Origin of the sequence: Spongiactinospora rosea (assembly GCF_003315795.1) — a bacterium.
In the GTDB taxonomy this organism is placed as follows: Bacteria; Actinomycetota; Actinomycetes; order Streptosporangiales; family Streptosporangiaceae; genus Spongiactinospora; species Spongiactinospora rosea.
Genome location: NZ_QMEY01000021.1, coordinates 55988 through 111643, shown reverse-complemented (window position 1 = coordinate 111643; position 55656 = coordinate 55988). Strand labels below are relative to the sequence as shown.

General features: G+C 71.2%; 58 protein-coding genes, 2 tRNA genes and 1 other RNA gene (1 of these 61 running past the window's edge). 26 read left to right on the top strand and 35 right to left on the bottom strand.

Going from position 1 to position 55656, the window contains the following annotated elements:
- Positions 1 to 24: 24 nt before the first annotated feature.
- The 12 genes from DP939_RS34140 to DP939_RS34085 form a co-directional block, all read right to left on the bottom strand.
- Complete coding sequence (locus tag DP939_RS34140) at positions 25 to 327, bottom strand: hypothetical protein (RefSeq protein WP_113984968.1); 303 nt, start codon at positions 325 to 327, stop codon at positions 25 to 27.
- A gap of 168 nt (positions 328 to 495) precedes the next feature.
- Positions 496 to 744 (bottom strand): alpha/beta fold hydrolase, encoded by a 249-nt coding sequence (locus DP939_RS34135; protein ID WP_199565596.1) that lies wholly within the window; start codon positions 742 to 744, stop codon positions 496 to 498.
- Between the two features lie 11 nt (positions 745 to 755).
- Positions 756 to 1886, bottom strand: a complete 1131-nt coding sequence (locus tag DP939_RS34130) for an amidohydrolase family protein (RefSeq protein WP_113984967.1) — start codon at positions 1884 to 1886, stop codon at positions 756 to 758.
- Complete coding sequence (locus tag DP939_RS34125; RefSeq protein ID WP_158578853.1) at positions 1883 to 2671, bottom strand: ABC transporter permease; 789 nt, start codon at positions 2669 to 2671, stop codon at positions 1883 to 1885. Before DP939_RS34125 ends, DP939_RS34130 begins: the two co-directional genes overlap by 4 nt.
- 1 nt (position 2672) lies before the next feature.
- Complete coding sequence (locus tag DP939_RS34120) at positions 2673 to 3431, bottom strand: ABC transporter permease (protein WP_113984965.1); 759 nt, start codon at positions 3429 to 3431, stop codon at positions 2673 to 2675.
- Positions 3428 to 4237, bottom strand: a complete 810-nt coding sequence (locus DP939_RS34115; RefSeq protein ID WP_113984964.1) for an ABC transporter ATP-binding protein — start codon at positions 4235 to 4237, stop codon at positions 3428 to 3430. The genes DP939_RS34120 and DP939_RS34115 overlap by 4 nt, the downstream gene beginning before the upstream one ends.
- A gap of 1 nt (position 4238) precedes the next feature.
- Positions 4239 to 5363, bottom strand: a complete 1125-nt coding sequence (locus DP939_RS34110; RefSeq protein WP_158578851.1) for an ABC transporter substrate-binding protein — start codon at positions 5361 to 5363, stop codon at positions 4239 to 4241.
- A 45-nt stretch (positions 5364 to 5408) separates the two neighbouring features.
- Positions 5409 to 6461 (bottom strand): alcohol dehydrogenase catalytic domain-containing protein, encoded by a 1053-nt coding sequence (locus tag DP939_RS34105; protein ID WP_113984962.1) that lies wholly within the window; start codon positions 6459 to 6461, stop codon positions 5409 to 5411.
- On the bottom strand, positions 6458 to 7201 hold the full coding sequence (locus tag DP939_RS34100; protein WP_113984961.1) for an RraA family protein: 744 nt from the start codon (positions 7199 to 7201) through the stop codon (positions 6458 to 6460). The genes DP939_RS34105 and DP939_RS34100 overlap by 4 nt, the downstream gene beginning before the upstream one ends.
- Positions 7198 to 8100 carry an amidohydrolase family protein gene (locus DP939_RS34095; protein ID WP_113984960.1) on the bottom strand — a complete coding sequence of 301 codons (903 nt, stop codon included), beginning with the start codon at positions 8098 to 8100 and terminating at the stop codon, positions 7198 to 7200. The genes DP939_RS34100 and DP939_RS34095 overlap by 4 nt, the downstream gene beginning before the upstream one ends.
- 187 nt (positions 8101 to 8287) lie before the next feature.
- Positions 8288 to 9805 carry an amino acid permease gene (locus DP939_RS34090; RefSeq protein ID WP_113984959.1) on the bottom strand — a complete coding sequence of 506 codons (1518 nt, stop codon included), beginning with the start codon at positions 9803 to 9805 and terminating at the stop codon, positions 8288 to 8290.
- Between the two features lie 381 nt (positions 9806 to 10186).
- Positions 10187 to 11536, bottom strand: a complete 1350-nt coding sequence (locus DP939_RS34085) for an MATE family efflux transporter (RefSeq protein ID WP_113984958.1) — start codon at positions 11534 to 11536, stop codon at positions 10187 to 10189.
- A gap of 403 nt (positions 11537 to 11939) precedes the next feature.
- On the opposite strand from DP939_RS34085, the gene dnaB reads away from it, so the two are divergent.
- The 4 genes from dnaB (at position 11940) to trpS (ending at position 17796) form a co-directional block, all read left to right on the top strand.
- Positions 11940 to 14723: a replicative DNA helicase gene (dnaB, locus tag DP939_RS34080; RefSeq protein WP_199565610.1), complete on the top strand. Its 2784-nt coding sequence runs from the start codon at positions 11940 to 11942 to the stop codon at positions 14721 to 14723.
- Positions 14724 to 14763: 40 nt separating this feature from the next.
- Positions 14764 to 15339, top strand: a complete 576-nt coding sequence (locus tag DP939_RS34075; RefSeq protein ID WP_113984956.1) for a dienelactone hydrolase family protein — start codon at positions 14764 to 14766, stop codon at positions 15337 to 15339.
- A 203-nt stretch (positions 15340 to 15542) separates the two neighbouring features.
- On the top strand, positions 15543 to 16607 hold the full coding sequence (locus tag DP939_RS34070) for a fatty acid desaturase family protein (protein ID WP_404828620.1): 1065 nt from the start codon (positions 15543 to 15545) through the stop codon (positions 16605 to 16607).
- A gap of 136 nt (positions 16608 to 16743) precedes the next feature.
- Positions 16744 to 17796 (top strand): tryptophan--tRNA ligase, encoded by a 1053-nt coding sequence (gene trpS / locus DP939_RS34065; protein WP_113984954.1) that lies wholly within the window; start codon positions 16744 to 16746, stop codon positions 17794 to 17796.
- Here trpS and DP939_RS34060 read toward each other — a convergent pair.
- The 3 genes from DP939_RS34060 to DP939_RS34050 are packed head-to-tail and all read right to left on the bottom strand — an operon-like array spanning position 17762 to position 20241.
- Positions 17762 to 18523 (bottom strand): metallophosphoesterase, encoded by a 762-nt coding sequence (locus DP939_RS34060; RefSeq protein WP_113984953.1) that lies wholly within the window; start codon positions 18521 to 18523, stop codon positions 17762 to 17764. The genes trpS and DP939_RS34060 overlap by 35 nt on opposite strands.
- 34 nt (positions 18524 to 18557) lie before the next feature.
- Positions 18558 to 19289, bottom strand: coding sequence for an ABC transporter permease (locus DP939_RS34055; protein ID WP_113984952.1), 732 nt, complete (start codon positions 19287 to 19289; stop codon positions 18558 to 18560).
- Between the two features lie 13 nt (positions 19290 to 19302).
- Entirely contained in the window at positions 19303 to 20241 is a 939-nt protein-coding gene (locus tag DP939_RS34050) for an ABC transporter ATP-binding protein (RefSeq protein WP_113984951.1), read from the bottom strand.
- A gap of 163 nt (positions 20242 to 20404) precedes the next feature.
- Here DP939_RS34050 and DP939_RS34045 point away from each other — a divergent pair, with 163 nt between their 5' ends.
- The 4 genes from DP939_RS34045 to dnaN all read left to right on the top strand — a co-directional run bounded on the left by DP939_RS34045 (position 20405) and on the right by dnaN (position 25331).
- Positions 20405 to 21946 carry a sensor histidine kinase gene (locus DP939_RS34045; protein ID WP_225878673.1) on the top strand — a complete coding sequence of 514 codons (1542 nt, stop codon included), beginning with the start codon at positions 20405 to 20407 and terminating at the stop codon, positions 21944 to 21946.
- On the top strand, positions 21943 to 23487 hold the full coding sequence (locus DP939_RS34040) for a sensor histidine kinase (RefSeq protein WP_225878672.1): 1545 nt from the start codon (positions 21943 to 21945) through the stop codon (positions 23485 to 23487). Before DP939_RS34045 ends, DP939_RS34040 begins: the two co-directional genes overlap by 4 nt.
- The gene (locus DP939_RS34035; protein WP_113984949.1) at positions 23484 to 24134 is read left to right on the top strand and encodes a response regulator transcription factor; all 651 of its coding nucleotides are present in this window, start codon (positions 23484 to 23486) and stop codon (positions 24132 to 24134) included. The genes DP939_RS34040 and DP939_RS34035 overlap by 4 nt, the downstream gene beginning before the upstream one ends.
- A 99-nt stretch (positions 24135 to 24233) precedes the next feature.
- A complete protein-coding gene (gene dnaN, locus DP939_RS34030; RefSeq protein ID WP_113984948.1) occupies positions 24234 to 25331 on the top strand; it encodes a DNA polymerase III subunit beta in 1098 nt (365 codons plus the stop codon).
- A gap of 146 nt (positions 25332 to 25477) precedes the next feature.
- Here dnaN and DP939_RS34025 read toward each other — a convergent pair whose 3' ends face one another.
- The 5 genes from DP939_RS34025 to upp form a co-directional block, all read right to left on the bottom strand.
- Entirely contained in the window at positions 25478 to 26155 is a 678-nt protein-coding gene (locus tag DP939_RS34025; protein ID WP_113984947.1) for a FadR/GntR family transcriptional regulator, read from the bottom strand.
- Between the two features lie 141 nt (positions 26156 to 26296).
- Positions 26297 to 27655 (bottom strand): helix-turn-helix domain-containing protein, encoded by a 1359-nt coding sequence (locus DP939_RS34020; RefSeq protein ID WP_113984946.1) that lies wholly within the window; start codon positions 27653 to 27655, stop codon positions 26297 to 26299.
- Between the two features lie 133 nt (positions 27656 to 27788).
- The gene (locus tag DP939_RS34015) at positions 27789 to 28319 is read right to left on the bottom strand and encodes a PH domain-containing protein (RefSeq protein ID WP_111166961.1); all 531 of its coding nucleotides are present in this window, start codon (positions 28317 to 28319) and stop codon (positions 27789 to 27791) included.
- A 300-nt stretch (positions 28320 to 28619) separates the two neighbouring features.
- Positions 28620 to 28844 carry a hotdog family protein gene (locus DP939_RS34010; RefSeq protein ID WP_113984945.1) on the bottom strand — a complete coding sequence of 75 codons (225 nt, stop codon included), beginning with the start codon at positions 28842 to 28844 and terminating at the stop codon, positions 28620 to 28622.
- 212 nt (positions 28845 to 29056) lie between these two features.
- Positions 29057 to 29695 carry a uracil phosphoribosyltransferase gene (gene upp / locus DP939_RS34005; RefSeq protein WP_113984944.1) on the bottom strand — a complete coding sequence of 213 codons (639 nt, stop codon included), beginning with the start codon at positions 29693 to 29695 and terminating at the stop codon, positions 29057 to 29059.
- Between the two features lie 151 nt (positions 29696 to 29846).
- On the opposite strand from upp, the gene DP939_RS34000 reads away from it, so the two are divergent.
- The 4 genes from DP939_RS34000 to DP939_RS33985 all read left to right on the top strand — a co-directional run bounded on the left by DP939_RS34000 (position 29847) and on the right by DP939_RS33985 (position 31457).
- Positions 29847 to 30356 carry a tRNA adenosine deaminase-associated protein gene (locus DP939_RS34000; protein WP_113984943.1) on the top strand — a complete coding sequence of 170 codons (510 nt, stop codon included), beginning with the start codon at positions 29847 to 29849 and terminating at the stop codon, positions 30354 to 30356.
- Positions 30357 to 30371: 15 nt separating this feature from the next.
- Positions 30372 to 30863, top strand: a complete 492-nt coding sequence (locus DP939_RS33995) for a tRNA adenosine deaminase-associated protein (RefSeq protein ID WP_113984942.1) — start codon at positions 30372 to 30374, stop codon at positions 30861 to 30863.
- Positions 30864 to 30879: 16 nt separating this feature from the next.
- On the top strand, positions 30880 to 31335 hold the full coding sequence (gene tadA, locus DP939_RS33990; RefSeq protein ID WP_225878671.1) for a tRNA adenosine(34) deaminase TadA: 456 nt from the start codon (positions 30880 to 30882) through the stop codon (positions 31333 to 31335).
- Between the two features lie 34 nt (positions 31336 to 31369).
- Positions 31370 to 31457 (top strand) — tRNA-Ser (locus DP939_RS33985).
- A gap of 66 nt (positions 31458 to 31523) precedes the next feature.
- On the opposite strand, the gene DP939_RS33980 is transcribed toward DP939_RS33985, so the two are convergent.
- Positions 31524 to 32255 (bottom strand): alpha/beta hydrolase family protein, encoded by a 732-nt coding sequence (locus DP939_RS33980; RefSeq protein ID WP_113985024.1) that lies wholly within the window; start codon positions 32253 to 32255, stop codon positions 31524 to 31526.
- A gap of 264 nt (positions 32256 to 32519) precedes the next feature.
- Here DP939_RS33980 and DP939_RS33975 point away from each other — a divergent pair, with 264 nt between their 5' ends.
- A complete protein-coding gene (locus DP939_RS33975) occupies positions 32520 to 32819 on the top strand; it encodes a hypothetical protein (RefSeq protein WP_113984941.1) in 300 nt (99 codons plus the stop codon).
- A gap of 49 nt (positions 32820 to 32868) precedes the next feature.
- Here the strand turns inward: DP939_RS33975 and DP939_RS46425 are convergent, their stop codons facing one another.
- From DP939_RS46425 to DP939_RS33945, 7 genes are all read right to left on the bottom strand, one after another.
- Positions 32869 to 33045, bottom strand: coding sequence for a hypothetical protein (locus tag DP939_RS46425; RefSeq protein WP_158578849.1), 177 nt, complete (start codon positions 33043 to 33045; stop codon positions 32869 to 32871).
- Positions 33046 to 33392: 347 nt separating this feature from the next.
- Positions 33393 to 33962 (bottom strand): GntR family transcriptional regulator, encoded by a 570-nt coding sequence (locus tag DP939_RS33970; RefSeq protein WP_113984940.1) that lies wholly within the window; start codon positions 33960 to 33962, stop codon positions 33393 to 33395.
- Positions 33963 to 33973: 11 nt separating this feature from the next.
- Positions 33974 to 34276, bottom strand: a complete 303-nt coding sequence (locus tag DP939_RS33965; RefSeq protein WP_111166967.1) for a type II toxin-antitoxin system VapB family antitoxin — start codon at positions 34274 to 34276, stop codon at positions 33974 to 33976.
- A 105-nt stretch (positions 34277 to 34381) separates the two neighbouring features.
- Positions 34382 to 35206 carry a neutral zinc metallopeptidase gene (locus tag DP939_RS33960; protein ID WP_113984939.1) on the bottom strand — a complete coding sequence of 275 codons (825 nt, stop codon included), beginning with the start codon at positions 35204 to 35206 and terminating at the stop codon, positions 34382 to 34384.
- A 69-nt stretch (positions 35207 to 35275) separates the two neighbouring features.
- Positions 35276 to 35716: a VOC family protein gene (locus DP939_RS33955; RefSeq protein WP_113984938.1), complete on the bottom strand. Its 441-nt coding sequence runs from the start codon at positions 35714 to 35716 to the stop codon at positions 35276 to 35278.
- Between the two features lie 102 nt (positions 35717 to 35818).
- Complete coding sequence (locus tag DP939_RS33950) at positions 35819 to 36256, bottom strand: helix-turn-helix transcriptional regulator (protein WP_113984937.1); 438 nt, start codon at positions 36254 to 36256, stop codon at positions 35819 to 35821.
- 119 nt (positions 36257 to 36375) lie between these two features.
- Positions 36376 to 36461 (bottom strand) — tRNA-Ser (locus DP939_RS33945).
- Positions 36462 to 36543: 82 nt separating this feature from the next.
- Here DP939_RS33945 and ffs point away from each other — a divergent pair.
- Both ffs and DP939_RS33935 read left to right on the top strand, forming a co-directional pair.
- Positions 36544 to 36639: signal recognition particle sRNA small type (gene ffs / locus DP939_RS33940), an RNA gene on the top strand.
- Between the two features lie 17 nt (positions 36640 to 36656).
- Positions 36657 to 38921 (top strand): DNA polymerase III subunit gamma and tau, encoded by a 2265-nt coding sequence (locus DP939_RS33935; RefSeq protein WP_113984936.1) that lies wholly within the window; start codon positions 36657 to 36659, stop codon positions 38919 to 38921.
- Between the two features lie 710 nt (positions 38922 to 39631).
- Here DP939_RS33935 and DP939_RS33930 read toward each other — a convergent pair.
- On the bottom strand, positions 39632 to 41257 hold the full coding sequence (locus tag DP939_RS33930) for a GAF domain-containing protein (RefSeq protein ID WP_113984935.1): 1626 nt from the start codon (positions 41255 to 41257) through the stop codon (positions 39632 to 39634).
- A 416-nt stretch (positions 41258 to 41673) separates the two neighbouring features.
- Here DP939_RS33930 and DP939_RS33925 point away from each other — a divergent pair, with 416 nt between their 5' ends.
- From DP939_RS33925 to DP939_RS33905, 5 genes are all read left to right on the top strand, one after another.
- The gene (locus DP939_RS33925; RefSeq protein WP_199565594.1) at positions 41674 to 42024 is read left to right on the top strand and encodes a YbaB/EbfC family nucleoid-associated protein; all 351 of its coding nucleotides are present in this window, start codon (positions 41674 to 41676) and stop codon (positions 42022 to 42024) included.
- A gap of 3 nt (positions 42025 to 42027) precedes the next feature.
- Positions 42028 to 42627: a recombination mediator RecR gene (gene recR, locus DP939_RS33920; RefSeq protein WP_113984934.1), complete on the top strand. Its 600-nt coding sequence runs from the start codon at positions 42028 to 42030 to the stop codon at positions 42625 to 42627.
- A complete protein-coding gene (locus DP939_RS33915) occupies positions 42620 to 43159 on the top strand; it encodes a DUF5063 domain-containing protein (protein WP_306461853.1) in 540 nt (179 codons plus the stop codon). The genes recR and DP939_RS33915 overlap by 8 nt, the downstream gene beginning before the upstream one ends.
- 148 nt (positions 43160 to 43307) lie before the next feature.
- Complete coding sequence (locus tag DP939_RS33910; protein WP_113984933.1) at positions 43308 to 44606, top strand: aspartate kinase; 1299 nt, start codon at positions 43308 to 43310, stop codon at positions 44604 to 44606.
- Entirely contained in the window at positions 44603 to 45661 is a 1059-nt protein-coding gene (locus DP939_RS33905; protein WP_113984932.1) for an aspartate-semialdehyde dehydrogenase, read from the top strand. The genes DP939_RS33910 and DP939_RS33905 overlap by 4 nt, the downstream gene beginning before the upstream one ends.
- Before the next feature lie 28 nt (positions 45662 to 45689).
- Here DP939_RS33905 and DP939_RS33900 read toward each other — a convergent pair whose 3' ends face one another.
- On the bottom strand, positions 45690 to 46397 hold the full coding sequence (locus tag DP939_RS33900; RefSeq protein ID WP_113984931.1) for a hypothetical protein: 708 nt from the start codon (positions 46395 to 46397) through the stop codon (positions 45690 to 45692).
- Positions 46398 to 46579: 182 nt separating this feature from the next.
- On the opposite strand from DP939_RS33900, the gene DP939_RS33895 reads away from it, so the two are divergent.
- The 3 genes from DP939_RS33895 (at position 46580) to DP939_RS33885 (ending at position 48931) form a co-directional block, all read left to right on the top strand.
- The gene (locus DP939_RS33895) at positions 46580 to 47254 is read left to right on the top strand and encodes a TetR/AcrR family transcriptional regulator (RefSeq protein WP_113984930.1); all 675 of its coding nucleotides are present in this window, start codon (positions 46580 to 46582) and stop codon (positions 47252 to 47254) included.
- 93 nt (positions 47255 to 47347) lie between these two features.
- Positions 47348 to 48118: a bestrophin-like domain gene (locus DP939_RS33890; protein ID WP_113984929.1), complete on the top strand. Its 771-nt coding sequence runs from the start codon at positions 47348 to 47350 to the stop codon at positions 48116 to 48118.
- Positions 48119 to 48229: 111 nt separating this feature from the next.
- On the top strand, positions 48230 to 48931 hold the full coding sequence (locus DP939_RS33885; RefSeq protein WP_199565593.1) for a sulfotransferase family protein: 702 nt from the start codon (positions 48230 to 48232) through the stop codon (positions 48929 to 48931).
- Between the two features lie 91 nt (positions 48932 to 49022).
- On the opposite strand, the gene DP939_RS48930 is transcribed toward DP939_RS33885, so the two are convergent.
- Positions 49023 to 49835 (bottom strand): hypothetical protein, encoded by an 813-nt coding sequence (locus DP939_RS48930; protein ID WP_158578845.1) that lies wholly within the window; start codon positions 49833 to 49835, stop codon positions 49023 to 49025.
- Between the two features lie 158 nt (positions 49836 to 49993).
- On the opposite strand from DP939_RS48930, the gene DP939_RS33880 reads away from it, so the two are divergent.
- Positions 49994 to 50362 carry a YkvA family protein gene (locus tag DP939_RS33880; protein ID WP_225878670.1) on the top strand — a complete coding sequence of 123 codons (369 nt, stop codon included), beginning with the start codon at positions 49994 to 49996 and terminating at the stop codon, positions 50360 to 50362.
- Here DP939_RS33880 and DP939_RS33875 read toward each other — a convergent pair.
- Together DP939_RS33875 and DP939_RS33870 are read right to left on the bottom strand one after the other, a co-directional pair.
- Positions 50359 to 51555, bottom strand: a complete 1197-nt coding sequence (locus DP939_RS33875) for an amidohydrolase family protein (protein ID WP_113984928.1) — start codon at positions 51553 to 51555, stop codon at positions 50359 to 50361. The two genes, DP939_RS33880 and DP939_RS33875, sit on opposite strands and share 4 nt — an antisense overlap.
- Before the next feature lie 221 nt (positions 51556 to 51776).
- A complete protein-coding gene (locus tag DP939_RS33870; protein ID WP_225878669.1) occupies positions 51777 to 52607 on the bottom strand; it encodes an SURF1 family cytochrome oxidase biogenesis protein in 831 nt (276 codons plus the stop codon).
- A 133-nt stretch (positions 52608 to 52740) separates the two neighbouring features.
- Here DP939_RS33870 and DP939_RS33865 point away from each other — a divergent pair, with 133 nt between their 5' ends.
- Positions 52741 to 53334: a TetR/AcrR family transcriptional regulator gene (locus DP939_RS33865; RefSeq protein WP_113984926.1), complete on the top strand. Its 594-nt coding sequence runs from the start codon at positions 52741 to 52743 to the stop codon at positions 53332 to 53334.
- Between the two features lie 4 nt (positions 53335 to 53338).
- Here DP939_RS33865 and DP939_RS33860 read toward each other — a convergent pair whose 3' ends face one another.
- The gene (locus DP939_RS33860) at positions 53339 to 53662 is read right to left on the bottom strand and encodes a hypothetical protein (RefSeq protein WP_113984925.1); all 324 of its coding nucleotides are present in this window, start codon (positions 53660 to 53662) and stop codon (positions 53339 to 53341) included.
- A 142-nt stretch (positions 53663 to 53804) separates the two neighbouring features.
- Here DP939_RS33860 and DP939_RS33855 point away from each other — a divergent pair, with 142 nt between their 5' ends.
- A complete protein-coding gene (locus tag DP939_RS33855; protein ID WP_225878677.1) occupies positions 53805 to 55253 on the top strand; it encodes a DUF7059 domain-containing protein in 1449 nt (482 codons plus the stop codon).
- Between the two features lie 314 nt (positions 55254 to 55567).
- Here DP939_RS33855 and DP939_RS33850 read toward each other — a convergent pair whose 3' ends face one another.
- Positions 55568 to 55656, bottom strand: partial view of an AfsR/SARP family transcriptional regulator gene (locus DP939_RS33850; protein WP_113984923.1) — the 3' end only. It continues 2914 nt past the right edge of the window; only the last 89 of its 3003 coding nucleotides appear in the window; its start codon lies off the right edge, out of view; the stop codon is at positions 55568 to 55570.

The following is a 55656-nucleotide window of genomic DNA, read 5'->3' as shown; positions in this document are numbered from 1 at the left end:
CCGGCGCCCGCCCCGAGGCACACGTCAGTGCAGGACCTGCACACTGCCGACATTGCGGCCCCGGACCACCTCGCCGGGCTCGACCGGCCAGTAGACCCTGGACAGGCAGCGTTCGTCGGGGAACAGCAGAACCCGGCTGTCGGTCCGGTTGGACACGGTCGTGCCCGCGCCGGGGCCGCCGTGGCAACCCTTCGGCGGGTCGGTGTAGAGGATGGCGATGCTCGCGTTGTGCAACTCCAGCTTTCCGGTCGCCGCCGCGGCGGGGTTGGCGGCCAGCAGGAGGATCCCGGTCGCGAGCAGCGCCCCTGTGGCGAACTTCAGCTTCATGTGACTTCCTTTCACGTGCGGTTGTGGTGCACGACGGCAGAACGTCCCATTGCCGAACAGAACCAGCGTCTCTGGGTGAGACTAGGAGGAACCGATATAAGTTCTCTAACCGAAATTTGACCGGCAGACCAGACGTCAGTCGGATGCCATTTATGACAGAGGCGCCCGTTATGACAGCCCGGCCAGCCAGTCGATCAGCAGTTCGTTGATCCGCTCCGGCCGTTCCTGCTGGATCCAGTGGCCGCAGCCGTCCAGGATATGAGACCCGACCAGACCGGGAAGCGTGACCGGATACGCCTTGATGGCGTTCATCAGCCACGTCGTGGACGCGTCCAGCGCGCCCCCGGCGAACAGCGACGGCTGGGTGATCCTCCCCGCCGCACACCCCGCCCGCGAGCCGCCTTGCCGGATACGCAAGGATCGGCAGGTCACAGAGCCCGGTGGAGCCGTCCGGCCCTGACCGTGGCCACTGGCCGCCACCTGCGGTCCGTCTCCCGGCGCTCGCCCTCGGCGTCGCCGTACGCGAACGCGCCCTCCTCCCACGCCAGCACCGCCACGTCCGCCACGCCGCCGACCCGCAGCCGCCCGGCCCCTCTGGCCAGGCCGAGCGCGGCGGCCGGGCGGGACGTGGCCGCCCTGATCACCTCGGCCGGGGTCAGGCCCAGCGCCAGCCACTTGTTCATGACCGTGAGCAGCCCCGGTCGCAGCTCGGCGAAGGACCGGGCGCTGACGTCACTGCTGATCGTGTCCGGCGGGAACCCCTGCGCGAGCAGCGCCTCGGCGACCCGGAAGCTGAAGTGCGTCATCCCGTGCCCGCAGTCGAACAGCACCCCGCGCTCCCTGGCCCGCCTGACCGCGGGCAGCAGCACGCCGCGCTCGTCCAGCAGCCCGTGCGGGCGCGGCGTCTGGTAGTGGGTCACGATGTCGCCCGCCGAGAGCAGCGGCAGGAACTCGGCGGGGCTCTCCACCGTCGCGCCGATGTGGACGTGCAGCGGGCGGCCCGTCTCGGCGGCGACCTTGGCACCCAGCCGCAGCATGGGCAGGCACGGCCCGCCGGTGAACCGCTGCGACAGCCGTAACTTGATCCCCACTGCGACCTCGGGGTGCTCGCGCAGCGCCGCCGCCACCCCGTCCGGGTCCACCAGGTCGGGACGCAGCTCGCCCGCCTCGCCCGCCTCGCCGGTGAGCCCGGCGCGGGACAGGTGCAGGTGGCACAGCACCCGGGTACGCGAGCCCGCCACGACCCGGCGCAGGAACCCGGGGAAGGCGCCGGTCCCGGCACTGCCGCCGTCCACCACCGTCGTGACGCCGCCGCCGGGGCAGATGTCGTCCGGCCACGCGCCCATCGGCGTCACGCCCGGGTAGACGTGCGCGTGCCCGTCCACCAGCCCCGGTACGACCAGAAGGCCGCCCGCGTCGAACACCGGCGCGCCCGCGGTGTCCAGCCCGGCGCGGATGTCGGCGATCAGCCCATCGCGCAGGCCCACGTCGTACCGCCCGGCAAGGCCCTCGGCCGGGTCCAGCACCGAACCCCCGGCGAGCACCAGGTCGTACGTCACGCCGGCTCGAAGAACCGCCGGGCCGCCAGCCGTACCGCGCCGAACAGCAGCTTGTTCTGTGCCACGCCGAGCAGCATGAGGACCAGCAGCACGGCGAACTCGGCCGCCACGTTGATGCTCTCGCTGTAGGTCAGAAGCAGTTGCCCCAGCCCGCTGGACGGCGAGATGAACTCCCCGACGATCGCCCCGATCAGCGCGAACGCCATGCTGATCTCCAGCCCGGACACGATCCCGGGCACCGCCGACGGCAGCGAGATCCGCATGAAGAGCTGCCCCCGCCCGGCGCAGAACGCCGTCGCCATTTCCAGCCGCATGGTGGCGACCGTGGACAGCGCGCTCAGCGTGGCGATCACCGCGGGGAAGAAGGCCAGCATCGCCGCGAAGCTGAACTTCATGGTCAGCCCGAAGCCCAGCCACAGCGCGAACACCGGAGCCAGTGCGATCTTCGGCAGCGACTGGAACGCCACGACGTACGGATAGAGCACGAAGCGCACCAGCTTGGACTCGTTCATCCCGATGCCCAGCAGCACCCCGGCCCCGCCGCCCAGCGCGAAGCCGATCAGCGTCGCCTGCCAGGTCTGCCACACGCTCAGCCCGATCTGCTCGACGAAGATCTCCGAGCGCATCACCTCGAAGACGTCGGTGGGCCGCGGGATGATGATCCCGCTGATCTGGAAGCGGGCCAGCACGAACTGCAACAGCAGGACCGCGCCCACCCCGACCGCCACCGGCGGCCCGGCCAGCCGCACCACGTTGCGCAGCGGCGAGACTCTGCGTCCGGACACGTCACTCATGGGGCATCCGCTCCAGTACGGCCCGCCGGGCGATCCGGGTCAACAGCGCGAGCAGCAGCCCGACCACGACCAGGATCATCAGCACGGCGAACTCCTCGGCCAGCCGGTAGTCCCGCTGGTAGACCTCCAAGATCACGCCGACTCCGGCGTTCGCGCTGATCAGCTCCCCGGTGATGGCGGCCAGGAACGACAGCACGATGGAGATCTCCAGCCCGGAGAAGATCGGCACGACCAGGCCGGGGAACACGATCTTGCGGCGGATCTGCGCCTTGGTGGCGGCGAAGGCCGTGGCCATCTCGATCCGCACGGGGTCGGTCTGCGCGACGCCCGTCATCGTGCTCACCAGGATGGGGAACAGCGTGGCGGCGGCCACCAGCCCGATCTTGGACTCCACGCCCAGGCCGAACCAGATCACGAAGATCGGCGCGAGCGCGATCGGCGGCAGCGCCTGGAGCGCCAGCGCGTAGGGGTAGAAGCCGCGGCGGAGTACCGGCGACTCGCCCAGCAGCACCCCGAACACCACCCCGGCCACGAAGCCGATCGCCAGCCCGGCGAACGCCTCGATCAAGGTGGTCCGCAGCGCGCGCAGGTAGACGTCCCACTCGGCGGACGGGCCGAACGCCGCCAGCACGGCGTCCAGTTTGGGCAGGGTGCCGCCGGGTCCGCCGGTCGGCAGCGTCTGCCAGCACAGCAGCAGGACCGCAGTGGTCACCAGCAGTACGCCCCACCGCAGCCAGGCCTGGAGGCTCACGCGCCCGTCTCCGTCGCAGAAGCCGCCCGCTCGCCCGCGAACAGGCGATCACGTACCTGGCCGCACACCTCGGCGAACTCCGGACGCGACAGCAGTTCCCTGGTCCGGGTGGGCGGGAACGGCGGCGTGATGACGTCCACGATCGTGCCCGGCCGTTCGGACAGCAGGACCACGCGGGTGGACAGCAGCACGGCCTCCTCGATGCCGTGCGTGATCAGGATCGCGGTCTTGCCGGTCTCCCGCCAGATCCGGTTCAGGTCGATGTTCATCTGCTCCCTGGTCAGCGCGTCCAGCGCGCCGAACGGTTCGTCGAGCAGCAGCAACGTCGGATCGTCGGCCAGCGCCCGGCAGATCGCCACGCGCTGGCGCATCCCGCCGGACAGCTCCTTGGGCCGCCGGGTCTCGAACCCGGCGAGCCCGGCCCGTTTTAGCAGTCCGGCGACCCGCTCGCGGGCCTCGTCGGTGACCTTGCCGTGCAGCTCCACCGGGAGCAGGCAGTTTCCCACCACGTCCCGCCAGGGCAGCAGCGTCGCGTCCTGGAGCGCGATGCCGATCTCCCGGCGCGGGCCGGTGACCTCCTCGCCCCAGACCCGTACGCCGCCTTCGGTGGGCCGCAGCAGCCCGGCGATCATCTTCAGGATCGTGCTCTTGCCGCAGCCGCTGGGCCCGACGATGCTCACGAACTCCCCGGGTTCGACGGTCAGATCGACGTTCCTGACCGCCTCCATCGCCTGTACCGACCGCCCCCGGCCGGGGAAGACGTGCCGCAGGCCGGCCAGTTCGACCGCGTGCCGTGCCGTCGCCATGTCACTCCTCGAACTTGTAGTTCCTGGCGGTGTTCGTGAGGGCGGCGATGTCGAAGTCGTTGAAGGCCCGCACGTGGTCGTTCGTCACCAGCTGGTCCGGCTCGAAGGGCTTGGCGGTGAGCTTGGTGCTCACCGAGAAGTCGCTCCACGCCTTGACGCCCTCCTCGGGGAAGGAGCCCCAGTTCTTGTTCGCCGAGGGGTCGCCGGAGGTCAGGTACTCCGTGCGCACCTTGAGGATGCGCAGGTTGTCGGCCAGTTTCTTGTCCTCGGGCACGCCGGGGACGTTGGTCTTGGGGTAGGTGGCGTACATCATCTTGACCGCGGCCTCCGGGTTGGCCGTGGCGAACACGTTGGCCTTCGCCATCGCCCGGCCGAACCCCTCGATCACCTTGGGGTTGGCCTTCATGAACGACTGCTTGGCGGAGAACCCGGTCGAGAACAGGCGGTCGGCGAGCGGTGAGCTGAAGTACCTGAGCTTGGCGCCGATGCCCTCCATGGCCGCGTACTGCGAGTCGAACAGCATCAGCGCGTGGACCCGGCCGCTGCGCAGCGCGTGGAAGGCGGCGGCCTCCAGGCCGACGGCCACGAAGGTGACGTCCTTGTCCGGGTCCAGGCCGCGCTCGCGCAGCAGCGCCTGCGCCAGCGGCACGGTGCCGCTGCCGAGGCTCTGCGCTCCGATGATCTTGCCTTTGAGGTCCGGCCAGTCCTTGGCCGGACTGTCCGCGGGCACCGCCAGCCGGGCCACCTGCGCCCGTGCCCAGTTGAAGAACATCCGCTGGTCGGAGCCGTTGGTGACGGCGTCCGGGATGAGCGACTGCGGTACCGGCGCGGCGATGTCCACCTGACCGGCCGACACCGACTGGATGGCCTGGGTCGAGCCGGGGGTGAAGACGGTCTCCACCTTCAGGCCCTCCTCCTTGAAGTAGCCCAGGTAGCGGGCCACGGACACGGCCGCGAAGCTGGAGTTCATCGCCTTGATGGCGAAGGCGACCCGCACGGTCCGCAGTCCCTGGCCCTCCTCGGCCGACTTGCCCGCGGCGTCGCCGCCGCCGCAGCCCGTCACCGCCAGGAGGACCGCGACCGCCACGGGCGCGATCCGGACGCGCCGCCGCGCGGTGCCTTTCATGGCCGTCCCTTGCATCGCCGTCCCTCCAAAGAACTCATCGACATGTCAGGAGGCGTCGGGGACCAGCAGGATCCTGCCGGTGGCCTGGCCGTTCTCCAGGATCCGGTGCGCCTCGGGGGCCTGCGACATGGGCAGGGTGGCGGTCACGACGGGGGTCACCAGGCCGCGTTCCACCAGGGTCAGTACGTCTTCGAGCTGCCGCCTGGTGGTGCTGGCCGCCGACCTGATGGTGATGTCGCGGGCCCGCCAGCCGTTCAGGTTCGCGGCCACGGTGGGCGGGGTCTTCTGCACCTCGCCGACGAGTACCAGCCGCCCGTGCAGGGCGAGCGTGGCGACGGCGGACGGGAAGGACACCGCGCCGACGTTCTCCAGCACGACGTCGCAGCCCCGGCCGTCGGTGACGGCCAGTACGTCCTTGGCGTAGTCCTGGCCGCGGGCGGTGAGCACGATCTCGTCGGCCCCGGCCGCGCGGACGGCCTCCACCTTCTCCTCCGAGGTGGTCTGCGCGATCACCCGCGCGCCGGACACCTTGGCGAGCTGGATGGCGTGCAGCCCCACCCCGCCGCCCGCGCCGGTGACCAGGACCGTCTCGCCCAGTTCCAGGTGGGCCACGTCGCGCAGCGCGTTGAGCTGGGTGCCGATGGCGCACGAGGCGATGGCGACGTGGGGGGAGGTGATGCCCGGCGGGACCTTGACCAGGCTGCCGTCGGAGACGGCGACGAGTTCGGCGTAGCCGCCGTTCAGGCCGATGTCGCCGAGGAACACCTTGCGCGGGCAGCGCGTCTCGCGGCCCATCCGGCACTCGCGGCACTTGCCGCAGACCCGCTGGCGCTGGTTGCTCACCACCCGGTCGCCGGCCGCGAAGCCGGTGACCTCCGCGCCGACCTCGACGATCACGCCGACGACCTCGTGGCCCGGGATGATCGGGAAGCCCGCGCCCTCCTTGCGGTCGCCCCGGCGTACCAGGACCTCGTGCATGCAGGCGCCGCACGCCTCGACCTGTACCAGGCACTCGTCCGGCGCGACCGCGGGCGGCGCGACGTCCGTCCATCGCATGACCTCGGGCGGTCCGGTCTCCAGGGCGACGACGGCCTTCATGCGCTCTCCGTTCCGGCTTCGGCGAAGCCCTCGTTCCAAGCGGTGTCGATCAATCGGCCGCCGTCGGCCGGGAAGTTGGCGCTCCAGTCGCGTACGGCGAACAGCGACTCCCCGGCGCGGACGCGCGGCGTCAGCGTGGTGGCCTCGCGCAGGTCGCGCGCCTCGGCGGCGCGGGCCACCCACGCGGCGTCCTCCAGCGGGACCACGGCCACCCCGTCGGCGTCGGCGACGATCAGGTCGCCCGGCCGTACGTAGGCCCCGGCGCAGACCACGGGCACGTTGCCCCAGCCCGCGCGGGTCTTGCCGGTGGCCGCCGGGCTGACCCCGAGCGCCCACAGCGGAAAACCGATCGCCTCGACGTCGGCGTGGTCGCGGGCGTGCCCCTCGATGACCGCCCCGGCCAGGCCCCGCGAGCGGGCCGATTCGCTGACGTTGGCGCCCCACACGGCTCCGGGCGCGGGTCCGTGCTGGGTGGTGCAGACCAGGAAGTCGCCCGGCCGGGCGACCTCCAGCATCGCGTGCAGCGTCAGGTTGCTGCCGGTCAGGTCCAGGGCGGTGATCGCCCGGCCGACCGCGCGCGTGCCGGGGACCAGCGGGCGCACCCCGCGCAGCAGGTTGCGCTGGCCCATCGCCTCGTGCACCGAGGCGACCGACAGCGACTCGAACGCCGCGCGCAGCTCGTCGGACGGCTCGGGGGCCTTGGTGAAGACGGTCCCGCGGGCGGGCAGTGAGGTCGTCATCGCGCCTCCCCGGGGAAGTCCAGCAGCGCGGCAGGGTTGTCCACGAGCATCAGGCGGCGGGCCTTGTCCTCGGGCGCGATCCGCTCGATCAGGTCCACCAACTGTCCGTCGTCGGGCATCCGCGGCACGTTCGGGTGCGGGAAGTCGGTGCCCCAGAGGACGCGTTCCGGCGCGTCGGCGGCGAGCAGGGCGGCCAGCGCGATCGCGTCGTCGTACGGCGGGCCGGTCCGACTGATCCGCTCCGGGGCGCTCAGCTTCACCCACACCCCGCCCGAGCCGAGCAACCGGCGCAGCGCGGTCACCTGCGGGCCGTCCAGCCCGGCCCGCAGATCGACGCGGGCCATGTGGTCGATCACGGCGGGCAGGCCGATGCCGCGGATCGTGTCGGAAAGCTCGATGACCGCGTCGCCCGCGACGTGGAAGGCCACATGCCAGCCGTACGGGCGGACCAGGTCGGTCACCGCGCGGATCGCCTCGGGCGCGGGGGCGGCACCGAGGTGCGGCAGGAACTGAAGGCGCACCCCGCGTACGCCCGCCTCGTGCAGCTCGGCCACCCGGTAGGGCGGGGTGTCCGGACTCAGCAGGGCCACGCCGCGGTAGCGCCCGCCGCCGGTGCGCAGCGCGTCGAGCAGCGCGGCGTGGTCGGTGCCGTGCGCGGCCGACTGCACGATCAGGGCACGTTCCAGGCCGAGGAGGTCGTGCCGGGCGCGCAGGTCGGCCTCGGGTACGTCGGGCGGGTCGTAGGCGCGGTCCTCGGCGTACGGGAAGCGGTCGCCCGGACCGAATATGTGGCAATGCGCGTCACAGCTCAGCGGGGGAAGCCGCAGGCCGGGCGGGGTGGGGTCGGGGTCGGGCGGCGCGGCGACGGGCCGGCCGGGGGGCGTGTGGTCAGAAGTCATCACGCTGTATACCTCTGTTCGACTGGCGAACAGTTGTGCGCCAGTGGAATGGAGTGTGCATGATCCAACCTGGATGGTCAAGGCTTGGACCCAGCCCCGTCGCCCGGCGGCCCGCTTCCCACGGCGAACGGCCCACCGCACGCGAAAGGGGTGCGCCCGGCGGACCGGACGCACCCCTGAAACGGACCTATCGGCGGTGTCTGCCCTGGCCGAAGTGACGCGAGCGGGGGTCGAGGATGCTGTTCGGACGGCTGTAGAGCAGGTAGACGATCAGCCCGAACGCCATCCAGGCCGCGAAGTACAGCCAGGTCACCACCTGGAGGTTCATCAGCAGCCAGACCGAGGCCAGTACGGCCAGCGCGGGCACCACCGGCGACCATGGCACCCGGAACCCGCGCGGCAGGTCCGGCATCGCGCGCCGCATCACGATCACCCCGGCCGCCACGAACATGAAGGCGAACACCGTCCCCATGACGACCAGCGGTTCGAGGGTGAGCACCGGCACGGTCTCGCCCAGCACGATCGCGACCGCGCCGATGATCAGCGTCAGCCGCGACGGCGAGCGGTAGCGCCGGTTGATCACGGACAGGCCGCGCGGCAGCAGCCCGTCCCTGGCCATCGAGAAGACGACCCGGGTGAGCCCGACGAGCAGCACCAGGATCACCGACGTGAGGCCGAGGACCGCGCCCAGGTTGACGACGTGGGCCATCGTGCCCTCGCCGACGTGCCGGAAGGCGTTGGCGAGCGGCGCTCCCTGGTCGATCTGGTCGTAGGGGACCATGCCCACCATGACCACCGCGACGCTGATGAACAGCACCGTGGCCAGCACCAGGCCGCGGATGACGCCGGTCGGGATGGACCGGGCGGCGTCGTTGGTCTCCTCCGCCGCGGTGGCCACGATGTCCCAGCCGATGTACGCGAAGGCGATGGCGGGCGCGGCGGCGAAGATGCCGAACCAGCCGAACGACCCCGGTTCGCCGAACGCCGCGCCGATGATCGTCGTGTGCAGCAGGTCGGCGCTCTGCGCGGCCGGGCCCGGCGGTGCCGGGATCTTGCCGTCGATGTTGGCCTGGTCGAAGTGGAGCGCTCCCACGACGATGATCGCGCCGATCGCCAGCAGCTTGGCGCTGACGATGACGTACAGCGCGCGCAGGCCGATCCTGGCCCCGGCGGACACGATCAGCGCCAGCAGGCAGATGATCAGCAGCATCGGCAGGTCGAAGCCCTCCGGCTTGCCGACCATCCACGCCAGCCAGTCCGGGAACGTCACGCCCAGGTCGGTGAGCGTCTGGGCGAAGTAGATGGACCACGCCCGCGCCACGACCGAGATGGCGAGCTGCATCTCCAGGATCAGCGACCAGCCGATGATCCACGCGAACACCTCACCGAAGATCACGAAGGTGTAGGTGTAGGCGCTGCCGGACACCGGGAGGGTGGACGACAGCTCCGCGTAGCACAGGGCCGCCAGCAGCATGGCGATGCCGGCGATCAGGAAGGAGAGGATCACCCCGGGCCCGGCCACGGTGGCCGCCTGCCGCCCGGCGATGCTGAAGATCCCCGCACCGATCATCACGCCCAGGCCGAGGACCACCAGGTCCCTGCTCTTGTAGACGCGGGCCAGCTCGTGGCGCGCGGTGGTTCGTAGGCCCGATGCCTCTTCCGCCGGGAGGCGACGGAAGATCGACGTGGAGCGGTCTAGGGACACGGTGGAACCATCCTCAACGGATTTCACGGGCACGGCCGGGCCCGCCGCCGAATCGGCGGCATACCGGCAGGCGACACGGCCGCACGGCCGTCCCTCCCTCCCCGGCCCGCCCGGACGGCGGATCGGGGGACGTACCACGACGTACAACGGCGACTCGTCCGCACTCGACGGCCCGACCGTCCTGACTGCTGTCTCGACGGGAAGTTTCGTGGAGTTTGGTTGAGTTTTGGCGGCCTTGCCCCATAGGCCGGATGCTCCACCATCTCCTGAACCGTTCACCCGCTACAAGGGGATCGGCATCACGTCGTCGTCAATTCATGGACACCGGCCGATCACACCGGCCGATCACTGGGCCGATCATTGGTCCGATCACCGGGCCGATCATGCGCCCGTCACCAGCCACGCCGCGCCGTACGCCCGGCCGCCGAGAGTGACGAGCCGGGCCAGCATCCACACGCCCAGCGCCGCCCACAGCGCCGCGAGCCCGCCGCCCGCGAGCACCACGAGCAGCACCGCGGGCAGGTACGCGAGCGTCGTCCACACGCTCGCCCAGGCCAGGTAGCGCCGGTCGCCCGCCCCGATCAGCACGCCGTCCAGGACGAACACCACCCCGGCGATCGGCTGGAGCAGCGCGACCGGCCACAGCGCGGCCAGCAGCGCCGCCGCCACCGCCGGGTCCGCGTCGAAGAGCCCCGGCACGAACGGCCGCGCCACGATCACCGCCGCCCCGCAGGCCACGCCGCACCAGATCCCCCAGAAGACCATCCGCCGGGTGGCCGCCCTGGTCGCGGGCACGTTCCCGGCCCCGAGGTAGCGGCCGGTGATCGCCTGCCCGGCGATGGCGATGGCGTCGAGGACGAACGCGAGCAGGGTCCACACCTGGCTCGCGATGGCGTGCGCGGCGATCTGGGCGTCGCCCATCCGGGTGGCCGCCACGGTCGCGGCGATCAGCACAACGCGCATGCTCGCCGTGCGGATGACCAGCGCGACGCCCGCCGTCCCCGCCGCCCTGATGCCCGCGAGGTCCGGCCGCAGCGACGCCCCGTGCCCGCGCGCCCCCCGTACCACGACGGCCACGTACACCCCCGCGCCGAGCACCTGCGCCAGCACCGTCCCCCACGCCGACCCGGCGATGCCGAACCCCAGCCCCAGCACGAACCACACGTTGAGCACCGCGTTGAGCGTGAACGAGCCGATCGACACGACCAGCGGCGTGACCGTGTCGGCCAGGCCGCGCAGCACGCCGGTGCCCGCCAGCACGATCAGCATCGCCGGCGTGCCGAACAGGCTGATCCGCAGGTAGGTGACCGCGTCGGCGGCCAGCGCGGGGGAGGCCCCGAACAGGTTTACGATCACCGGCGCGAGCGGCCAGGCCACCGCGATCACCACGAGTCCGATCGCGGCGGCCAGCCACAACCCGTCCACGCCGAGCTTGACGCCGCGCCGCAGGTCGCCCGCCCCGGCCTGCCGCGCGACCGCCGCCGTGGTGCCGTAGGCGAGGAACACGCACAGGTTCACCAGCGTGGTGAGCGCCGCGCCCGCCACGCCGAGCGCGCCGAGCGCGGTGGTGCCGAGCCGTCCCACGATCGCGTGGTCGGCGAGCAGGAACAGCGGTTCGGCGACCAGCGCGCCGAAGGCGGGCACCGCGAGGCGGAAGATCTCCCTGTCGTGCCGTCGCCCGGAGGGCCGGGAGTCTCCAGAAGAGCGGGCAGAAGGGGGCGTAAGGGGCATAGCTCTATATTGTTCATTACGGTCGAATGATCTAGGGCGACCCCCGCGTGTCGCGGCGACTTTCTTTCCTCCACAGGGCGTGGATGAAGTTTCCGCAGCCAGGACGGCGTTTCCGCAACCTGTGGATGAGTTATCCCCAGGCTCGTCCACAGGGCGTCCCCATCTCTGGGGAAGAAGTGCACACGTTAGCCACACGTTAACCACAGGGTTGTCCACAGGCCGCGTTGCCGTCCCCCCGGCGCAGCGGCGAAACTGTCTCACCGGTCGACTAAAACGGGGGTGGGCCGACAGCTCCGAACAGAGGGGGTGCGTCGTGGAGGCCGAGTCGTCGCCGGCTTTCGGGGCCGGATTCGAGCGCACCCCGCCGCACAACATCGAGGCCGAGCAGTCCGTGCTCGGCGGCATGCTGCTCTCCAAGGACGCCATCGCCGACGTCATCGAGCTGATCCGCGCCGACGACTTCTACCGCCCGGCCCACCAGATCGTCTTCGACGTCATCACCGACCTGTACGGCCGGGGCGAGCCCGCCGACGCGGTCATGATCATGGACGAGCTGCAGAAGCGCGGCGAGCTGGGCCGGGTCGGCGGCGGCGCGTACATCCACACCCTCACCGCCGTGGTGCCCACCGCCGCCAACGCGGGCTACTACGCCAAGATCGTGCGCGAGCAGGCCATCCTGCGCCGGCTCATCGAGGCGGGCACGCGCATCGTCTCCTTCGGCTACGGCGGCCAGAACGAAGAGGTCGACGACCTGGTCGACCGGGCCCAGGCGGAGATCTACCGGGTCACCGAGCGGCGCACCTCCGAGGACTACCTGCCGCTCTCCGACATCATGCCGGGCGCGCTCGACGAGATCGAGGCGATCAGCAGCCGGGGCGGCCAGCTGATCGGCGTACCGACCGGGTTCCAGGACCTCGACGCGCTGACCAACGGCCTGCACCCGGGGCAGATGATCGTGGTCGCCGCCCGCCCGGCCATCGGCAAGGCGCTGGCCCTGGACACCCCGCTGCCCACCCCCGCCGGCTGGACGACCATGGGCGAGGTGGCCCCCGGCGACCTGCTGATCGGCGCGGACGGCCGCCCGGTCAAGGTCGTCGCGGCGACCGAGGTCATGCGCGACCGGCCGTGCCATGAGGTCGAGTTCGACGACGGCACGGTCCTGGTGGCCGACGCCGACCACCAGTGGCCCATCGAGTCGCCCGGCGGGACGATCGTCACGACCACGGCGAAACTGGCGGCCGGCGACACCATCGCGGCGGCCCGCCCGTTCCAGGCTCCCGATCACGACCTCCCAGAGCCGCCCCACGAGCTCGGTCAGCGCCTCGCGCGGGGCGAGGCGGACCGTATCCCCCCCGGCTACCTGCGGGCCGCCCAGGAGCAGCGACAGGCGCTGCTGGACGGGCTGCTCGACGCGCGCGGCGAGGTGCGCATGGCCGCCCCGGGGCCCGGCCTGGCCGCTGACGTCCGGGAGCTGATCAGCAGCCTCGGCCGCGCCCCCGCGACCGGGTCGCCCCCGCGGCCGGTCCACCGGGTGCTGGCCGTACGCCCCACTGCGTCCGTGCCGGTCCGCTGCGTGCAGGTCGACGCCCCCGACCACCTCTACCTGGCCGGTCCCGGCTGGGTGCCGACGCACAACTCCACGCTCGGCCTCGACTTCGCCAGGTCCGCCGCGATCAGGCACCAGATGACCACCGTGGTCTTCTCGCTGGAGATGTCCCGCAACGAGATCACCATGCGCCTGCTGTCCGCCGAGGCCCGCGTGGGCCTCCAGAACATGCGCTCCGGCTCGATGAACGACGAGGACTGGGCCAAGCTCGCCAAGCGGATGGGCGAGGTCGCCGAGGCGCCGCTGTTCATCGACGACTCCCCGAACATGTCGATGATGGAGATCCGCGCCAAGTGCCGGCGGCTCAAGCAGCGCCACGACCTGCGGTTCGTGATCGTCGACTACCTCCAGCTGATGAGTTCGCCGAAGAAGACCGAAAGCCGTCAGCAGGAGGTCTCGGAGATCTCCCGGGCGCTCAAGCTGCTGGCCAAGGAGCTGGAGGTGCCGGTGATCGCGATCTCCCAGCTGAACCGTGGTCCCGAGCAGCGCACCGACAAGCGTCCCCAGGTCAGCGACCTGCGTGAGTCCGGGTGCCTGACCGCCGCCACGCGGGTGCTGCGCGCCGACACCGGGGCCGAGGTCTCGCTCGGCGAGCTGCTGGCCCGCGGCGAGCGCGACATCCCGGTCTGGTCGCTGGACGAACGCCTCCGGCTGGTCCCGCGCAGGATGACGCACGTGTTCCCGAGCGGGGTCAAGCCGGTCTACCGGCTGCGGCTGCGGTCGGGCCGGGAGGTCACGGCGACGGCCGGCCACCCGTTCCTGACCCACGACGGCTGGCGTCCGCTCGGCGAGCTGGCGCCGGGCGCCCGCCTGGCCGTGCCCCGGCACGTCCCGGCCCCCCTGCGGTGTGCGGACGAGTCGATCGAGGATGTGTCCGCGCTGCCCAAGTCCCGGCTCGCCGACTTTGTCCACAGGCTGTGGACAACCGGCGGGCAGATCCGGTGGGACGGCACGGAGGCCCGCGTCACGTACGGCCCGGCGGAGCGCCGGGTGATCGACGACCTCGCCCGGCTGCTGCTCCGGTTCAACGTCCTGGCGCACATCGAGGCCGTGCCCGGCGGCCACCGGCTGAGCGTGCCCGCCCCCGCCGACCAGCTCCGCCTGCTCGACGCGCTGGGCCTCGGCGGCGGCGAGGTCGCCACCCGGCTGCGCGCGGCGGAGACCGGCGCGGAGGTGTCCGGAGAGGTGTGGCGGCGGGTCGGCAGCGCCCTTCGGCACGACCGCGGCATGGGCGGCGTCGCCACCGTCCTCGACGCGGCCGACCTCGACGTGGTGGCGGTCAACGACGTCCTGTGGGACGAGGTGGCCGCCGTCGAGCCGCTGGGCGAGCAGGAGGTCTACGACGCCACGGTGCTCGGCACCCACAACTTCGTGGCCGACGGCATCGCCGTCCACAACAGCATCGAACAGGACGCCGACATGGTGATCCTGCTGCACCGCGAAGACGCCTACGAGCGCGAGTCGCCCCGCGCGGGCGAGGCCGACCTGATCGTGGCCAAGCACCGGAACGGCCCCACCGCCACGGTCACGGTCGCCTTTCAGGGGCATTACAGCCGTTTCGTGGACATGGCCCCGCATTAGCGCTCGTCACCTACACCGCGGGGATGGTACACACGTTCGCATGGCCGAAATCGTTCTTCTGCACTCCGCGCTGGGCCTGCGGCGCGGAGTGGAGGTCGCGGCCGGCATTCTTCGCGATGCCGGTCATATCATTCACACCCCCGACTACTACGACGGCGAGGTCTTCGACGAGCTGGACGCCGGGCTGCGCAAGCGCGACGCCGTGACCTACCCCGAGCTGTTCCGGCGCTGGAAGGAGATCGGCGAAGGCGTCGTCCGCCCGGTAGTGTTCGCCGGATTCTCGCTCGGCGCGCTCGGCGCGCAATTTCTGGCCGCGACCCACCCCATGGCCAGGGGCGCGATACTCTGCCACAGCGCGGTGCCGGTCCGTGAGGTGGCGGACGGCGGGTGGCCCGCGGGCGTACCGATCCAGGTCCACTACAGCGAGGGCGACCCGTTCGTGGAGGAGAAGGAGATCGCCGAACTCCGGGCGGACGTCGGCGAGGGCTTCGAGCGCTTCGTATACCCGGGGGACGCCCACCTGTTCGCCCACCCCGATCTGCCCGGCTATTCCGCCGACTCGGCCGTGCTGATGTGGCGGCGCGTGCTCGACTTCCTCGGCCGTGTTCGCGAATAGCGGCGAACCGCCGACCAGCGGCTTTTGCCCACTGACCGGAAATTCATGGTAGTGCTGGCACCACCGCGAGCAGGGGTGTGCACGGGATTTCGCCCCTGAACAGCAGGTGTCCAAACTTGTACAGGCACTTGTACCGGCGCGGCGGGCCGATGTCCGGCAAAGTTTCGCTATGTCAGCGTCCACGAACAGGTGAGGAGACCCCCGTGACCGGCTCTACCATGGTCGATCCCCCCGATCGTTCGGTGAGCGGGCGAGGCAGCGACTTCGCGCTGCTGTCCCGCCGGATCGCGGAGGCCGGGCTGCTGGACAGGCGCCCCGGTTACTACGTCGTCAGATTCGGCATCGTCGGATGCCTCTACGCGGCCGGCTGGGCGGCGGTCTTCCTGATCGGAGACTCCTGGCCACTGGTCATCGGGCTGGCCGCGCTGCTCGCGGTGATCTTCGCGCAGACCGCGCTGGTGGCCCACGACCTCGCGCACAAGCAGGTCTTCCGCACCCGGCGGGCGACCGAGGCGACCGGCCTGGTGGTCGGCAACCTGCTGATCGGCATGAGCTACGGCTGGTGGAACGACAAGCACAACCGGCACCACGCCAACCCCAACCACGAGGATCTCGACCCCGACGTCTCGCCGGACGTGCTGCTCTGGTCCAAGGAGCAGGCGACGGCGAGCAGCGGCCTGGCCAGGTTCATCGGGCGCAGGCAGGCGTACCTGTTCTTCCCGCTGCTCACGCTGGAGGGCCTCAACCTGCACGTGTCCAGCTTCCGGGCGCTGTCCAAGCCCGCGGTGAAGCGGCGCGGGATCGAGACGACCCTGCTGGCCGGGCACGTCGTGCTGGGGGTCGGCGCGGTCCTGTGGGCGCTGCCGCTGCCGCAGGCGCTGGTGTTCCTGGCCGTCAACCAGGCGGTGTTCGGCGTCTACCTGGGCTGCACGTTCGCGCCCAACCACAAGGGGATGCCCACGCTGCGCGGCGACGACCGCCCGGACTTCCTGCGCCGTCAGGTGCTGACCTCCCGCAACGTCAGCGGAGGCCGGTTCGTGGACATCGCGCTCGGCGGGCTCAACTACCAGATCGAGCACCACCTGTTCCCCAGCATGCCGTCGCCCAACCTGCGGAAAGCGCAGCCGATCGTCCGCGACTACTGCGCCGAGCTCGGCATCGACTACCAGGAGTGCGGTCTGATCAAGTCCTACGCGCGGGCGTTGCGGCACATGCACGAGGTCGGTGAGCCGATCAGGGCCACAGGTCGGGTAAAGTCGGCCGCATGATTCGCGCGTCGAGCTGGTGGTGGCCGTCCTAGGGCGGTCACCTGACGCGCGAGCGAAATCGGGCCGTCCCTCCGGGCGGCCCTCCTCGTTTTCCGGGGCCTGTCCGAGGGCCGCGTAAACGAGGAGGAGAAGCCGAATGACCACCACCGCGCCACCCAGGATGCTCACCGGCGACCGGCCGACCGGGCGGCTGCACCTGGGCCACTACGTCGGCAGCATCGCCAACCGCCGCGCGCTCCAGCACTCCTACCAGAGCTACTTCATCATCGCCGACCTGCACATGCTCACCACCAAGAACACCCGCGAGGACATCGCGAGATCGGCGGGCAACGCGCGGGACATGGTCCTGGACTCCCTGGCCGCCGGCCTGGAACCGGACCTCGCGGTCTTCTACCTCCAGTCGGCGATCCCGGAGGTCATGGAGCTGAACACGCTGTTCCAGAACCTCGTCACGGTGCCCCGGCTGGAACGCGTGCCGAGCCTGAAGGAGATGGCCAGGGACGCGGGCAAGGAGGAGATGCCCTACGGCCTGCTCGGCTACCCGGTGCTCCAGGCGGCCGACATCCTGTGCGTGAAGGCGCACGCCGTACCGGTCGGCAAGGACAACGCCGCGCACGTCGAGATCGCCAGGGAGATCGCCCGCCGGTTCAACCACCTGTACGGCGAGACGTTCCCCGTCCCCGAGCTGATCTCCGCCGAGGTCCCGTCCCTGGTCGGCACCGACGGCCAGGCCAAGATGAGCAAGAGCATCGGCAACGCGATCTACCTGTCCGACTCCCCGGACGAGGTGCGCCGCAAGGTCCGCGGGATGTACACCGACCCCAAGCGCGTCAGGGCCGACGTCCCCGGCACCGTTGCGGGCAACCCGGTGTTCGTCTACCACGACGCGTTCAACCCCGACACCGCCGAGGTGGACGACCTCAAGGAGCGCTACCGGACGGGCCGGGTCGGCGACGTGGAGGTCAAGACCAAGCTCGCCGACGCGATCAACGCGTTCCTGGACCCGATGCGGGAGCGGCGGGCCCGGTTCGAGGGCGAACCGGGCCTGGTCGAACGCCTCGTCGTGGAGGGCACCGAGCGTACCCGTGAGGTGGTCCGGCAGACCGTCGGGGAGGTACGCGCGGCGATGGGCCTGGACGCGGTCTACGCGGCGTTCACGGCTGAGTCGCGACGACCCGTGAGTGCGTGACGAGCCAGCCGCCGTCCGGCTCGAACAGGTGGAAGGACAACCCGGGCGGCTGGTCGTAGTCGATCGCCGCCCGCTGGGTGCTCTCCGCGGGCAGCAGCAGCGTCGAGCTGACCCCGGCGGCCACGCGTACCGGCACCCCGGCGAAGTTGGCGCTGGCCGCCGTGTGCGCGTGGCCGATCAGCAGTGCCGCCACCGTGCGGCTGCGCCGCAGCAGCACCTGGGCCAGCCGTTCCGGCTCGCGGAGCATGATCTCGTCCACGTACGGGATGCCGAGCGGCACCGGCTGGTGGTGCATCCCGACGAACACGGGCCGGTCGGCGGACTCCAGTACGCCGTCCAGCCAGGTCAGCGTGGTGTCGTCCAGGTAGCCCTCGGGACGCCCGGGGATGGTGGAGTCGCACAGCGCGATCGTCGCCTCCGGCAGGTGCAGCACCTGGTTCACCGGGGCGTCCCCGCCGTCGCCGTCGCCGAGCAGCGCCTTGCGGAACTCGGCGCGCGAGTCGTGGTTGCCCGGGCACACGATCGTCGGGTACGGCAGCCGCCCCAGCAGCTCACGGGAGATCTCGTACTCGTCGGCGGCGCCGTGGTCGGCGACGTCGCCGGTGACGACCACGGCGTCGATGGGTTCGTGCAGTTCGGCGAGGTAGCGGACCGTCGCTTCCATCCGTTGCACGCTGTGCTCGGAGCCGCCGATGTGGGTGTCGCTGATGTGAGCCAGGGTGAGCATGCCCCCCAGCCTATTGAGCCCGCCGACCCCGAGGTCACTCCCATCGGAAGGTCCGCACCGCGACCACGCCCGCGCCCAGCAGGGTCATCGCCATCGCGACCAGGTTCAGCACCTGCGGCGAGCCGCCCGCCCAGGTGTCCCGCATGGCCTGCCCGAACGGGGCCACCGGCAGGAAGTCGCCGATCCGCCGCAGCGCCTCCGGCATCATTTCGCGGGGCATCCACACGCCGCTGAAGAACAGCAGCGGGAACATCAGCACGTTGCCGATCGCGGGCGCGGCCTTCGCGCCGACGACCGCCGCGATGGTCAGCCCGATGGCGAACAGCGAGGCGACGCCGAGCACGAACGAGAGCGCGAACCCGGCGACGTTCCTCGGCGCGGGCACGCCGTGCACGAGGCCGCCCGCCACGATCATCAGCACCACGGCGACGACCGCCGTCACCCCGTTGAGCACCAGTTGCGCCGCCAGCAGCTTCACCGGATGGACCGGCGTGGTGGACATCCGGCGCAGGATGCCCTTCTCCCGGTAGAGCGCCAGCGCACTCGGGACGAACACGAACGCGAGCGTCACCACGGCGAGCGCGGTCATCATCGCCGGGAAGTGGTTGTCGATGAGCCGCATGCCGCCCAGCTTCGGGTCGGGCGTGCGGAAGGTCGGCAGGCTGCCCAGGATCAGCAGCAGGCCGATCGGCAGCAGTACCGCGAAGATCAGACCGGCCGGCTCGCGGAGCAGCAGCCTGGTCTCTACGGTGAGGATCTTGCGCATGAGCGGGCTCCTTTCAGGAGTCGATCGGCTTGCCGGTCAGGGCGAGGAAGGCGTCGTCCAGCGTGGCGCGGTCGATTCGCAGGTCCAGCGGGGCGACCCGGTGCGCGGCGAGCGTGGTGCTCACCGCGAGTACCAGGCTCGCCGAGCCGTCCTGCGAATCGGCCCCCGAGACCGCGAACCGGCCGCCCGACCGGGTCACGCCGGTCACCTCCGGCAGTTCCTTGAGCGCGGACTCCACCGCGCCGCCGTCGTCGCCGTCCCCGATCCGGAACGTGATGCGCTGCTCCTCGCCGACCCTCGCGACCAGCCCGGCGGGGGTGTCCACGGCGACGACCCGGCCGGAGTCGATCACGGCGATCCGGTCGCACAGCCGTTCGGCCTCCTCCATGAAGTGCGTGACCAGCACGATCGTCACGCCGGACGCCCTGACCTCCTCGATCAGCCCCCAGGTGTCCCGCCGCGCCTGCGGGTCCAGGCCGGTGGTCAGCTCGTCGAGGATGGCCACGCGCGGGTCGCCGATCAGCGCCAGCGCGATGGACAGCCGCTGCTTCTGGCCGCCGGACAGCTTGGCGAACGGCGTGTTCCGCTTGCCGCCGAGGCCCACCCGGTCCATCAGGGCGGCCCAGTCGGCGGGGTGGTCGTAGAAGGACGCGTAGAGGTCGAGCGCCTCGCCGACCTTGAGCTTGTCGGGCAGTACGGCGCTCTGCAACTGCACGCCGAGGCGCTGCTTGAGCGCGGACCTGTCACTGTGGGGGTCGAGCCCGGCCACGCGGATGTCGCCCCCGTCGGGGGTGCGCAGCCCGGCCAGGCACTCGACGGTGGTGGTCTTGCCCGCGCCGTTCGGCCCGAGGACGCCGAAGATCTCGCCCTCCTCGACGGAGAAGGAGACGCCGTCCACGACCGCCCGCCCGCCGTAGGACTTTCGCAGGTCGCTGACATCGATGATTGCCATACCGACGACGCTAGGAATCCGGGCGGCGCGGCGGAATCGGGCTGGACGCCGACCGGGGGTGTGGCTAGGTACACCCCGGTCAGGGGCCTGGGGCCAGTGCCGGACCGGGCGATCATCCCGCAAACTGGACACGGACGGGCCCGAGGGCGGCAAGGAGGAAGCGGTGGTGGCGGCATACGCCCGCGCGTTCGCGCGGACCACGCTCCTGCTGGTCACCGCGGTCGCCGAAATCCTGATGAGCCTGGTCACGATCATCGCCCTGGTGCTCGCGATGGGCCAGGGCATGGTGTTCGTCTTCGATCCGCTGGTGCGCAGGCACCGCAGGCTGGCGGGGCTGGCCAGGCGCCGGGCGCGGGCCTGGTCCGGGGTGGAGATCCCGGAGCCGTACGAGCCGCCGCCCCCGCCGCCGGTCCCCGACGCCGAGGGCTGGTACCGCGCCGACCGGGTGCTCTACAAGACCCCGCGGGTGCCCGCGTTCAACCAGCGCTACAAGTGGCTGCTCGGCGACCCGGCGACCTGGCGGGACATGCTGTGGCTGGGCATGGACGGCGTGGTGGCGGCGGCGGTGGGGCTGCTTCCGCCGGCGCTGGCCGGGTACGGCCTGGCGCTGGCCGCGCCGTGGGTCACGCCGGTGCCCTGGCCCGCGGTGCTCACCGTCCCGGCCGGGCTGGCGATGGTGGCCTGCGCGTTCGTGGTCGCGCCGGTACTGCTGCGCGCGCACGCGCTGTGGTGCTCCTGGCTGCTCGGCTTCAGCTCGCGCGCCCGGATCGCCGGTGACATGGGCCGGCTGGCCAGGAGCCGCAGCGACGCGCTCGACGCCCAGAACGCCGAACTGCGCAGGATCGAGCGCGAGCTGCACGACGGGGCGCAGGCCCGGCTGGTCGCGGTGGGCATGACGCTCGGGGCCGCGCGCGACCTGGTCAGGGCCGACCCTGCGGCGGCCCGCACGCTGCTCGGCCAGGCGCGGTCCGCGTCGGCGGAGGCGCTGGGCGAGATCCGCCGCCTGGTACGCGGCATCCATCCGCCGGTCCTGGCCGAACGCGGCCTCGGCGACGCCGTGCGCGCCCTGGCCCTGGACAGCCCGCTCAACGTCGATGTCGTCGTGGACCTCCAGGTGCGGCCCACCGCGCCGGTCGAGGCCGCCGCCTACTTCGCGATCAGCGAGCTGCTGACCGAGGCGGCGCGGGACGAGCGCGCCGAACGCGTGGAGATCGACGTCAGCCCGCGCGGCATGGCACTGCGGATCACGCTGACCGGGATGTCCGCGCCCGCGCCCGCCGTACTGGCCGGGATCGAACGGCGGGTCGGCGTGTTCGACGGCGTGGTCGCGGTGGGCCGGGAGGGCGTGGGTCCGCCCATGATCACCATCGAGCTGCCGCAGGCGCTCGCGCACACCACCGAGGGCACGCACCCGCCGATGCCGCTCAGCAAGAGCGTTCCGGTGGTGCTCGGCTGGACCCTGGGGTGGCTGCCGCTGTTCCCGCAGGGGTTCGTGGCCGGGGTCACCAAGATCGTCAACTCCGACAACCGGAGCTGGTTCCTGGCCCTCTACCTGCCCGAGCCGATGCAGTGGCCGTTCATCGTGCTGATGATCCTGCTCGGCACGTTCCTGTACGGCATGGCCGCGACGCTTCCGCTGCTGCACTCGCGCGAGCACGGCGGCGACGCGTGCGGGCCGGCCTACCCGCAGTGGAGGGGGTGGTGAGCGTGCCGCGCCCCTCCCTCCGTGACCACCTGCTCGCCCTGGCCCGCTGCCTCGGGCTGGGCGCGGTGGGCGTCGTCCATGTGCTGGTCGCGGCGGTGGTCCTGGTGGTGCTGCTGGCGTGCGGGACCGGGCTGCTGGCGTTCCTGCTGCTCCCGGCCATCCGGTTCACCCGGACGTGGACGGGGCTGGCCCGCAGGCTCGCCCACGACTGGTCGGGCGTGCCGATCGCGCCGCCGTACCTGCCCAAGCCGCCGCCCGCCGTACGCCAGCCCGACGGCTGGTACCGCGACGGGCGCAACCTCTACCGCACCCCCCGGATGCCCGACTTCAACCGGCGGCTCAACTGGCTGCTGCGCGACCCGGCGACCTGGCGGGACCTGGCCTGGGTGGTGTCCTACGCGTTCGGCGGGCCGCTGCTGCCGCTGCTGCCGTACGGGCTGGCCGGGTGCGGGGTGGTGCTGGCGTACGGGCTGGGCGCCTCGCCCCTGGCGTTCGCCGCGGTCGCGGGGCCGGTCGCGCTGGGCGTGCTGGCCGCGCCCTGGGTGCTGCGGCTGCACGGCCTGTGGCTGCGCGTGCTGCTGGGGCCGACCGAGCGGTCCCGGCTGGCCGGGCGGGTGCGGCGGCTGGCCGAGTCCCGTACCGAGACGGTCGACTCCCAGGCCGCGCAACTGCGCGGGATCGAGCGCGACCTGCACGACGGGGCGCAGGCCCGGCTGGTCGCCATCGGCCTGACGCTGGGCGCGGCCGAGCAACTGCTGGAGTCCGACCCTGCCGCCGCCGAGGCGATGATCGTCAAGGCCCAGGAGGCGTCGGCGGCGACGCTGGCCGAGCTGCGCCGCCTGGTGCGCGGCATCCGGCCGCCCGTGCTGGCCGAACGCGGCCTGGTGGGGGCGCTGCGCGCGCTGGCGGTGGACAGCCCGCTCGACGTACGGCTCGACGGCGACCTGCCGGAGGCGGTGCCCGCCCCGATCGAGTCCGCGCTCTACTTCGCGGTCAGCGAGCTGCTGACCAACGCGGTACGGCACGGCGGCGCGGACCGGGCCACCGTCACGTTGAACCACGACGACACCGGGCTGACCGTGGTCGTCGCCGACGACGGGCGCGGCGGGGCCGACCCGGACAGGGGCAGCGGCCTGCGCGGCATCCGGCGGCGGGTCGCGGCCTTCGACGGCACGCTCGCGCTGGACAGCCCGCGCGGCGGTCCCACGACGGCCACGGTGACCGTTCCCGCCGCGCCGCGGGTCGTGCCCGTGGACCCGGGCGGGCCGCCCCGATGGCGGCGCTGGCTGGCCCAGGTGTGCCTGTCGGTGTTCGCGCTGCCGCTGTTCCCGCTGGGGGTGGCGTCCATGGTGTACGCGCTGGCGTACGGGCCGGACGTGGTGTGGATCGGCTGGCTCGGGCTGGCCGGGCGGGAGTGGCAGGTCATGACCGCGATGGTTCTGCTGGGGGTCGGGCTGTTCACTCTAGGTATGGTGCTGAATGTCCAGAATGTCAGAGCGGCCCGGCGGCCGGTGACCCCGCAGGCGGAGATCGTCCAGTGAAAGTGGTCATTGCCGAGGACCTGTACCTGCTGCGCGAAGGGCTCGTCCACCTGCTGCGCGCGCACGGCCTGGACGTCGTGGCCGCCGTCGAGACCGGCCCCGAACTGCTGAAGGCCCTCACCGGCGACCCTCCCGACGTGGCCATCGTGGACGTACGCCTGCCGCCGACGTTCACCGACGAGGGGCTGCAGGCCGCCCTTGAGGCCCGCCGCCGCGTCCCCGGGCTGCCGGTGCTCGTCCTGTCCCAGCACGTCGAACAGCTCTACGCCCGCGAACTGCTGGCCGACGGCTCAGGTTCGGTCGGCTACCTGCTGAAGGACCGGGTCTTCGACGCCGCGCAGTTCGTGGACGCGCTGCGCCGGGTGGCGGGCGGCGGTACCGCGATGGACCCCGAGGTCATCGCCAAGCTGCTGGCCAGCAACGCGCGCAGCGCCCCGCTGGGCCGGCTCACCCCGCGCGAGCGGGAGGTCCTGGCGCTGATGGCCGAGGGACGCTCCAACGCGGCCATCGCCCAGCGGCTGTTCCTGAGCGAGAGCGCGGTCGGCAAGCACACGGCGAGCATCTTCGGCAAGTTCGACCTCGCGCCCTCCGACGACGACAACCGCAGGGTCCTCGCCGTCCTGGCCTACCTCAACGCCCAGCCCTGACCTCCGATCGCCGTTGACTCCCCGCCTTCTGTCGGGGGAAGGGGTTACCTTTCAGGGGGTGTCCAGAGGAAGTTCTGGCGGGGCGAAAGGTGGACCAAGGTGAAGTTCCGGGTGAACCGCGATGTCCTGGCCGAGGCCGTGGCGTGGACCGCCCGGGTGCTGCCCGCCCGGCCGGTGGTGCCCGTGCTCACCGGCATCCTCCTTTCGGCGGGCGAGGAGCTGGTGCTGTCGGCGTTCGACTACGAGGTGTCGGCGCGCTGCTCGGTCGAGGCGGAGATCGCCGAGCCCGGGCGGGTGCTGATCCCCGGCAAGATCCTGGCCGAGATCAGCAAGAGCCTGCCCGACGAGCCGGTCGAGATCGTCACCTCGGGCGTGGAGGCGGTGCTGACCTGTGGCAGCGCCGAGTTCGCGCTGCTCACCATGCCGGTCGAGGACTTCCCGGCGCTGCCCCCGATGCCCGAGCGGGTGGGCGCGGTGGGCGGCGGCGTGTTCGCGGCGGCGGTCGGCCAGGTGGCCCCCGCGGCGAGCCGGGACGAGACGCTGCCGATGCTGACCGGCATCCGGTTCGACTTCGCCGACGAGACCGTCACCATGGCCACGACCGACCGCTACCGGATCGCCGCCCGCGAGTACGACTGGCGGCCGGAGCGGCCCGGCTTCAGCGCGGCGGCCATGGTCCCGGCCCGGGTGCTGGTCGACGTCGCCAGGTCGCTGCGCGGCGGCGAGGTCGCCATCGCGCTGGGCGACGGGGTGGCCGGGTTCGAGAGCGTGGGGCGGGCCACCACGGTCCGGCTGCTGGACGAGCAGTTCATCGACTACCGCTCCCGGCTGGCCGGTGACTGGTCGGTGCGCGCCGACCTCCGCGTCGCGCCCTTCATCGAGGCGATCAAGCGGGTCGCCCTGGTAGCGGAGCGTAACACCGCCGTCCGGCTCTCCTTCTCCCAGGGCCGGGTGCTGATCCAGGCGGGCGCGGGCGACATCGGCCGCGGCGCCGAGGCGGTCGAATGCCACCTGACCGGCGATGACCTGGAGATCGCCTTCCAGTCGCACTGGCTGCTCGACGGGCTGGGCGGGGTGGAGGGCGAGTTGGTGCGGCTCAACATGGAGTCCGCAACACGACCCGCCCTCATCTCTGGAGTGCCCGGTGACGCCGAGCCTGACTTCCGTTACCTGGTAATGTCGCTGCGCCTCGGATGATTACCGAATCGCATTCGATGAAGGCGCCGACGCGCGAAATAAAGATCGGTTTACTTGCCGAGTGAATGAGTTAGTCATTCGTGACTGACGTGAAATGTGTGGTGTTTAACGGTCACCCGGGCCCGTGGGACGGGCCGTTCCGCGTCTTACTCGCCTTCGGTGAGGGCGATCAGGATGTGCTCCATGCAGGCGTGCCCGGCGCGCTCGGCGGCGGCGGCGTCACCGGCCGCGATGGCCCTGGCGATGGCGTCGTGCGGGATGTAGGAGCTGTTGGGAGAGGTGCCCGCGGCGGTGATGCTGGCACGCAGGGCGGCCGTGAAGTCCTCGTACAGGTCGAGCAGCACCTGGTTGTGGGTGGCACGCACCACCGCCATGTGAAACTCCAGGTCCGACTCCACGAACGCGGTCGGCTCGCCGCTCTCCCAGGCCCGCTCGCGTACCGCCAGGGCCTCCTCGATCAGCAGGATGTCGCCCTCGGTGCGCCGGGTCGCGGCCAGCCGGGCCGCCTCGATCTCCAGGGCACGGCGGACCTCAAGGATCTCCAGTTGCTCGGCCTGGCGCAGCCGCCGCAGCATGGCGCCGGACAGCTCGCTGGTGGCGCGCACGTAGGTGCCGTCGCCCTGACGACAGTCGAGCAGGCCCGCGTGGGTGAGCGCACGAACGGCTTCACGCACGGTGTTACGACCGACGCCGAGTTGTTCGGCGAGCGCGGTCTCGGTGGGAATCTTGGCGTGCAACGCCCAGGAACCGGTGACGATCTGCTCTTTGAGCTGGTCGATCACCTGGTCCACCAGGGAAGCCCGCTGTGCCGTACGCAGACTCACAGTCTCGCCTCCTCCGGGGTGACCAGTCATCCCATGAGTCGATGACCGGTAGACCACCGATTATTTCAGACGCGAGACGGTGGACCCGCGAGAGGGGGCCGGGTCAGCCGGGACGCCCGCCCGGCTGACCTCGGGAGTCGATCAGACGGTGAGCACCGAGTCGATGGCCAGGCCGGTGAGCGCGGAACGCACCCCGACCGCTTGGAGCGCTCTATGATAAGCGCCGGCTTGATCGTCTTCGAAGCCCGCTCTGCCATAAAGATCGCCCAGCTCCCGCCAGGCGCGTGCGTGCCGTCGGTCGATCTCCGCCGTCGGCGCGCTTTCCAGCAGCTTACGCGCGTTGCTCAGGCTTGCGGCCGGGTCGCCGCCCTGCCCCGCGGCCATCGCGATCTCCGCGAGCACCAGGTGAGCGGTGGCCGCGGTGGGCGTGGTGGAACCTTCGAGGAGTTCGAGGGCGGAGCCCGCGAGGCGCGCGGCCTCGTCGTACTCCCCGCTCGCGAGATGGACATGGGCGAGCACGACCATGCTGGTCGCGCGCTCGTCGACGTGCGCGGGGAACGCCGTGAAGATCCGCATCGCGGCGGTGGCGTGCTCCCGCGCCTCGCCCGGACGGCTCTCGCCGACCGGGCCGATGACCAGCCGCGACCACTCCATGGCGATCTTGGCCAGCCGCAGGGCCATCCGCGCGGGCCTGCCGGTGGAGATGGCGTCGTCGGCGAGCCGTACGGCGAGCGCGGAGTCGTCCCCCTGCGCGGCCGTGACACTGGCCCGCCACAGCGCGCGCACCTCCTGCTCGCGGTCGATGGCCCGAGGGATGTCGTTGTCGGCGAGGACCTGACGTACGTAGGACAGCGTGCCGTTCTGCTGCCCGTGCACGGCTCCCGCCTCGACCAGCACGGAGGCCAGGTCGACGGCGATCTCGCCATGGGTGACCCCGAGCCGCGAGACCTGGCGGAGGGCGTGTCCGGCCAGGTCACGAGCCCGGAGGGTGTCTCCGGCGCGCTGATAGCAACGGCTCAGCGCGATGGTGAGCGGAAGGTCGGCCAGGCGCTCGGGATGCGCCGCCGCCTCGCGCCGTAACCTCTCGAAGGCTTCCACGGCCGGTCCCAGCTTGCCCTGCGCCTTGAGCGCACGCGCCCGCCCGAACCGGGCATGCGCCGCAAGCATGGCGTTCTCTTCGCCGGCCGCCTTGATGATCTCGCCAAATCGGTCGGCTGCCACTGCCGGATCGCCGTGCTGGAGCTCCAGCTCGGCGTGACGCAGCCCCAACTCCGTGTCGATCCGCTGCCGCGGCTCGATGCCGTGCAACAGGAACTCGGTGGTGCAACCGAGTCGTTCGGCCAGGAGTCGGGCTACCACGGGAGTCGGGGTACGCTTACCCGACTCGATGAGAGAGACGTAACTGTCGGAGAGGTCGGGCCCGGCCAGTTGGGCCTGGGACATCCGCCTGCTCAGCCGCAATCCTCGGACGCGGTCACCAATGGATCCCTGACTCGGCATCTGATCTCTCAGGGCGGGGTAATGGTCAATGTTCTCGTCATGATTGCATAAAGGCGAGGAAATGGGTAACCCCACGTGAAGAATCCCGTGTGTGAACGATCGTTCACACACGGGAACAAAGGACGATCAGGCACTAATCATCGGCCGGGTCCGAGCCCGGGAAGAGCATCTGGCACACCTCTAGATAGAGGGTCTCCGGATACGGAAGGTAGTTGACCGTCGAGAGAGCCTGATCTTGACCGGCCGACTCCAGGACGAACTCTCCGTAGCCGAGCATCCGCCCCAGCACCGAACGCTGGAAGCTCATGTCGGTCACCTTGCCGAGTGGCATCATCGCCACCTTGCGCGTGATGAGCCCGTACGTGAGCAGCATCCGCTGGGAGGTCACGACGAAGTAGTCGACCGACCACTCCGCGACCTTCCACACGAAGCGGATCAACAACAGCAACCAGGCCCACCAGACGACGACAAGGGCCTGACCGCCGGCACTCCCGCCGAACCACCTGCTGAGCAGCCCGGCCAGGATCAGGCCACCGAAGACCTCGGCGACCGGGCGAAGCAGGATGGCGGGGTGCCGCCTGACCATGATGACTTGGTTCTCGTGGGGGAGCAGGTAGCGGTTGACCGACGACGGAGCAGAGTCCCCGTGGGTCACAAGTCTCATGACAGTTGCGTCACAAACTGCGCCAGTGAGTCGGCGGCGGTGAACACGGAGTTCATCGCGCCCCGCACGGCTGAGGCCGCATCACCCGGCCTGGACAGCAGGTAGAACGCCACGAAGGCGATCCCTGTGTACTGTAGAACTCTCTTGACCTGCACTGTCGTCTCCCGTTACCGCTCGGCCCACTGCACCCGCCGTATACATTACCCAGGCTGTTGCTGGGGTAAAGCGTCCTTAACCATGACAGTCCTGAGTTGTCCGCGACGGCGTCGCGTCGTCCCAGGCCCTCGTGGTCGCCGGTGGTCATCCGCCTTCGGCGGCGACCAGGGCGAGAACCTCAAGGTGCTTGCGCGCGATCCGTTCCACCAGCCCCCGGTGCGCACCACCGGCGACCTCAAGGGCCCCGTAGTGCGCGGCCTCGATGCAGCGGGTCACGGTCGCCGGCGCGTGCACGCCGGCGAACTCGTCGCGGAGCGCGGCCTCGACGTCGACATAGGGAGGGGTGTCGGCGTCGTCGGGCCGGCTCATGCCGCCGCTTCCATGGCCGCCGAGGTCCGGCGGATCAGCTCGCTCATCGTTCTCCCCGATGCGTGCCTGTCGTTTCGGACGGGACACGGCAGAGATGCTTTCGTCACTCGACGTACCCATACGACAACAGTATGTAACTGAGGATGACAATGGCGTCAGGGGATTACCCGGATTTGACCAACCGGCGTGCGGGTCGCGTGGCGGCGCGGCTTTCAGGCGACGCCGTACAGGCGGTCTCCGGCGTCGCCGAGTCCCGGCACGATGTAGCCCTTGACGTCGAGGCGGTCGTCCACCGCGGCGGTCACCACGCGGACCGGCCGCCCGGTGCCGGCGAAGGCGTTCTTCACCCGGGCCAGACCCTCCGGCGCGGCCAGCAGGCAGATCGCCGTGACGTCGGCCGCGCCGCGCTCGAACAGCAGCTCGATGGCGGCGGTCAGCGTGCCGCCGGTGGCGAGCATCGGGTCGAGCACGTAGCACTGGCGACCGGCCAGGCTCTCCGGCAGCCGCGTGGCGTACGTCTGGGCCGTCAGCGTGCCCTCGTCGCGGATCATGCCGAGGAACCCGACCTCGGCGGTGGACAGCAGCCGGGTCATCCCTTCGAGCATGCCGAGACCGGCCCGCAGGATCGGTACGACGAGCGGCGCCGGGCGGGCCAGCCGTACGCCCTGGGCCGGGGAGACCGGCGTCTCGACCGTCACGTGGGTGATCCGCACGTCGCGGGTGGCCTCGTAGGCGAGCAGCGTGACCAGTTCGTCGGCGAGCCGGCGGAAGGCCGGCGAGTCGGTGCGCACGTCCCGCAGCGCGGTGAGCTTGTGCGCGACCAGGGGGTGGTCGACGACCAGTGTCTCCATGGGCCTCAACCGTAGCCGCTGGGGCCGCGGACCGACTACGGCACCTGCCCGTCATCGCGTTTTGGATCACAATTTGGTCGGAGATCCCCACGGCGGCGGGTGCCTTCTGGGACGATTGACCATGGCAAGTGACCACGTCGGTGGGGTGACGATGACAGACGAAGATGTGCTCGACTTCGCCATCGTGGTCTTTCGGGAGGACGACCACTGGGAAGCCGGGATGCTGCCGGTGGCGTTGACCTCCGACCTGCGGGGGCTCATCCACGCCCTGCGCCAGCAGCCGAGTATGAGCGGAACGATTGGCCTGGTCGCCGTGGGGGATGAGTTCTTCGTGGCATTAAGGGTGTTCGGTGACCGGGTGAACCTTTTCCTGTCCGACATCACCGCGTCGTGGGACTGGCCGATCGCCCGCCAGGCCCTGGACTTCCTCGACGTACCGGTGCCGGACGAGGCCGAGCTGGACGCGATCCTCCAGGACGAGGAGATCGCGCTCCCGGCCGGCGATCTGTCGATCTTCGCCGACCTCGGCCTGGACGAGATGGAGCTGGGCGCGCTGTCCGGCGACTTCGAGCTGCTCCCGGACGAGGTGCTGTCCAGCATCGCGACGCGGCTGGGGTTCTCCGAGCCGTTCGAACGCGCCCTCGACTCGGTGTTCGGCTGATCCAGGAGCAAGCACATGCCCTCCAGACCCATTGGCAGCAGCCTGTTCGCGGCCGCCTTCGTCCAGACCGGGGACGGCTGGAGCGGGGCCGAGGTGGATCTGCGGGACGCCGAGATCGTCGATGATCTCAGCGACGCCGTGCTCGAACGCCTCGACGTGAGCGGCGAGGAGATCGCGCTGCTCTGCGTGGAGGTCGAGGACGAGTGGTTCGCGATCGCCCGGTACGAGGGCGACGAGGAGCCGCGGGCGTTCATCTCCGACGACAGGGCGGGCGTGAATGACGCGCTCGGCGAGCTGTTCACCGAGCTGGCGGGGGTCGCCCCGGACAAGGACTCCGCCGACCTGGGGGTCCGCCCCGCGGGCGACTTCGAGCTGCTCAGCGACCTGGGGGTGAGCGCGGAGGAGCTGCTGGAGCTGAGCATGGAGGAGGGCGTGCTCCCGGCGGACACCCTCTCGGTGATCGCCGAACGCCTCTCCTTCGCCGACGAACTCGACCGCCTCCGGTGACCTCGCGCCGGGACTGATGGACACCGCCTTCGAGGACGCGATGCGCCTCGCGCTCGCCCAGGCCCGCCGCGCCGCCCAGGCCGGCGAGGTCCCGGTGGGCGCGGTCGTCCTCGACCCGGCCGGCACGCCCATCGCCGCCGCCGCCAACGCCCGCGAGTCCACCCACGACCCCACCGCCCACGCCGAGATCCTCGCCCTCCGCGCCGCCGCCCGCTCCCGCGCCGACTGGCGCCTTTCTGGCTGCACTCTCGTCGTCACCCTCGAACCCTGCACGATGTGCGCGGGCGCCGCCGTCCTCTCCCGAGTGGCCCGCGTCGTCTACGGCGCCACCGACGAAAAGGCCGGCGCGGCCGGCTCCCTCTGGGACGTCCTGCGCGACCGCCGCCTCAACCACCGCCCCGAGGTCGTCCTCGGCGTCCTCGCCGCCGACTGCGCCGCCGTCCTCACCGAGTTCTTCACCACCCGCAGGTAACGGCCACCCCCCCTTTTCCGGTAGGCTGCTCGACGGTGGAGTCGCCTAGTGGCCGAGGGCGCACGCCTCGAAAGCGTGTGTAGGGCAACCTACCGTGGGTTCAAATCCCACCTCCACCGCCACACCGAAGCCCGTCCCCTGTCGCAGGGGACGGGCTTTCTGCTTGGCTTTCTGCTTGGGGCCGGGTGTCAGCGCAGGTGGCGGGTGAAGAAGCGGATGGTGCTGTCCAGTTCGAAGGGCGGGAGTTCGCCGTGGCCGCCGGGGTTGGCGTGGAGGGTCTTCTCGGGGGAGGCCAGGGCGTCGAAGAGGGCCAGGGCCTGGGATCTCGGCACTCGCTCGTCGTCCCACTGGAGCAGGAACTCCACCGGGACGGTGATCCGCGCGGCGGCCTCCGCCGACGCGTGGGCGCCGCCCAGGCCGAGGACGGCGGCGCGGACGCGGGGTTCGGCGGCGACGAAGGGGACGCCGAGGCCGCAGCCCAGGGAGACGCCCCAGTAGCCGACCGGGGCGGGGCCGACGTGCGGAAGGGCCTGGACCGCGTCCAGGACCGCCTGCCACTCCGGGACGGTCTGCCGGGCCACGAGGGACTGGAAGCCGGCGATCAGCGGAGCCGGGTCGTCCCCGGCCTGTACGCGAGCCTGGATCTCGGTCGCGATCCGCTGGTATTCGACCTGCTCGGGCCGGTCGCCATGGTTGGGTACGTCGGCCGCCGCGACCGCGAAGCCGCACTCGGTCACGAAGCGGTGCGCGCGCGTCAGGACGCCGGGGTCCTTCTTGTGCCGCCCCCCGCCGTGTCCCATCAGGATGAGCGGGCGCGGGCCGGTGGCGCCCTCCGGGGTCCACAGCACGCCGGGGATCTCGCCGAGGGTGAAGAGTCGTTCGGAGACGCCGCCGGACGACGTCTGAGCGGTGAAGCGCATGGCGTTCACGCCTTTCGGGATGCCTTCTGCGGGCTCCCTAGGCCATGCGGGGGAGGGAGGCCCGACCGGTGACAGTGCTGATCGTGTTGATCGGACTCACCTCCTCAGCTCGCGATGGCGCACGGCGACACCGAAAGTAGCACGAAGGGCGCTGAGGATTTCACAACGAACCGGTGACAGATGCCTCTGGGCGGCGATGGGTGCGCTGGCTAACGTTCGCGGTGGTCCTACCTGGTCCATGTGCGGCCCTGAGGAAGGAGCGCCGTGAAGATCACGAGATCGGTACTGGCCCTGGCGGTCGGCGCGGCGGCGATGGCCGGTACGCTCCTCACCGCCCCGCCCGCGTACGCCGACGGCTTCCACGACTGCTGGTTCGGCCAGCGCACGCCGGAGGCGGAGCCGGGCTATTACGAGATTTCGGGCGGGAGCTGCGACGGCTCCGGCTTCGTCGACGTCGACGTCAAGATCCGTTCGGGCTCGGCCGCGGGCCTGTACCACTGCGGTCACGTCTTCCCGTGGAACGGCTCGCTCGGCGGGTGGCGGTGCGTGGTCATCCAGCCGTGAGGCGAGCGTGCGGGCACGACCGGGCCCGGCGACGCCGGGCCCGGCACCGTCAAGGCGTCAGGACCTTGATGAGCAGGGGGATCGCGCCGATCAGCGTGGCTAACGCGAGCAGTACGCCCGCGATCCGCGCGGGGGCGACGTCGGAGACGCGCCGGATGGCGTAGTAGGCGACGGCGAGCACGGCGAGGATGACCCCGACCGCGAGCAGGGGATGCAGGATCTCCAATTTTCCCTCACTTGGGTGATGTAAGAGCATTCGCGGAGCGATGTCGGCAACGCCCGATATGTGACGGGTGGTAGCTGTCCCGTTACGGTGCGTCTGCGACAGGGGTGACTCTACTGCCCTTCTGTGTGCAGCGCACCCGTTATCGGCACGCCCGGTTGGTACTCCGTTCACCCCAGGAGGCGGTAAAACTCGTCCCGGCTATCGTTTGATTACACAGAGAAGCGCACGCCAGAACGGCCAGACGGTATCGTCGCTGCGGTGCAGGTGACTCTTCGCGGAGCCCTCTGCCTGGGCGAGGCGCTCCGAGTTGGTAGCCCGGAGCCCTCGCCCCGCGTGCTCCTGTCTTCTCAGAACTCGTCGTTGCCGGTGACCTGCCGGATGGGGAAGACATGCCGGTCGGCCGCGCAGATCGTCTCAAGGGTGTGCACCGGCGTGTCGTCCGTGCCGTAGCCGGTGCGGACCACCTGGACCACCCACTCGCCCGGGTCCAGGTCGAGCGTCTCGGCCTCGAAGAGGGTCGGACGCCGGGCGACCAGCACCTCCTCCGCGCGGCCGAAGTGGTGGCCGAGGGCTTCCAGCGCGGCCTGGAGGGTCGGCAGCACGAAGCCCGGTTCGGCGATGCGGGTGCCGGCGAACAGGTCGGCCCGGAAGTAACTGGTGGCGATCCGCACCGGTACGTCGTTGGCGAGCATCAGCTTGCGCCGCACGATCACCTCGTCGCCCGGGGCGATCCGAAGGCACTCGGCGACGTCGCGGCCCGCGGGTTCGGGGCCGACGTACAGCATCCGCCGGTCCGCGCGAACGCCCTGCTGCGCGGCCTGGCTCAGGAACAGCGATCGGGAACCACGGACGGCCGGGTCGGTCGGCAGCGGGCGGCTGACCAGCACCCGGGGCCGCTTCGCTGACGGCTCGTTCATGGCGGCGGGGCTCAGCCCGGGTCGGTGAGTTCGAGGACGCGGGCGTGCAGCACCGAACGCTGGTGCAGGGCCGCGCGGAGGGCGCGGTGCAGGCCGTCCTCAAGGTAGAACTCGCCCTGCCACTGGACGACGTGCGGGAACAGGTCGCCGTAGAACGTGGAGTCCTTGGCCAGCAGGGAGTGAAGGTCCAGCACGGCCTTCGTGGTGATCAAGGAGTCGAGCCGGACCTGCCGCGGGGGTATCTGGGCCCAATCGCGATTGGATAGACCGTGTTCGGGATAGGGGCGTCCGTCGCCGACCAGCTTGAAGATCACCCTACGTAGTTTATGAGATGAGCGATGTCCCGGGGTGGAGGACGCGCGTTCGCTGCGCATTCGGTGCACATTCGGTACCAACGAGACAACCATCACCCTGCCTGGTCAGGCCCTTCCGCCGGGCACCGCGCAGCGGGCCGGATCGCCGCTTTCGTAGCCGGTCGTGAACCATTGCCTGCGCTCGTCGAATGACCCGCGCTCGGGGTTCGTCGTCCATTCCGAGTCGGATCGGCGACCCGGGTCCAGGTCGATGGTCTTGCGCCCGACCTGTTCGGCCGACTCGAACGACTGCCTGATGTCCGCCTCGGTGAACGGCCGGGGAAAGAACCTCGTGTCCACCGCGTGCTTCGCCCACACTCCGCCGTAGCAGTCGGCCTGAAGCTCCTCGCTCCGCGAGCCCTCGCGCGATCTCCCCATCTCGCCGAGCAGGTTCTGTGCGTGGTGACCGTACTCGTGCGCGATGACGTACGCCTGCGCGAGCGCTCCTCCGGCGGCGGCGAAGTCGCGTTCGAGGGTGTCGAAGAAGGTGCGGTACAGATAGACCCGCTCGTTGCTCGGACAGTAGAACGGTCCCACGGACGCGGTCGCGACACCGCACGGAGTACGTACCCGCTGCTCGAACAGCACCGCCCGCGCGGGCCGGTACGCCCGGCCGCCGCGCCGCTCGAAGTAGCCGGACCAGTAGCTCTCGATGTTCTGCACGATCCGGGCGATCCGGCAGTCCTCGGGGCGGGCGGCGGTCCTCTCGCACTCGCCGGCCCCGGTCGGCAGTGGCATCGGCCGCCCACCGGCACCGCCTGCGCCGGGTGGATCGTCGCCCCTGATCGGGCTCGGGCAGGCGGCCACCGCCATACAGGTGCCGAGAGCGAGGGTGAGCAGCCGGAACGCCGGCCCGCTGCGGTGCCGCGTTGGTATGCGGTGTTCCGGCATGCTTCCCCCGTTGCTCACCCTAGGTGGTTGATTAACCACTTATGGTGAGATGCCCCGTTTTGTCGGGACCTACTCCCAGCCGGCGCTCTCGTCGAGTTCGGCGAACTGCTGGGTGAGGCTGAACCAGTTGCCCGAGTCGTCGCGGAAGATCGCCTCGATGCCGTACGGCCGCTTCTGCGGCTCCTGGAGGAACGTGACGCCCTTGGCGGACAGCCGCTTGTAGTCCCCCTCGCAGTCGTCGGTCGTGAACGCCCCCGCGCCCAGCACCCCCTTGGCCACCAGCGACCGAAGCTGCTCCGCGGACTCCGGGTCCTGCGCGGACCGGCCGATCGCCATCAGCGTGATCTGCAAGTCGGGCTGGTCCTTGGCGCCGACCGTGATCCACCGCATCCCGCCCTCGCCGAGCGTCATGTCGGTCCGGACCTCCAGGCCGAGCTTGTCGGTGAAGAAGTCCTTCGCCGAGTCCTGGTCGAGCACCCACACGGTGGATATCCCCATGCCCTTGATCATTTCCGGGCTCCTTTCGTGGCGTTCTGACGTGCTGTTTCGCGTGTTTTGCCGCCTCAGCTCACGCTAGACAGCCGCCCCGCCGTACGCCTTCTCGAAAGTTGCTCAGTCGCGCGCCGGGTGTGGATGCGCGAACCCGCCCGCCCAGAACAACACGAAACACCCCGGCACCGCCGGCTGCTCCCGCGCCCGCTCCCGCACTCTGAACTCACCCGGCGTCACGCCGGTGACCTGCTTGAACCGCGTACAGAACGTCCCGAGGCCGCTGAACCCGACCAGCACACAGATCTCGGTGATCGTCAGATTGGCCGACCGCAGCAGATCCTGGGCCCGCTCGATCCTCCGCCTGCTGAGGTACTGCCCGGGCGTCTCCCCGTACGTCTCCTTGAAGCACCGCACGAAGTGGTAGCGCGAGTACCCCGCGCTGGCCGCCACCACATCAAGGTTCAACGGCCCGGCCCACTCCCGATCCATCACGTCCTTGGCCATCCTGAGCCGCCGCAACCGCCCGGTATCCACCCGCCGCTCAGCCTTCGCCCCCATCCCCCGATCCTGGCACACGCTGCCGCGATCACCGGGTTCGCACCGGCTCGGGGGGCGACATGCGAGAGGGGCCGGTTGGATCGACCGGCCCCTCTGGCGTTCCCTGTCTCAACCAGGAGCGGAGGATACGAGATTCGAACTCGTGAGGGGTTGCCCCCAACACGCTTTCCAAGCGTGCGCCCTAGGCCAACTAGGCGAATCCTCCGTTGAGCAGCTTACCGGAACTCGCGGGTGGAGGGGACCGGGATTCTGTGCCCCGAGTACTCGTGGGGATGGCTAGACTGTCGGTGGACCCCTCGCGCGGCGTCATCCTGTGAACCTCCCCAGGGCCGGAAGGCAGCAAGGATAAGCGGGCTCTGGCGGGTGTGCGGGGGGTCTCTTCAGCTCGGAGGGGACCCGCATGAGCCTCGCGCTGTACCGCAAGTACCGGCCCGGGACGTTCGCCGAGGTCAAGGGCCAGGAGCATGTGACCGATCCGCTGCGGCAGGCGTTGCGGAGCGGGCGGATCAATCACGCCTACCTGTTCAGCGGGCCGCGCGGGTGCGGCAAGACGTCCAGCGCGCGCATCCTGGCGCGTTCCCTCAACTGCGCGAAGGGTCCGACGCCCGATCCCTGCGGGGAGTGCGAGTCGTGCGTGGCGCTGGCCCCCACCGGGCCCGGGCACCTCGACGTCATCGAGATCGACGCCGCGTCGCACGGTGGTGTGGACGACGCGCGCGACCTGCGCGAGCGGGCGTTCTTCGCGCCCGTGTCCGCGCGGTTCAAGATCTACATCATCGACGAGGCGCACATGGTGACCCGCGAGGGTTTCAACGCGCTGCTCAAGCTCGTCGAGGAGCCGCCGCCGCACCTGAAGTTCGTGTTCGCGACGACCGAGCCGGAAAAGGTCATCGGCACGATCAAGTCGCGCACTCATCACTACCCCTTCAGGCTGATGCCCCCCACGACCCTCCGCGCGTTGCTGGAGGAGATCCTGACCAGCGAGGGCGTGCCGTTCGAGCCTCAGGCGCTGCCGCTGGTGGTCCGCGCGGGCGCGGGTTCGGCGCGTGACTCGCTCTCGGTGCTCGACCAGCTCATGGCCGGGGCCGATGACGACGGCATCACGTACGCGAGGGCCGTCTCACTGCTCGGCTACACCGACGGCGACCTGCTCGACGAGGTGGTGCGCGCGTTCGCGGCGGGCGACGGGGCCGCGGTCTTCCACTCCGTCAACCGGGTGGTCGAGGGCGGGCACGACCCGCGGCGGTTCGCGGCCGACCTGCTGGAGCGCTTCCGCGACCTGGTGATCCTGGCCAACGTGCCGGAGGCGGCGGGCAGCGGGCTGCTCGACCGGCCGGCCGACGAGCTGGAACGGCTGCGTGAGCAGGCCGCTTCGATGGGGCCCGGCGAGCTGACCCGGGCCGCAGAGGTGTTCAACGCCGGGCTGACCGAGATGCGCGGGGCCACCTCGCCGCGGTTGCTGCTTGAGCTGATGTGCGCGCGCGTACTGCTGCCGTCCGCGCGGCAGGGGGAGGCCGCGCTGCTGGCCCGCCTGGAACGTCTGGAGCGCACGGGCCCCGTCGTACAAGGAGTCGCACAAGGAAACGTGCAGGCGGCGGCCGTACAGGCTCCGCCGCCGGTGGCGGTGGCACCCGCACCGGCCGCGCCGCCTGAACCGCCCGCGCCGGAGCGGGCGCCCGCCGCGCGGGCCGAGGAGAAGGCCCCGGCCGAGGAGCGTACGGGCGGTGATGACGGGTGGCCCGCCGCGGTGCGTCCGGGCGCGGCGTCCGCCGAGCCGGTCGCCGCTACGCCGAGCCCCGCGCCGCCCGCGGCCCCCGCACCTGCCGCTCCCGCCGCCTCCGTGCCCGCGGGTGGCGGCGGTGGTGATCTGCGGCAGGCGTGGCCCGCCGTGCTGGGCGCGCTGAAGCGCCGCAGCATCGTCGTCTGGGCCAACGTCAACACCAACGCCCAGGTGGTCGGCGTCGAGGGCAACGTCGTCACGCTCGGGTTCGCGCAGGTCGGCGCGATGAAGAACTTCGTGGGCGGCGGCAAGGACACCGTGGTGGCCGCGGCGCTCGGCGACGTACTGGGCGGGACGTGGCGGGTCGAGGCCGTCACGGGTTCCGGTGGCGGGCCGGGCACCCCGTTCGGGGCCGGGAACGGCGGTTCGCCCTCGCGGCCCGGCGGCGGCTCACGAGGGCCTCATGCGGGGCCGCAACCGAGCGGTCCACAGTCCCCGCCACCCGGGGGCTCGCACGGCCCTCAGGGAGGCGCACAGAGCCGGGGAGGCGATGCGCAGGCTCACGCCGGCCGTTCCGGCGGCCAGAACGGCGCGGCCTCGGCGGCGCAGGCGCGGCCCGTGCCCACCACCGACGAGTCTTGGCCGGACGCCCCGCCCCCCGACGACCCCGGCTCCCCGCCCGCCCCGAGCGCGGGCCTCGCCGCCGCCCGTACGGCCGCCCAGGCGGCCCAGCAGGCCGCCCACTCCCGCTCCAAGCAGAACGGCGGCACCGCCGCCTGGCCCGACGCCGTCCCGGTACGCCAGGCGACGACGTCCAACGGCTCGATCAGCGACGAGGTCGACCCGGAGAACGACGCGGACGCCGACGCGGACGAGCTGTCCGGCATGGCACTCATCCAACGCGAGCTCGGCGCCCAGATCATCGAGGAATTCGACCACACCTGACCGTCGGCCGGGGTCCCCACCGGGAGTTCGCCCGGCCCGTCAGCCCACACCCGTACGGGAACCCGACCCCGCCCTGCGGTGGGTGTGTCAGGGACCTGGTGCGGTCCTTGCGATGGCCGAGACCCAGGCGCGCGCTACCCGCGCGAGTCCGTGGGCGCAGCCGGAAGGTGGGCCCGACCGCGCCTGATCATCGCCTTGCCGCCCCGGAAGTCTGCTCGGTCCGAGGCCGCGTCAGGTCATGGGCCTGTAGCGGCCCATGCGGCGGCGGGCGTCCAGGCTCGCGCCACCTGCATGGGCCCGTAGGCGCGGTCGAAAGAGGAGTTCGACCGTCGCTCTGTTGTCGGTCGGGCGCCCGCTGGGAGCCCGTTGGTCCGGGGGCGCGTCAGGCCGTGGGCCTGATGCGGTCCTTGCGATGGCTGACATCCGGGCTCGCACCACCCGCACGAGTCCGTGGGCGCAGCCGAGAGGGGGATTCGACTGCGCCTGATCATTGCTCTGCCGTTCCGGGAGTCCGCTCGGCCTGCGGGCGTTCCAGGGCACGAGCTATGGCGGCCTGGGGAGGTGTGCTCGGCTCCTTGGTGGGTGGGGTAGGTGATCGGCTTGGTGGGTCGTTCGACCGGGTGTCTGGCTTTGTGCTTGTCGCGGCGGGGGCGGGTGACCGGAGGAGGGGGCCGGTGGTCGGGTTCGGGGGAGGGGGTTTGGGGGTGGGGTCAGGAGTCTTCGGCGGATAGGCGGATGTGGGCTACGGCGGCGCGGTGGTCGCCTGGGGGGAGGAGGATGGTGAGGCGTTCGAGTACGTGTGGGTCGTCTCGGCCGTATTGGGTCTGGGCGTAGAGCCACAGGGCGTCGGCCGAGCCGTGCTGGAGCAGGCGGGCGCGTACCTGCCCCTCCAGTTCGTCGCGGGTCCGGCGGAGGGCGGGGGACTCCGATCGTGGCAGCAGCGGTCCGCGGTACGCCTGGGCGAGGGCCGTGGGGTCGTTGCCCGCGAGCAGTCGCTGTACCTCGACGAAGTCGGCGCTGACCTCGCACGTCAGCCGGTACGGCTTGCCCGCCACCGCCGCGCCGAGTTGGTCGCGCAGCCGGTGCATCTCCGCCCGGATGGTCACCGGCTTCCCCAGATCCCCATAAAGCTGGAAAGAGAGCTGGTCGGCCGTCATGCCGCCCGGGTTGAGCGCGAGCAGGGCGAGGATCTCGGCGTGTCGTTGGGAGAGGTGGACGGGTACGCCGTCCAGGTGGGCCGTGGGGTGGTCCGCGCCCAGGAAGCACAAGGTGAGCGTGGTGGCCGGGACACGTTGGGTGGGATAGACGAGGTAGCCGTTGCCGAAGGGTTCGATCACGCCGATGGTGCCGTCGCGGAGCAGCACGGTGTCGCCGGTGCGCGGGATCGCGATCCGGTCGATCGGGTGCCCCGCGGCGTGGGCGGTGGCGAGGTCGGCGGCGCGGGCGGCGCCGGGGAGTTCGCCCGCGAGGACCCGGCCCGTGGCGGAGAGCAGCGCGCTCTGCCCAGCGGCGCGGGAGGCGCGGGCGCGGCCTTCGTGCTGGGCCAGCAGGCGGGCGTCGCGTTCGCGGTGGTCGAGCGCGAGGTGACTTTCGGTCAGCCTGGCGGCCGCGTGGACCAGCGCGACCGTGGCGGGGTGCAGGTGGTCGGGCGTACCGCTGACGTTGACGCAGCCCACGATCTCGCCGGTGTCGGGGTCGCTGATCGGCGAACCTGAGCACGACCACTCCTGGAGCGCCTTGACCAGATGCTCGGCGGGGTAGACGTGGACCGGGCGGCCCGCGGCCAGCGCGGTGCCGATGCCGTTCGTGCCGACCGCCGACTCGGCCCAGACGAAGCCGTCGCACAGCCCGACGCTCTCGCCCAGCGCGAGCGCCTGGTTGCTGCCGTCCCGCCACAGTACGCGGCCGTCGGCGTCGGCCACCGTCATGATCATGCCGGTGCTGTAGACCGTGCGCAGCAGCGTCGAGGCGAGCATCGGCAGATGCGGGCCGATGGGGTGCGCACGCCGGGCGTCGCCGATGTCGTCCGTCTCGTAGCCGGGGTAGGAGCACAGGCGTTCGGGGTCGATGCCCGCGCTCAGGGAACGCCGCCAGGACGCGGCGATGACCCGGCGTGGCCCATCCGGTGTCCCAGGTGGTCCCTCGGACGTCCCGGGTGGTCCGTCGTGGTTCCGGTCGGCCTCGGCGGGCGGCGAGGCGGGCTCGTCGCGCTGCGTGATCGGGTCGCGTGGATGCCCGGAGACGGCCTCCTCGTGCCAGTCGCGGAGCCGGCCAGCGTACTCGTCCAGATTCAGCGCCACCGCGGCGGGTACCGCGGGCACGCTCCTGTCACGCATAGACCACCCCCAGTAGTCGTTTCATCGGCGAGCATCAGGGTTTTCGGCACGCCCGCGCAACCGATTCGGCCAATCCCAGACACGGAAAGTGAAACGGCGGACGCAACGCGTACGCAACCCGGCCCTCGTTAGCTTCACTGACGGCAGCCGCCTGGTGCGGCCATTCCCGGCGGATGTGGCGGTCGGGCCCCGGGCTTTCCGAGACGTCCGGGGCCCGGTCGGCGGCCCCGAAGCGGACCCCGAAGCAGACCCGGAAGCGGGCGTGGAAGCGGCCCCGAAGCGCCCCGGAAAGCCCCCAGAAGCGCCCCGCGAGGGGAACACACGCCGCCGCCGGTGCGCCGTCCCGTCCAAACACCGTAGGCTCGTGGCGACGGCACGAACCCCACCCACGCGAAGGCCACGAGGAGCGCACGACGGTGAACCCAGGTGATGTCAACCTGCAGCAGCTCATGGAGCAGGCCCAGCTCATGCAGCAGCAGATCGCGAGCGCCCAGCAGGAGCTGAACGACGCTCGGGTCGAGGGCTCGGCGGGCGGCGGCCTGGTCGTGGCGACGGTCAACGGCGCGGGCGAGTTGCAGGAGCTGAAGATCAAGCCGGAGGTCGTCGACGCCGACGACGCCCAGGAGACGGTCGACACGATCGCCGACCTGGTCATCGCCGCGGTCCGCGACGCCGTGCGCGCGGCGTCCGAGCTGCAGCGGCAGAAGCTCGGCCCGCTCGCCCAGGGCCTCGGCGGCGGCGGCTTCGGGCAGCTTCCAGGGTTCTAGACGATGTACGAAGGGGTCGTCCAGAATCTGATCGACGAGCTGGGCCTGCTGCCCGGCGTCGGTCCCAAGAGCGCGCAGCGGATCGCGTTCCATCTGCTGGCGGCCGATCCGGCCGACGTCAAACGGCTGGCGCACGCGCTGCTCGAAGTCAAGGACAAGGTCCGTTTCTGCCGGGTGTGCGGCAACGTCGCCTCCGAGGAGGAGTGCCGGATCTGCCGCGACGCGCGCCGCGACCTCCACGTGATCTGCGTCGTCGAAGAGCCGAAGGACGTCGTGGCGATCGAGAAGACCCGTGAGTTCCGCGGGCGGTACCACGTGCTCGGCGGGGCGATCAGTCCCATCGACGGCGTCGGCCCCGACGACCTTCGCATCCGCGAGCTGATGACGCGCCTGGCCGACGGCCAAGTCACCGAACTCATCATCGCCACCGACCCCAACCTCGAAGGGGAGGCGACCGCGACCTACCTCGCCCGCCTGGTGAAACCGATGGGCGTACGGGTCACCCGGCTGGCCAGCGGCCTGCCGGTGGGCGGCGATCTGGAGTACGCGGACGAGGTCACCTTGGGCCGCGCTTTCGAAGGGCGGAGGCTCCTTGATGTCTGACATGTCTGCGGAGTGGAGTGAGCTCGCCGAGACCGTGGCCGGGCACGCGGAGAACTACCTGGACGGCCTGAGCCGGCTGGCCGGCGGCGAGGGCGGTGACGCGACGCTGGCGCTGCTGCTGATGGAGGTCGCGCAGGTGAGCCTGGCCGGGGCGCAGCTCGGGGCGAGCCAGGACGTGATCCTGTCCGGCAACTGGGAGCCCCCGATGAGCGAGGACCCCGACCTCGACGAGGTGCGCGCGGCGCTGGCCGAGCGGTTCGGCGAGGTCGATGTCTACGCCGAGGTCTTCGACCCGTACAAGGACACCGGGGTCACCGCCTACCGCCTCTCCGACGACCTGACCGCGGTGGCCGCCGACCTGTACCACGGGCTGCGTCACCACCGCGCCGGCCGTCCCCTGGAGGCCCTGTGGTGGTGGCAGTACAGCTACTTCAACACCTGGGGCAACCACGCGGGCGCGGCGATGCGGGCGCTGCAGGCGCTGGTCGCGCACACCAGGCTCGACGTGGTGGAGGAGCGCACCGGTTCGTAGCGGGCCTCAGTAGCGGGCCCCAGTAGCGGGCCTCAGCGGCAGGTCTCGCCGCGCGGCCGTCCCACATGGTGGGCTGGCCAGAAGCGGCATGCCGTGCGCCCCGTAAACTGTGAGCTCCACAGCCCCTACGTCCCTCGGGAGACTTACAGTGGCGCTCGTTGTGCAGAAGTACGGTGGTTCGTCTGTCTCCGACGCGGCCAGCATCAAGCGGGTCGCGCAGCGGATCGTCACGACGAAAAAAGCCGGCAACGAGGTCGTCGTGGTGGTCTCCGCGATGGGCGACACCACCGATGAGCTCCTCGACCTCGCCCAGCAGGTCTCCCCGCTGCCGCCGGGCCGCGAGCTGGACATGCTGCTCACCTCCGGCGAGCGCATCTCCATGGCGCTGCTGGCGATGGCCATCGCCAACCTCGGCCACGAGGCGCGGTCCTTCACCGGATCGCAGGCGGGCGTGATCACCGACTCCAAGCACGGCAAGGCCCGGATCATCGACGTGACCCCCGGCCGCATCAGCGAGGCCGTGAGGGTCGGGCAGATCGCGATCGTGGCGGGGTTCCAGGGCGTGTCGCAGGACACCAAGGACATCACCACGCTCGGCCGCGGCGGGTCCGACACCACGGCCGTGGCGCTCGCCGCCGCGCTTGAGGCCGATGTCTGCGAGATCTACACCGACGTGGACGGGATCTTCACGGCCGACCCCCGGATCGTCGCCGCGGCGCGGCAGATTCCGCGCATCTCCTACGAGGAGATGATGGAGATGGCCGCCTGCGGGGCCAAGGTCCTGCACCTGCGCTGCGTCGAGTACGCGCGCAGGTTCGAGCTTCCCATTCACGTCCGAAGCTCGTTCAGCCAGCGGGAGGGCACCTGGGTGACCTCCCGGCGGCCCGAAGCCGACACCAGTACCAGCACCAGCGAAGGAAGCGAGATGGAGCAGCCGATCATCTCCGGCGTGGCGCACGACCGGAGCGAGGCCAAGGTCACCGTCGTCGGGGTGCCCGACAAGGTGGGAGAGGCCGCGGCCATCTTCAAGATCCTCGCCGCCGCGGAGATCAACATCGACATGATCGTGCAGAACGTGTCCGCCGCCGCGACCGGCCGCACCGACATCTCCTTCACGCTCCCGGCCACCGACGGGCCGACGGCGCTGACCACGCTCAAGCGGGTCCAGGACCAGATCGGGTTCGAGTCGCTGCTGTTCGACGACCAGATCGGCAAGGTGTCGCTGATCGGCGCGGGCATGCGCTCCCACCCCGGCGTGACGGCGACGTTCTTCGCGGCGCTCGCCGACGCGGGGGTCAACATCGAGATGATCTCGACCTCGGAGATCCGGATCTCCGTGATCGTCGGGCAGGACGAGGTCGACGCGGCGGTCAGCGCGGCGCACCGCGCCTTCGATCTCGACGCCGACCAGGTTGAAGCGGTGGTCTACGGAGGTACCGGACGATGAGCAAGCCCACTTTGGCCGTGGTCGGCGCGACCGGCGCGGTCGGCACCGTCATGCTGGACATCCTGTCCGGCCGCCCCGACGTGTGGGGCGAGATCCGGCTGATCGCCTCGCCGCGTTCGGCGGGCAAGGTGCTGCGCGTGCGCGGCGAGGACGTCGTGGTGCGGGCGCTGTCGCCCGAGGCGTTCGACGGTGTGGACGTGGCGATGTTCGACGTGCCCGACGAGGTGTCCGCGGAGTGGGCGCCGGTGGCCGCCGCCCGCGGCGCGGTCGCCGTGGACAACTCCGGCGCGTTCCGGATGGACCCGCAGGTGCCGCTGGTCGTGCCCGAGTGCAACGCCGAGGCCGTGCGCGAGCGTCCGAAGAACATCATCGCCAACCCCAACTGCACCACGCTGTCGATGATGGCCGTGCTCGGCACGCTGCACCGCCGGTACGGCCTGCGCGAGCTGGTCGCGGCCTCCTACCAGGCCGTGTCGGGCGCGGGCGCGGCGGGCGCGGAGCGGCTGTACGACGAGGTCGCCGCGCTGGCCGGAGACCGCACGGTCGGCACGGTCGCGGGCGACGTACGCAAGGCGGTGCCCGATCTGGCCGATTCGCCGTTCCCCGCGCCGATCGCCTTCAACGTGGTGCCGTGGGCGGGTTCGCTCAAGGAGGACGGCTGGGCGTCGGAGGAGCTGAAGGTCCGCAACGAGTCCCGCAAGATCCTCGGGATCGCCGACCTCAAGGTCTCCGCGACCTGCGTGCGCGTCCCGGTGGTCACCACCCACTCGGTCGCGGTGCACGCGACGTTCGCCGAGCCGGTGACGGTCGCCGAGGCCAGGGACGTGCTGTCAGCCGCGCCGACCGTGGTGGTGCTGGACGACCCGGCGGCCGGGGTCTACCCGACGCCCGCCGACGTGGTGGGCACCGACCCGACCTATGTCGGGCGCATCCGCCAGGCGCTCGACTTCCCCAACACGCTGGAGATGTTCGTCTGCGGTGACAACCTGCGCAAGGGCGCGGCGCTCAACACCGCGGAGATCGCCGAGCTGGTGGCGGCCGAGCTGGCCGGCTGACGCCGCGGTCCCGATGCCGGGGAGGCGGTCACCGGAACAGGATGTCCCAGTGATCGCTCTCCCTGGCGTACACGTCGCCGCCGGGCCCGCGGTAGAGCCGGGCCCCGTCGCCGCGCACGCTGTAGAGCGGGTAGTTGTGGGTGATGAAGTGGTCCACGCAGGCGTTGAGCGTGATGTCCAGCTTGTACCCGTTGCCGTGGCTGTAGGCTCCGGGCGCGTGCCCGGCCTCGGTGCCACCGGTGATCTTGATCGGGCACCGGCTCTCGCGCTTCAGCGCGATCACCGCCGAGATGGTCCCGGCCCGCACGGACGCCAGCGAGGTGCAGGTCCGCACCCCGCGGTCGGTACACCCGCCGGACGAGTGCCACCTGACCCCGGCCCGCTTGACCCGCCGCATGGCCTTGTGGTGGCCGAGCCGTACGGCGGAGCGGGCGCGCTTGCGCTCGGCCGCGGCCTCGCCACGGTCCTGGAAGGTCATGGCCTGCTGGACGGTCTGCGGCGCGGAGCGGTAGGCGACGTCCGTGGGCAGCACTCGCGCGAGGTAGAACGCGATCTCGCGCGTCTGCCCATGGACGTCCGGCAGCGCCTCGGAGCCGCCGGTGCCGCCCGTGCCGGTGTCGTCCACCGGAGAGCCGGTGCCGAGCGCGACGCGGGCGTGTGCCGCGTCGGCTTCCGCCGCGTTGAGCGCGATGATGGAAGTCTGTACGGCGAGCAACACGCACGCGGCGAACCGCACGGGCCCCCGTTTGCAGGGACTGGTCCCCATGTTGATCCCTTTTCGCGGATTGCCCTTCCGAGGAGGATCAATCCCACGTTTCCGGCGGGGTGAGACCTGGGCGCGGAGAGTCTTTGCGGTGCGGTGGCGATCACCGTTAGGGTTCATGACCGAGCAGGGGGACGGGACGTACAGTGACGAATGTGGTTGAACCCACCCATCGGAACCGGGGTTCGGAATCGACCCGCAAGCTCATCGTCGAGACGGCGCTACGCCTCTTCCAGGAACGCGGTTACGAGGCCACCACAATGCGTGCCATCGCCGCGGAGGCGGGCATTTCGGTGGGCAACGCCTACTACTACTTCGCCTCCAAGGAGGCGCTGATCCAGGCGTACTACGACCGCGCCCAGGAGAAGCACGAGGCGGCCTGCCAGGAGGTCCTGGCCGGGGAGCGGACGCTGGAGGCGCGGCTGACGGGCGTACTCCGGGCGTGGGTGCGGGTGTCGGAGCCGTACCACGAGTTCGCGGTGAAGTTCTTCAAGCACGCCGCGGAGCCGAGCAATCCGCTCAGCCCGTTCAGCACGGACTCCAGCCCGTCGCGGGAGGCGTCCATCGCCATCTACCGCAAGGTGGTCGAGGGCTCGACGGACCGCATGGACAAGGAGCTGCGCGCCGAGCTGCCCGAGCTGCTGTGGCTGCTGTCCATGGGCGTGGTGCTGTACTGGGTGCACGACACCTCGCCCGAATCCGCCCGCACCTACCGGCTGATCGAGCGGACGGTGCCGTTGGTGGTCCGGCTCGTTGGGCTGTCACATTTGCCGGGTTTGCGGGGGGTCACCAGGGACTTTCTGGCCGCCGTGCACGAGCTGCGCACCTGAATCTCAGAGACCTCCCAGAAAACGCGTGAAATCGCGTGCTCAGGCGATTACCCTCGGTAGTCTCACCATTGGTGCGCGCTTGGAGGTCCCCCCATGGGTTGGGTCAGCATCGCCGCGTCGGCCGCTTTCGTCCTCTTAGTTCTGGCCATAGTCGTTCTGCGCAAGAAGGGCCAGGAGCATCAGGAGCAACGGTTCAGCGCGGTCGACTTCGCCGCCAACATCGCGCTCGCCGTCTATCTGCTGGTCCTGGCCTATGCGGTGGTGTTGTGCAAGGACGCGATCACCGCCGCCGAAGCCGACTCCGCGGCCGAGAGCGAGACCCTGACCGAGCTGTACTGGGCGCTGGCCCCCATCCCGGAGGCCGCCCCGCTCAAGGTCCAGATCAGGCAGTACACCAACCAGTCGATCACCCTCGACTGGCCGATGATGAGCAACGACACCCTTTCGCTGCTGCCCGGCCGCACGCTCGACGAGCTGCGCGCCGCCCTGCACCGGCTGCGCCCGGCCGAGCCGGCGCACGAAAACCTCCGCCAGGAGGCCCTTGACCGGGCCGCCGACCTGAGCCACGCCCGCGCCCTGCGCGCCGAAGACGCGGCCACCCGGCTGGAGGACATCTTCATGATCTCGATGGCGCTGTCCGGCGCGCTGGTGATCGCCATGCCCTGGACCCTCGGCATCCGGCCGACCTTCGCCACCGTGGTGAGCGACGCGATCCGGGTCACGGTGGTGGTCGTGGGCGTGGTGTTCGTGCAGCTCAGCAGCCATCCCTACAGCGGCTTCAACGCCGTCGAGCCGACCGCGTTCGAGGTGGCCATGCAGCAGTTCGACCGCATCGACCGGCAACTGGCACCGCCACAGAGCTGATCTCGCGCGGGGGCGAATCCGGGCCCTCCGGGTGCGGCAAATAAACTAAACATGTGTTGAATTCCCCACCGAGTGTGGCGGGAAACCGCCCCGAGGGCAGAGGAGAGTCACATGTTGCAAGTGATCGGCGCCGGTTTTCCGCGTACCGGGACCCGTTCGCTGAAGGTCGCGCTGGAACGGCTCGGATTCGGTCCCTGCTTCCACATGTTCGAGATCCTCAGTAAGCCCGACCACATCGAGCGGTGGCTGCCCGCCGCCGACGGCGAGCCCCTGGACTGGGACAAGGTCTTCGTCGGCTACCGCTCCGCCACCGACTGGCCGGCCAGCCACTTCTGGCGCGAACAGGCCGCCGCCTACCCCGACGCCAAGGTCGTCCTGACCGTCCGCGACCCGCACCGCTGGTACCGCAGCATGCAGGTCCTGATGGCCGCCGGCCCCGGCCGCGAGCTACCGGACGACCTGCCCCCGGCGGCCACGGAGATGTTCAGCCGGATGGCCCGCTTCCGTCCGGTGACCGACCGCATCTCCCGGGAGGCCCTGGGCGTCCCCTCCATCAACGTGGCACTGCCGGACGAGGACGCGGCGGTGGCGGCCTTCCACCGCCACGTGGCCGAGGTCAAGGCGAGCCTGCCCGCGGAGCGGCTGCTGGTCTTCGACGTACGCGAGGGCTGGGAGCCGCTGTGCCGGTTCCTGGACGTCGAGATACCGAAGGGCGAGCCGTTCCCCCACCTCAACGAGTCCGAGTGGATGCGCGAGACCCTGGAGAAGCTGATCAACGAGGGCGTCTTCCCGGCCGACGTATCCCAGCGGTAGCCCCTGCACCGGCCGTCCACTGAAGGCCACGCCGCCCCCAAGCCCCCGACGCCACAGGCCCGGCGGGCTGAGGGGCGGCCCCGCGCGCGGGTCAGCCGCGGCGGCGGGCGGCGCTGCCGGCGCCCGCGACGACGGTGGCGACCACGATGACCGTGAAGAAGACGATCACGAGCTTGCGGTCGATGCCGGCCCGGCGCTCGGTGTACTTGTCCAGGATCGAGGTCTGGGCGCGGTAGCTCACCGTGGGGCGCGGGGTGGTCTTGGGCGTGGGACGCGGCTTGGGCGTCGGGCGTACCACCGGCGGCGGGAGAGGGGCGTTGACCCGCTCCACGGCGGGCGGTACGGGCCGCGGGGGCCGGATCGTGGGCGGCGGCTTCGGCGGCTCGGACGGCTCGGGTGGTTTGGGAGGCTCCGGCGACTTCGGCGGCTCGGGTGGTTTCGGGGGCTCCGGCGGCTCGGGCGGCTCTGATGGCTCAGGGGGTGTCGACGGCTGTGGCGGCTCGGAGGGCTGTGGGGGCTCGCCGGGCTCGGACTCGCGCGGCGGCGGCGGGGGCGGAGGCGGCGGGGGCGACGGCTCCGGATCCGGCTTCTTCGGGGGCTTGTGCGGGTGCAGGTGGTGATCGAGGTGGAGATCCAGGTCCAGGTTGAGGTCCAGATCAAGATTGAGGTCGAGATCGGGCAGCAGCGGCTTGCCCGTGTGCCGCGCCGTCACCACGACCTCACCGCGATCGGCCGGGGCCGCGATGGCGGGCCCTGAGACGGCCGCGGCGAGCAGGCCCGCGGTCACCACGACGCCGGTGAGCGCTCCGAGGCGGCGAGCGGCGGGGGAGAACACCCGGGGCACGCGGGTGGCGGTGCCGTCGTCGGCCCGGGGGGTGGGCGGAGTTTGCCGAGGGGTGGTCACGTTGTGTTTGTAACACAGCACAAAACGCGATGCCCATGCTTCCCGGCAATTCGTTGATATGGGTTCCGGGTGGCCCGCGTACGCGGAACCTGGAGTGCCAGGAAACCCGTTATGTCAAGAGAGGACCGGGTAGTTCGGCGGGGACCTTGCGGAGGTGCATGATGGCGAAGGTGGCGCGTGGCGCGGCGTTGGTCCGGGCGTACCGGCAGATGGGCCGGACCGGATCGGCGGGGCTGCTGACCAGGCTGCGGGCGGTGCCCCGGCTGGTCAAGGGGGTGGCCCGGGGCTCCTACCCGGGCATGACGAGGAGCAAGCTGGCGCTGATGGGCCTCGGCGTGGTCTACCTGATCTCGCCGATCGACGTCCTGCCCGACCTTCTCCCGCTGATCGGCGTGGCCGACGACTTCGGGGTGCTCCTGTGGCTGGCCGGGTCGCTGCTCGGCGAGAGCGGGCGGTTCGTCGAGTGGGAGCGCATGCCGGAGCCCGGCGTGCCCGTGGATCAGATCACCACGCCCCAGGGCGCCTAGAGCTCCTCCATCCGCAGCCAGGCCCGCGAGGGCAGCGGGTGGCCGAACAGCCGGGCGGCGTTGCCGTACGCGACCCTGGCGATGTCGGCGGGCGGCAGGGTGCCGAGGTTGCGGGCGACCGCGCGCTGGGTGTCCGGCCAGGTCGAGTCGGAGTGCGGGTAGCCGCTCTCCAGCAGTACGTGATCCAGGCCGACCGCCAGCCGTACGCCGGACAGCGCGTGGTCGTTGAGCGTGCCGAAGTAGAAGTTGCGGCGCAGCACCTCGCTGGGCTTCAGGCCGCCCTCCCAGGCCGCCTCGCCCGCCACCGGGTGGTCGAGCGCGTAGTCGGCGCGTTCGGCGAGCATGGGCAGCCAGCCCACCCCGCCCTCCACGATCAGGATGCGCAGCGCGGGGAACCGCAGCGGCACCCCCGACCACAGCCAGTCGGCGCAGGCGAACATCGCGCTGGTGGGCATCAGCGTGGTGATCGCCTCGATGGGGGTGTCGGGGGAGGGCACCGGGGCCCAGGAGGCGGTACCGGCGTGCAGGCACACCACCGTGCCGGTCTCCTCGCAGGCCGCGAACAGCGGGTCCCAGTGGCCGGAGTGGATGGACGGCAGCCGCACCCGGGTCGGGAACTCGGGGAAGGCCACGGCCTTGAACCCGCGCGCCGCGTTGGCGCGGATCTCCTTGGCGGCCACCTCGGGGTCGGACAGCCAGGGAAGTTGCAGGGCGATGATCCGCTCGGGATAGGTGCCCGCCCAGACGTCGACGTGCCAGTCGTTCCACGCCCGCAGCACGGCGAGGCCGAGATCCTGGTCGCGGGTCTTGGAGAAGACCATTCCGGCCTGCCCGGCGAGCATGCCGGGGAAGCACAGGGCGGCCCAGATCCCCGCGCGGTCCATGTCCTGGACCCGCGCCTCGATGTCGTGACAGCCCGGCCGCATGTGCTCGAACCGCACCGGCTCCATGGTCCACTGCTCGCGGGGCAGGCCCGCGCCGACGTCGAGACCGGCGCAGGGGTAGGTGGCTCCGCCGTACCGCCACACCTGGTGGCCCGCGTCGGTCTCGACGACCTTGGGCGCCAGCTCGGCGTATTTCTCGGGCAGCCTGTCCTCGAACATCTCGGGCGGCTCGATGAGGTGATCGTCGGCCGAGACGATCACATAGTCACGCCGCCTGGGCTCAGGGTCGGGTAGCAGCGGCGAAGTCACATGGGAAACCGTATGACGCGGGCATCACACAGAACAAGCCAGGAGGTCTCCGGTTGGTATCCGTTCCTGCACCAAGGACGGCCGACATCCGTCTGCGGGACCGGGATTTCCCCGCTCCGGGCGGCCGGAATAACCGGGCGTGGCGCGTCCGGGACGCTCCGCTGAATCACCCGTGGGCGCGCGCCACGCGCGGCTGTTTGTATCGCGTTCTTCGCGGAGGGTCAGCCCGGTCGTTCGGCGGCGGGCTGCGGCTCCTCTTGGCGCTCTTCGTCCTTCTCGCCCGGGTCCTCCCCGGCAGAGCCGGCCCTGATGTCGGCGGCCTCGCGGCGGATCAGGAAGGCCCAGCCGCCCACCGCGATGGCGATGAACAGCCACCACTGCACGCCGTACGCGAGGTTGAGCCCGCCGCCGCTCGCGACGTCGGGTTCGGGGACGGGTTCGGGGGCGGCGGCCGGGGCCGGGTGCTGTTTCGTCAGGTCGACGTACCCGCCGACGATCTTGTACGGCAGGCCCGCGCCGATCGCCGCCGTGTCGATCAGCAGCACCTGCCCGGGCGGCAGGCCCGCCCGGTTGCGGATGCCCGAGGTCTCCTCGCTCTCGGGCAGCCGCAGCCGTCCGGTCACGGTGACCTCTCCGGTGGGCGGCGGCGGCACCTGCGGCGGGGTGTCGGCGGTCGCGCCCGCGGCCACCCACCCCCGGTTCACGATCACGGCCTGGCCCGGCGCGACGACCAGGGGCGTGAGCACGTAGTAGCCGGTGGTGCCGTTCTGCGGGCGGCGGCGGACCAGCAGCCCGTGCCCGGCGTCGTAGCTGCCGGACGCCTCGACGGCCCGATATTCGTCGGCCGGGCGTACGGAAGGCCCGCCCGGCGCGGCGAGCCGCGTGAGCGGTACGGCGGGCGCGTGCAGGCTGGCGGTGATCCGCTCGCTGTCTCCCGAGCGCTCCTCGTACCGGCCGAACTGCCATCGCCCCAGGAACACGAAAGCCGGGATGACCAGCAGCACCACCACGTGCAGCACGAGCCATCGAGGGGTCAGCAGGAACCGGTACACCACTTCAGGGTAGGCGGCGGACCCCTTGCTCCGTCCATAGGGGCGCTCTCCAGGGGCGGGCCGGTCCGCTCGCAGGTCAGCCCGGACGCGCAAGCGTTTGCGGAGCACGTTCCGCTCCCCCACCATTGACCACGTGAAGAGTGTCAAGAGCGGGCGCGACGGCCGTACCCGGATCATCGACGGCGCGCTGCGCCGCTTCAGCCAGGACGGTGTGTCGGCCACGACCCTGGCCAGCCTGCGCGAGGAGAGCGGGGTCAGCGTCGGCAGCTTCTACCACCACTTCGCCAGCAAGGAGCACGTCTACGGCGTGCTCTACCACGAGATCCAGACGATGTACCAGGAGGCGTTCCTCGCCGAGCTGATCCGCCACGAGGAGGCCAGGGACGGCATCGAGGCGATCGTCACCTTCCACATGGCCTGGTGCGGCGAGCACCCCGAGCGCGCCCGCGTGCTGATCAGCGAGCGTCCGCCGCGCCGTGAGGAGCCCGGGGGCGCGGAGGTGGGCGAGGCCCGGCGCGCGTTCTTCCGCAAGGTGTCGGAGTGGTGGCGTCCGCATATGCGGGCGGGGCTGCTCCAGCCGGTGCCGACCCAGATGTGCTATGTGCTGTGGCTGGGGCCCGCGCAGGAGATGTGCCGCCTGTGGTTCGCCGGGGCCCACCAGCCGACTCCGGAGGAGATCGGCGCGCTGAGCGCGGCGGCCTGGCTCAGCCTGCGCCAGGGCCGCTGAGGTCTCAAAAGAAGCAGCGCGCCTCGCGGGCGGCCCCTCGTGCGCCGGTCGGCACCCGCCAGACCTTCTGGTCCAGGGAGATGTCCAGCCGCAGGTCCTGGCGGCGGCGGCGCAGGCCGGGCACGCGTACGCGGTCGTGGACGTCGAACCGGCCGCGGCCGGTGGCTCCGAACCCCAGCTCACCCGGCAGAATGCGTAGGTCGTCCTGGTTCCCGCAGTGCGGGCAGGTCCACGCGACGGAGTCCGTCCCGCGCTGGTAGTCGTGGCAGGCGCGGAAGTACTCGTCGGGAAGGAACCGGGAGTCGCAGGCCATGCAGGGGATCAGCATCGGGGATCCACCTCCAAGGGTCGTACGGGATGAGCAGGGTTTACCACACCATAGGTATCTCGGCGTCCTTGCCGTCCACTTGCAGGTCAGTAACGGGATGGTGTGTAGAACTGGTAGGGAATGAGGGTGAATGCCGGTGAACATGACCGATGACCAGATCGTCAGGCTGCGTGAGCTGCTGACCGAATCGGGCTACACCCTCGACGGCGTACGGGCCCGGCTCGGCGACACCGCCGCCGCCGCGCTCGCCCGCGAGGAGGTCGTCCCGGCGCTGCGGGCCACCCGCGACACCGACCCGCTGGCCGCGCTGATCCGGCTGTGGTGGCTGGGCGTGCCCGTTCCGGAGGCAGTCCTGCCCGCCGCGGGCGGGCTGTGGACCGAGCTGGGAGCGGCAGGGCTGCTGACCGCCGACCCGGACGGCGTCCGCGCCGCCGTACATCTGCAACCGTGGGAGACCGGCGGCCACGTCGTGTCGGACCGCAAGGTACGTCCGGGCGATCCGCCGCTGCGGCCCGATCACGTCGTCGGCGCGGGCGGCGCGTCGGCGAACCTCGCCCAGCTCGTCTCCACCCGCCCCGCCGGGCGCGCGCTGGACCTCGGCACCGGCTGCGGCGTCCAGGTGCTGCACCTGGCCGGGCGTACCGATCAGATCGTCGCGACCGACGTCAACCCGCGCGCGCTCGCGCTGGCCCGGCTGAGCTGGCGGCTGTCCGGCATCACCGAGGGCGTCGAGGCCCGGCAGGGCCCGATGTTCGAGCCGGTCGCGGGCGAGCGGTTCGACCTGGTGGTGTCCAACCCGCCGTTCGTGATCGCCCCGGACGACGGGCTGGTCTACCGCTCCGACTCCCACGGCGAGGGCGCCGACTCCTTCTGCCGCGACCTGGTCCGCCGGGCCCCGCGCCACCTCGCCCCCGGCGGACGCTGCCACCTGCTGGCCAACTGGCTGCACGTCAAGGGCGAGGACTGGCGGGACCGCGTCGGCGGCTGGCTGGCCGGGACCGGCTGCGACGGCTGGGCCGTCCAGCGCGACGTCCAGGACGTGGCCGAGTACGTCGAACTGTGGCTGCGCGACTCCGCCGAGCACGGCGGCGCGGGCTACCGGCAGCGCTATGACGCCTGGCTGGACCGCCTGGCTGCGCTGAACGCCACCGGCATCGGGTTCGGCTGGATCACCCTGCACGCCTCGGCCGCGGACGACCCCGTGGTCCGCGTCGAGGAGCTGACCCAGCGGGTGGAACTCCCGGTCGGCGGCTACGTCGACGACGTACTGGCCTCGATCGCCGTCGCGCACCGGGCGGGCGACGCCGACCTTCTGGCCGCCCGGCTCCGGCTCGCCGACGGCGTCGTGGAGGAGCGGGTGGGCCCGCCGGGGGCCGAGCACCCGGCGCGTATCCTGCTCAGGCAGACGCGCGGGCTGCGCCGTACCGCCCAGGTGGGCACGGCCGAGGCGGCGCTGGCCGGGGTGTGCGACGGTGACCTGCCGCTCGGGCCGCTGCTCGCGGCCATCGCCGAACTCACCGGCACCGAGCCCGCGGACGGCGTTCCCGAGCCGGTCCGTACGTTGCTCGCGGAGGGCTTCCTCACCCTCTGACCCGCCGTTTCATCCACCGTTGATCGGACGTTGACTCCCGGTGGGGAGCCTTTTCGCCATGGGCACGGACCTTGGGGGGTTCGAGGGACGTGCTCAGGTCCGGCCGGTCGCCAGAGTGAGGCGGCTGACCGTCGTACGTCGCATCCGGTAATCCGGGCCCCCTAGCGACATGCGGCGGCAGGTGGCCGGTCGGGCCGCTTTCTTCCCTTGCCTGGCAGACGAGGACGGCAAACGTGATCAACCATGTGCGGATGACACGTCTCGACGACGACCTGTTCGCCGGGCTGGACTACGCGCTCACCGGTACGACCGGCTCAGGTGCCGACCTGGGCGCGTTCGAGCAGGGTGCGCAGGTCACCGGCCTCGGGGGCGCCGAGCCGGGCGAAGATGTCGTAGGCCCGGC

Coding starts and splice junctions, on each gene's coding strand:
- DP939_RS34140 (WP_113984968.1), bottom strand. CDS start 327: ATGAAGCTGAAGTTCGCCACAGGGGCGCTGCTCGCGACCGGGATCCTC.
- DP939_RS34115 (WP_113984964.1), bottom strand. CDS start 4,237: ATGGCGACGGCACGGCACGCGGTCGAACTGGCCGGCCTGCGGCACGTC.
- DP939_RS34110 (WP_158578851.1), bottom strand. CDS start 5,363: ATGAAAGGCACCGCGCGGCGGCGCGTCCGGATCGCGCCCGTGGCGGTC.
- DP939_RS34105 (WP_113984962.1), bottom strand. CDS start 6,461: ATGAAGGCCGTCGTCGCCCTGGAGACCGGACCGCCCGAGGTCATGCGA.
- DP939_RS34100 (WP_113984961.1), bottom strand. CDS start 7,201: ATGACGACCTCACTGCCCGCCCGCGGGACCGTCTTCACCAAGGCCCCC.
- DP939_RS34095 (WP_113984960.1), bottom strand. CDS start 8,100: ATGACTTCTGACCACACGCCCCCCGGCCGGCCCGTCGCCGCGCCGCCC.
- DP939_RS34085 (WP_113984958.1), bottom strand. CDS start 11,536: ATGCCCCTTACGCCCCCTTCTGCCCGCTCTTCTGGAGACTCCCGGCCC.
- dnaB (WP_199565610.1), top strand. CDS start 11,940: ATGCTGCTCTCCAAGGACGCCATCGCCGACGTCATCGAGCTGATCCGC.
- DP939_RS34075 (WP_113984956.1), top strand. CDS start 14,764: ATGGCCGAAATCGTTCTTCTGCACTCCGCGCTGGGCCTGCGGCGCGGA.
- trpS (WP_113984954.1), top strand. CDS start 16,744: ATGACCACCACCGCGCCACCCAGGATGCTCACCGGCGACCGGCCGACC.
- DP939_RS34060 (WP_113984953.1), bottom strand. CDS start 18,523: ATGCTCACCCTGGCTCACATCAGCGACACCCACATCGGCGGCTCCGAG.
- DP939_RS34055 (WP_113984952.1), bottom strand. CDS start 19,289: ATGCGCAAGATCCTCACCGTAGAGACCAGGCTGCTGCTCCGCGAGCCG.
- DP939_RS34050 (WP_113984951.1), bottom strand. CDS start 20,241: ATGGCAATCATCGATGTCAGCGACCTGCGAAAGTCCTACGGCGGGCGG.
- DP939_RS34020 (WP_113984946.1), bottom strand. CDS start 27,655: ATGCCGAGTCAGGGATCCATTGGTGACCGCGTCCGAGGATTGCGGCTG.
- DP939_RS34015 (WP_111166961.1), bottom strand. CDS start 28,319: ATGAGACTTGTGACCCACGGGGACTCTGCTCCGTCGTCGGTCAACCGC.
- DP939_RS34010 (WP_113984945.1), bottom strand. CDS start 28,844: ATGAGCCGGCCCGACGACGCCGACACCCCTCCCTATGTCGACGTCGAG.
- upp (WP_113984944.1), bottom strand. CDS start 29,695: ATGGAGACACTGGTCGTCGACCACCCCCTGGTCGCGCACAAGCTCACC.
- DP939_RS34000 (WP_113984943.1), top strand. CDS start 29,847: ATGACAGACGAAGATGTGCTCGACTTCGCCATCGTGGTCTTTCGGGAG.
- DP939_RS33995 (WP_113984942.1), top strand. CDS start 30,372: ATGCCCTCCAGACCCATTGGCAGCAGCCTGTTCGCGGCCGCCTTCGTC.
- tadA (WP_225878671.1), top strand. CDS start 30,880: ATGGACACCGCCTTCGAGGACGCGATGCGCCTCGCGCTCGCCCAGGCC.
- DP939_RS33980 (WP_113985024.1), bottom strand. CDS start 32,255: ATGCGCTTCACCGCTCAGACGTCGTCCGGCGGCGTCTCCGAACGACTC.
- DP939_RS33970 (WP_113984940.1), bottom strand. CDS start 33,962: ATGAACGAGCCGTCAGCGAAGCGGCCCCGGGTGCTGGTCAGCCGCCCG.
- DP939_RS33960 (WP_113984939.1), bottom strand. CDS start 35,206: ATGCCGGAACACCGCATACCAACGCGGCACCGCAGCGGGCCGGCGTTC.
- DP939_RS33955 (WP_113984938.1), bottom strand. CDS start 35,716: ATGATCAAGGGCATGGGGATATCCACCGTGTGGGTGCTCGACCAGGAC.
- DP939_RS33950 (WP_113984937.1), bottom strand. CDS start 36,256: ATGGGGGCGAAGGCTGAGCGGCGGGTGGATACCGGGCGGTTGCGGCGG.
- DP939_RS33935 (WP_113984936.1), top strand. CDS start 36,657: ATGAGCCTCGCGCTGTACCGCAAGTACCGGCCCGGGACGTTCGCCGAG.
- DP939_RS33930 (WP_113984935.1), bottom strand. CDS start 41,257: ATGCGTGACAGGAGCGTGCCCGCGGTACCCGCCGCGGTGGCGCTGAAT.
- recR (WP_113984934.1), top strand. CDS start 42,028: ATGTACGAAGGGGTCGTCCAGAATCTGATCGACGAGCTGGGCCTGCTG.
- DP939_RS33915 (WP_306461853.1), top strand. CDS start 42,620: ATGTCTGACATGTCTGCGGAGTGGAGTGAGCTCGCCGAGACCGTGGCC.
- DP939_RS33905 (WP_113984932.1), top strand. CDS start 44,603: ATGAGCAAGCCCACTTTGGCCGTGGTCGGCGCGACCGGCGCGGTCGGC.
- DP939_RS33890 (WP_113984929.1), top strand. CDS start 47,348: ATGGGTTGGGTCAGCATCGCCGCGTCGGCCGCTTTCGTCCTCTTAGTT.
- DP939_RS33885 (WP_199565593.1), top strand. CDS start 48,230: ATGTTGCAAGTGATCGGCGCCGGTTTTCCGCGTACCGGGACCCGTTCG.
- DP939_RS33880 (WP_225878670.1), top strand. CDS start 49,994: ATGATGGCGAAGGTGGCGCGTGGCGCGGCGTTGGTCCGGGCGTACCGG.
- DP939_RS33860 (WP_113984925.1), bottom strand. CDS start 53,662: ATGCTGATCCCCTGCATGGCCTGCGACTCCCGGTTCCTTCCCGACGAG.
- DP939_RS33855 (WP_225878677.1), top strand. CDS start 53,805: ATGACCGATGACCAGATCGTCAGGCTGCGTGAGCTGCTGACCGAATCG.